Below are 56,495 nucleotides of genomic sequence, written 5' to 3'. Positions count from 1 at the left end.
CATCGGCCGCCAGCTCGGCGACGTGTTCACGACGCACCGCCCCGAGTTGTCACGCAGCGAGCGCACCCGCGCGTGCGGCGACCTGCTCGACCTCGTCGGCGTCGGCCGCGACCGTCTCAGGTCGTTCCCGCACGAGCTGTCGGGCGGCATGCGCCAGCGCGTCATGATCGCGATGGCGCTCGCCCTCCACCCCCAGCTGATGATCATGGACGAGCCGACGACCGCGCTCGACGTGCTGGTGCAGCGCGAGATCCTCGCCCAGATCTCGGAGCTGCGCCGCGAGTTCGGCTTCTCGGTCGTCTTCATCACCCACGACCTCCCGCTGCTCCTGGAGATCTCCGACCGCATCGCCGTGATGCGCGAGGGCCGCATCGTCGAGCTGGACACCGCCGAGAACATCTACCGGAACCCGCAGCACGAGTACACGCGGCGGCTGCTGTCGTCGTTCCCGAGCCTCACCGGCGACCGCGGGGACTTCGTGCGCGGCACCGACGCGGGGCGCAGCGAGCGGGAGGCCGCGACCTCGGCCGCAGGGACCGCAGGAGCCGACACCGCCATGGAGGTGACCGCATGACGACCCTCGAATTCCGCCACGTGACCAAGCGCTACCGCGTGCGCGGCGCGGGCAAGATGCTGGCGCTCGACGACGTGAGCTTCACGCTCACGAGCGGACGCACGATCGCCCTCGTCGGCCAGTCGGGCAGCGGCAAGTCGACGATCGCGAAGATCATCACGCAGCTCGAGCGCCAGACCTCGGGCGACGTGCTCCTCGACGACTCCCCCATCCCCCGCAGCGGCCGCGGCCTGCGCCGCTACCGGCAGCAGGTGCGCATGGTGTTCCAGGACCCGTTCGCCTCGCTGAACCCGTACCACACCATCCGCCACCACGTCGAGCGACCCTTGCGCCTCGACAGGGTCGTCCCGCCTGACGAGGTCGAGCACGAGGTGCGCCGGCTTCTCGAACGCGTTCGACTGGATGCCGACAGCACCATCGACCGGCGGCCGCACGAGCTGTCGGGCGGTCAGCGTCAGCGCGTCGCCATCGCGCGCGCCCTCGCGTCGCGGCCGAGCCTGCTCATCGCCGACGAGCCGGTCTCGATGCTCGACGTCTCGATCCGCCTGGGCGTGCTCAACCTGCTCGCCGACCTGCAGCGCGAGTCGAACCTGGGCGTGCTGTACATCACCCATGACCTGGCGACGGCACGGCACTTCAGCGACGAGATCATGGTGCTCAACCGCGGCAAGGTCGTCGAGCGCGGCCCCGCCGACGAGGTCATCCTCAACCCGCAGGACGACTACACCCGCGCATTGCGCAACGCCTCACCCGACCCCGACCGCCACTTCGCGCGCCCCGCCACCCCCGACACCCCCGACACCGAAGGAGTCCCCGCATGAGGTTCGCGCTGCGGAAGACCCTCTTCTACCTGTTCACGGCATGGGCCGCAATCACGATCAACTTCCTCATCCCGCGCATGATGAAGGGCGATCCGGTCTCGGCCTATCTGGCGAAGAACCAGGGCAAGATCAGCCCCGAGGCGGCCTCCGCCCTGCGCACCCTCTTCGGCCTCGACACCGAGAAGAGCCTCTGGGAGCAGTACATCGACTACTGGCAGCTGCTGTTCTCCGGTGACCTCGGCCGCTCGTTCTCGCACGGCCTCGCCCCCGTGACCGACGTGATCGGCACGGCGCTGCCGTGGACCGTCGGGCTCGTCGGCATCGCCACGATCGTGTCGTTCATCCTGGGCACGGCCGTCGGTGCGGTGATCGGCTGGCGACGCGGACGGGGATCGGATGCCGTCATCCCGGTCGCCACGTTCTTCTCCACGGTTCCCTACTTCTGGATGGGCCTGATCGCGATCGCGGTGTTCTCGTCGGCACTCGGCTGGTTCCCGGCATCCCACGCGTACGGGAAGGGAACGCGGCCCGGCTTGAATCCCGAGTTCATGGGAGAGGTGCTGTATCACGGCGCGCTCCCCGCGATCACGATCGTCATCGCGTCGCTTGGCGGCTGGATCCTCGGCATGCGCAACATGATGGTCACCGTCCTCGACGAGGACTACATCACCGTCGCCCAGGCGAAGGGCCTCTCGGACCGCCGCGTCGTCACGACCTACGCCGCCCGCAATGCGATGCTGCCGCAGCTGTCGAGCTTCGCACTCGCGCTCGGCTTCATCGTCGGCGGCACGCTCGTCATGGAGCTGGTGTTCTCATACCCCGGCATCGGCAAGCTGCTGCTCGATGCGACCAATGCCAAGGACTACCCGCTCATGCAGGGGGTCTTCCTCGTGATCACGCTCGCCGTGCTCGTGACCAACATCCTCGCCGACATCGCGTACGTCATCCTCGACCCGCGCGCCCGCCAGGAGGCCTGACATGACCGTTCCCACCACGACGGCACTGGATGCCGAGACCCCCGGCACGGCCGTCGCACCGGCGCCCCCGCAGACCCCTGCCACTCCGTCGACGCTCGCGCGCATCGGCTCGTCGTTCGCGATGTTCCGCAACCGCAAGTCGCTGACCGGGCTGGCGATCCTCGGGTTCTTCGTGCTGATCGCCGTGTTCGGCGACCTCATCGCGCCCTACGGTCCGCTCGACAAGGACTACACGGCGCTCAAGCAGCCGCCGTCGTGGCAGCACCTCCTCGGCACCAGCCACATGGGCGAGGACATCTTCAGCCAGATCATCTACGGCACGCGCGGTGTGCTCGTCGTCGGTCTGCTGTCGGGCGTGCTCGCCACGGCGATCGCGGTGGCGATCGGCGTGACAGCGGGCATCGTCACGGGCTGGAAGAGCGAGTCGCTGTCGGCGCTCACGAACGTCTTCCTGGTGCTGCCGGGCCTGCCGCTGATGATCATCATCGCGTCGCAGTTCGAAGACCCCAGCCTGCTGCTCATCGCCGCGGTGCTGGCGCTGACCGGATGGGCATGGGGTGCGCGCGTGCTGCGCGCGCAGACGATGTCGCTGCGCAACCGCGACTTCGTCCAGGCCGCGCGCGCCAACGGCGAGCCGCTCGGGCGCATCATCACGGTCGAGATGCTGCCGAACCTCATGGCGATCATCGCGTCGAGCTTCGTCGGCACGGTGACCGCGGCGGTGCTCGGGCTCACGACGCTCGCCTTCATCGGCGTCATCCCGATCACCAACCTCAACTGGGGCACGATCCTGTTCTGGGCGCAGCAGAACGGCGCGTTCCCGGACTACTGGTGGTGGTACGTCCCGGCCGGACTCTGCATCGCCCTGCTCGGCATGGCGCTGTCGCTCGTCAACTTCGGCATCGACGAGTACGTCAACCCGCGCCTGCGCTCGGCCGGCGAGCGCTCGAGGGCGCTGCGCAAGAAGGGGATGAAGGCGACCGCCGCCGTCACCGCGGTCCGGACGGGCCCGGAGACACCCGCACCGGGATCGGCGGCAGCATCCGTCGCAGCGACATCCCCGGCAGCGTCCGCGGCACCCGCAGAGACATCACCCGCGGCGCCTGCCCCCGCACCTCGCGAGGCGCTCGACGACGCGTCCTCCGCACCGGCTCGACAGGAGACCCCGTGACCGACGCCCCCCGCCCCCCGGAACGGCGCGACTCCCACGACGGGCACCGCCCGGCCTACCGCGACGCCGCGCTGCCGGTCGCCGACCGCATCGCCGACCTCCTCGGCCGCATGACGGTCGAGGAGAAGATCGGCCAGATGCTGCAGCTCGACGCGCGCGAGGATCTCGAAGACCAGGTGGTGCGCATGCACGCCGGCTCGATCCTGCATGCCTCGCCCGAGAAGGTGCTGCGCGCCCGCGAGCTGACGCTCGGGACCCGGCTGCAGATCCCGCTCCTCGTCGCCGAGGACTGCATCCACGGCCACTCCTTCTGGGAAGGGGCGACGATCTACCCGACCCAGCTGGGCCTGGCGGCATCGTGGGACGCCGGTCTCGCCGAGCGGGTCGCACGCGCCACCGCCGTCGAGGTCTCGGCCACCGGCATCCACTGGACGTTCTCGCCCGTGCTGTGCATCGCGCGGGACCTGCGCTGGGGCCGTGTCGACGAGACGTTCGGCGAGGACCCGTTCCTCATCGGAGAGCTCGCGTCGGCGATGGTGCGCGGCTACCAGGGCGGCGGGCTCGACGACCCCACCGCGATCCTCGCGACGGCGAAGCACTTCGCCGGCTACTCCGAGACGCAGGGCGGCCGCGACGCGAGCGAGGCCGACATCTCGCAGCGCAAGCTGCGCTCCTGGTTCCTGCCGCCGTTCGAGAGGGTGGCGAAAGAAGGATGCCGCACCTTCATGCTCGGCTACCAGAGCATCGACGGCGTGCCGATCACGGTCAATGACTGGCTGCTGAACGACGTGCTGCGTGGCGAGTGGGGCTACACCGGCACCCTCATCACCGACTGGGACAACGTCGGCCGCATGGTGTGGGAGCAGAAGGTGCAGCCCGACTACGCCCACGCCGCCGCTGCGGCGATGCTCGCCGGCAACGACATGATCATGACGACGCCCGGGTTCTTCCAGGGCGCGCTCGACGCGCTCGCGCAGGGGCTCGTGACCGAGGAGGCCCTCGACCGGGCGGTGACGCGCATCCTGCTGCTCAAGTTCGAGTTCGGCCTCTTCGAAGACCCGCGACTCCCCGATCGCGAGCGCATCGCCGCGGTCGTCGGCTCACCCGAGCACACGGCGCTCAACCTCGAAGCCGCACGTCGGTCCCTCGTGCTGCTGCGCAACGACGGCACGCTGCCCCTCGGCGGCGGTCTCACCGCCAATGCGGCAGGACGGACGGATGCCGCGGCTGGGCCCACGCGCGCGGAGGCACCCGCCGACGCGCCGGCGATGACCGGAGGGGGCGTGGGGACCGGATCTCGCCGCATCGCCGTCGTCGGGCCCCTCGCCGACGACGCGCAGACGCAGCTCGGCGACTGGGCCGGATCGTCGGGCCAGGTGGACTGGATCCCCGACGGGCACCCGCGCGAGATGATCACAACAGTGCTCGACGGGCTGCGCGCGCACGTCCCGGCGGACTGGGAGATCACCCACGCCCGGGGCGCAGACATCCTCGCCCTCGAGGAGGACCCCGCGGGCGCGTTCTTCCCGGACGGACAGCCGCGGCCGCAGGTCGTCGTTCCGAGCAGCGCCGACGCGGCGCTCATCGCGGAGGCGGTGGCGGCGGCCGAGGCCGCCGACTACGTGGTCGCCGTGGTCGGCGATCGCATCGAGCTGGTCGGCGAGGGACGGTCGACGGCGACACTCGAGCTCATCGGCGGGCAGGTCGCGCTGCTCGAGGCGCTGGCGGCGACCGGCACACCGCTGGTGGTGGTGCTGCTCGCCTCGAAGCCGCATGTGCTGCCGCAGGCGGTCACGGATGCCGCAGCACTGGTGTGGACCGCCAACCCCGGCATGCGCGGCGGCCAGGCCGTCGCCGAACTGCTGCTCGGACTCATCGAGCCGAGCGGCCGCCTGCCGATCTCGTTCGCGCGCCACGCCGGACAGCTGCCGATCTACTACAACCAGATCCGCGGCCAGCACGGCGACCGCTACGCCGACCTCACGCAGAGCCCGGCGTTCGCGTTCGGCGAGGGCCTGTCGTACACGACCGTCGAGTACGCCGACCTCCGGGTGATCGATCCGGAACCGAGCCGCGACGGCACCGTGCGTGCGCTCGTCGAGCTTCGCAACACCGGTGACCGCCCTGCGCACGAGGTCGTGCAGGTGTACGTGCGCGACAGCGTGGCCACGGTCAGCTGGGCCGACAAGGAGCTCAAGGCGTACCGCCATGTCGATCTGCAGCCCGGCGAGACCGCAACGGTCGAGCTGTCGCTGCCGGTCGCCGATTGCACGATCGTGGATGCCGCGGGCCGGCGCATCGTCGAGGCCGGCGAGTTCGAGCTGCTGGTCGGCCCGTCATCCCGCGACGATGTGCTCCTCAGCGCGCGCTTCCGAGTGGCGGACGCGGCCGCGAGCTCGACGTCTCCGGGCGACGGGAGCGCCGCGGCCGCCTCGGACCATCAGGCCGTCGAGCGCCGCTGACGGAATCGCGAAAGGGTAGATCTCCGCCGTCGTGCGTGCGGCGGAGATCTACCCTTTCGCGGGTCCTGCGGTGAGGCCTGGGCTCAGTCGCGATCGTCCTTGGGGTCGTCGTCCTCGTCGGAGTCGTCGTCGTACTCGTCCGAGTCGTCCTCGTCTTCGTCGAAGTTCTCGTCGAAGTCGTCCTCGTCGTCGTCAGCGCCGGCCTCGGCCAGCTCGTCGATGTCGACACCGTCGACGTCGCCGGCGTGGAGGATGGGCGACCCGTCGTCGTCGAAGTCCGACGCATCGAGGTCTTCGACGTCGTCGAGGTCCTCGTCGTCATCCGCGTCCTCGTCGAGGTCCTCGTCATCCTCGTCGTGGGCCGCCTCGGCCAGCGCCGCCTGCGCCGCGTGGTAGTCGGCGAGCCGTACGGCCCACGGCACCCAGTCCGGTGCGAGCAGCGCGCCGTCGCCGGGGAGCAGCTCGACCTCCAGCACTGTCGGCTCGGCATCCTCGACGCGCGCGATGCTCACCGTCCAGAACCATCCGGGGTAGCCCGGCAGGCGATTGGCGAACCGCAGCGAGACCACACCGCCCGCCTCCACGCGGTAGTCCGCGGGCGCGCCGACCGTCGCCTCCGGCGTGATCTCGCGCAGCGCCGATAGGGCGAGGTCGTGAGCGGCCAGCAGCTGCGGGTCGGGGTCAGGGGCGGGCTCGGGCTCCGGCTCCGGGTCGGCTGCGAGGTCCTCGGCCGTGAGCTCGGGCGCCAGCTCGGGCTCGGGATCGGGCGCCACCTCGTCGACCGCGGGCTCGGGCGTGACCTCCTCCACCGCGGGCTCGGGCGCGAACTCCTCGACCGCGGGCTCGGGCGCGAACTCCTCCACCGCGGGCTCGTCGTTGACGGCGGCCGCGGCATCCTTCACCGTCGACTCCTCCGAAAGCGCGCCGGAGTCGCCGTCCACCTCGGTGACGACGTCGGCAGGATCGGCGGGATCAGGCGTCGAGCTCATCAGCCACCTTGCGCAGCACGGCGGCGACCTTCTTGCCGTGCGCGCCGCTCGGGTACCGGCCGTGGCGCAGATCGCCGCCGATGCCGTCGAGCAGCTTAACGAGGTCCTCGATGATGATCGCCATGTCGTCGGCGGGCTTGCGGGAGCGCTTCGCGAGACTCACCGGCGCGTCGAGCACACGCACCGACAGTGCCTGCGGGCCGCGCTTGCCGTCGGCGATGCCGTACTCGAGCCGCGTGCCCGCCTTGGGCGCGGGCGTGCCGGGGGGCAGGGCCGTGGCGTGCAGGAAGACGTCCTGGCCGTCTTCGGAGGTGATGAAGCCGAACCCCTTCTCCTCGTCGTAGAACCTGACCTTGCCGGTGGGCATCGAAACCTCGCTGGATCGGTCGCCGCGCGAACATCGCGGCGAAACAGAGCATGACAAAAGCGGGGTCTTCCAACCCCGCCACCCAGCCTAACGGACCGGTGCACGATCGGCCCCGGCGCGCCGACGCCAGCGAGTAGGCTGGAACGGATGAGCACCAACCCCGCCGGCGACGTCCCCGTACGCCGCATCGACCGCATCCTGGCCTTCATGTCGCTGGGCCTTCTTGTGCTCTCGATCCTGAGCTTCTTCGCGATCATGATCGCGTCCGCCTCCGGCGCCGACATGCGCACGGGCGTCTGGCCGCTCGTGGGTGTGCTGGTGTACATCGCACCGCTCGTGGCGTTCGCACTGCTGCTGGCGGTCCTGATCATGAGCTTCGTGCGAAGGGCTCGCGCCAACCGAGGGGGCTGACGCGCGTGGTCTCCGACGCGCGCGCACTCGCGACGCGGCTCGCCGATCTCGGTGACGCTGCGCTCGCCCGAACGCTCGCGGCCCGGGGCGTCTCGCCTCAGAGCGGCTGGCACGATTTCTTCGACGCCGCCGAGGGACTGCTCGACCCCGCATCGATCGACCGTGCGCTGACGCACCTCGACCGGCGCGACCTCACCGCCCTCCACAGCACCACGCCCGCCGACACTGATCCCGGGAGGCGCGACGGGAGACCCACGCTGCTCGCGCTCGTCGACGAAGATGGCAACGCCTACACCCAGGTGGCTGAGCGTGTGGCGGCCGCCGCCACGGCAGCGCCCGACGCCTTCCGGCCCACCGGACCGCCCCCGGCTGCGCTTCCCGCCGAGCCGAAGGCCGCCGCGGCGGCCGCGGAACGCGCGTTCACGACGGCCGGCTCACTCGCCGACATCCTGCTGGCGTGTCTGCACACCCCCCTCGCCCGGACGGGCGCGGGTCCGGTCAGCGCGGTGGATCGGCGACGGCTGAGGGATGCCGGGGCGCTCGAGTTCGCCGACGAGCTCGAGGATCTGCTCGGCTCCGCCGCCGACGCGGGGCTCGCGGTCGCGCACGAGCGGGAGTGGACGGTGACCGAGGCGGGTGAGCGATGGCTCGAGGCCCCGACGCCGCTGCGCTGGGAGACGATCGCGGAGGGCTTCCGCGCGGAGCTTCCCGACGGCCTGCGGACCCCGGCGAACGGATTCCTCGTCCCGGCCGCCTGGGCCGATGTCTACCCGCTCGACCCGGAGTGGCCCGCCCGCGCCGACCAGCTGCGCCGCATGGGCGTGCGCTGGGGACTGTTCGGGGCCGACGACTCCGCCGCCGAGTTCCCGTGGACCGCCGCGCTGCGCGCCGGCGAGCCCGCGGATGCCGCCACGATGGCCGCCTACCTCCCCGCCGAGATCGACCGCGTCTACCTGCAGGCCGATCTGACGGCGATCGCGCCCGGTCCGCTCGCACCCGCCCTCGACCTGCGTCTGCGCTCCATCGCTGTGCGCGAGTCCCGCGCCCAGGCCTCGACGTACCGGTTCACCGCGGCGTCGGTCGGCGCCGGAATGACCGAGGGCGAGACGGCGGCGTCGATGCGCGCCTTCCTCGCAGAACTATCGCTCACCGGCATCCCCCAGCCCCTGGATTATCTCATCGAGAGCACCGCCGCGCGGCATGGCCTGGTGCGCGTGAGCGCCGACGACGCCACCGGACGCACGCGGGTGGACAGCTCGGATGCCGGCCTGCTCGAGGCGATCGCGATCGACCAGGCACTGCGCCCGCTGGGTCTGCTGGTGCTCGAAGGCGACCACGCGCTCTCGTCGCGGGTCGCCCGCGACGCGGTGTACTGGAGCCTCGCCGACGCGCGGTACCCGGTCGTCGCGCTCGACGCGACGGGCGCCCCCGAGTCGATCCACCGGCGCACCGCGGCCACGCCGTCGGTGCCCGCCGCCGCCCCGGAGGCCACTTACGCCCGCCTGATCCGCACGCTGCGCGGCGGCCACGGCACCCAGGGCGAGGCCGGCTGGCTCGAGCGCGAACTCGAGCAGGCGGTGCGCGCCCGCGCCGAGATCGTGGTGGTCGTGCGCATGCCCGACGGCGCGGAGCGCTCGTTCACGCTCGAGGCGGCAGGCCTCGGCGGCGGCCGCCTGCGCGGCCGCGACCGCGCGGCCGACATCGAGCGGACCCTGCCGGTGTCGAGCATCGTGAGCGTCGGCGCGGTCTGAAGCCGCGGCATCCACTACCCGCCGGCGCCCAACAGGCCGCCCCGTCTTGGCTCGCGCCGCAGCCGCGAGACCGGGGATTCCTGCCGACACCGAGGACATGACACCGCGTCTCGACGCAGATCCCCTGTCTCGGTGAACCGTGGCTCGTCACGCGGGCTGCCGCAGGGTGCGTCAGAGGAACCCGGGACCGGGAAAGCGCCGGTAGACTGGCACGTTATGGCTGACGGCCCCCTCATCGTGCAGAGCGACCGCACGGTTCTTCTTGAAGTTGCACACCCCGATGCCGAGAGCGCGCGGCACGAACTCGCGATCTTCGCCGAGCTCGAGCGCGCTCCCGAGCACATCCACACCTACCGCATCACGCGGCTGGGTCTGTGGAACGCGCGCGCCGCCGGCCACGGCGCCGAGGACATGCTGGCGACGCTCGACCGGTGGTCGCGCTTCCCGGTGCCCCCGTCGGTGTCGATCGACATCTCCGAGACGGTGGGGCGCTACGGCCGCCTCGTCATCGAGCGCAACGACGACAGCGAGCTGGTGCTGCGATCGACGGATGCCGCGGTCCTGGCGGAGGTGTCGAAGAACAAGCGCATCCAGCCGCTGCTGATCGGCCGCCCCTCCCCCGACGCGTTCATCATCGACGCGTGGGCCCGAGGCCACATCAAGCAGGAGCTGCTGAAGATCGGCTGGCCGGCCGAGGACCTCGCCGGCTACACGCCGGGCACGCCGCACCCGATCGACCTCGCCGAGGACGGGTGGCACCTGCGGCCCTACCAGCGGCAGGCCGTCGACATCTTCACGCAGGGCGGGTCGGGCGTGGTCGTGCTGCCCTGTGGCGCCGGCAAGACCCTCGTGGGTGCCGCGGCGATGGCCGACACCAAGACCACGACGCTGATCCTCGTGACCAACACCGTGAGCGCCCGGCAATGGCGCGACGAGCTGCTGAAGCGCACGTCGCTGACAGCCGAGGAGATCGGCGAGTACTCCGGTCAGACCAAGGAGATCAAGCCGGTCACCATCGCGACGTACCAGATCCTCACCGCCAAGCGGAAAGGCCAGTACGCGCACCTCGCCCTCCTCGACGCGCTCGACTGGGGTCTCATCGTCTACGACGAGGTGCACCTCCTCCCGGCGCCGGTGTTCAAGCTCACCGCCGACCTGCAGGCGCGGCGACGACTCGGCCTCACCGCGACGCTCGTGCGCGAGGACGGCCGCGAGGGCGATGTGTTCAGCCTCATCGGCCCCAAGCGGTTCGACGCGCCCTGGAAGGAGATCGAGGCGCAGGGCTTCATCTCCCCTGCTGTCTGCTACGAGGTGCGGGTCGACCTGCCCGCCGGCGACCGTCTGGAGTACGCCGCGGCCGCGGACGACGAGCGATACCGCCTCGCGGCGACCGCACCCGCGAAGATCGGCGTCGTGCGCGACCTGGTGGCGCGCCACGAGGGAGAGCGCATCCTCATCATCGGCCAGTACCTCGACCAGATCGACGTGCTCGCCGAGGCGCTGAACGCCCCCAAGATCACCGGGCAGACCCCGATCGACGAGCGCGAGCAGCTGTACCAGGCGTTCCGCGTGGGCGAGATCTCGGTGCTCGTGGTGTCGAAAGTCGCGAACTTCTCGATCGATCTGCCCGAGGCATCCGTCGCCATCCAGGTGTCGGGGTCGTTCGGCTCGCGCCAGGAGGAGGCCCAGCGTCTCGGACGCCTGCTGCGCCCCAAGCAGTCGAACCACACCGCCAGCTTCTACACGCTGATCGCCCGCGACACCGTCGATCAGGACTTCGCGCAGAACCGGCAGCGGTTCCTCGCCGAGCAGGGCTACGCCTACACGATCCTCGACGCGCACTCTCTGGCGGCCTGAGCCACCGAGAACGAGAAGGCCCGGCGCTGCGCTGCAGCACCGGGCCTTCCCTCGTTTCGCTACTGCTTGATGATGCGGTCCAGCGGCGTCGGAGCGTACGGGCTGTTGGCCGTCAGGTACGCCGCGAACGCGTCGATGTCGAGCCCGCCGTAGTAGACGTTGTCGGCGTCCAGGAACGTCGGGAACCCGTCGCCGCCGCCCGCGAGGAAGTTGTTCGTCACGATGCGGTAGACAGTCGTGTCGACCAACGGCTGGCCGTTCAGCGTGACCGTGCCGAGCGTGGTGCCGGAGTACGTGTAGGCGAAGCCCTCACTCACCTGCAGGATCTTCGGCTGGGCGGCGTTCGCGCCGCTCCACTGCTGAACCAGCAGCTGCTTGATCTCGGCGCCGGTGAGGTCGAGCGAGACCAGGTAGTTGTTGAACGGCTGGACGTTGAACGCCTCCTCGTAGGTGACGTCACCCGGGGCCTCGCCCCACGCCGACGCACTATAGGTGAGATCGGTGCGGATGCCGCCGGGGTTCATCAGCGCGATCTGCGGCGCGGCGTACGGCCCGATGACACTCGGGTCGGCGAGCTGCGCATCGGCGATCAGGTCGCCCAGAGCCGACTCACCACCGGCGTTGGTCGCCCGTGTGATGTCCGAGGCGATCGAACCGATCACCTCGCTCGCGATCGGCGCGACCAGTTCCTTGTACTTGGCGATCAGATCGGTCTCGGCCGGGTCCTTGTCCACGTTGCGCGTCACGAGCATGTTCTCGCTCGTGACAGACGTGCGCACGATGTCCTGCGTGCGGCGGTCGTACGAGAGATTCGTCTCGGTGTACAGGCGCCCGAACGAGGAGGCGGACGTGACCATGCGGCTCTGACCCGCGGGGTCCGGGATGTTGCAGACGTACGGCGCGTGGGTGTGCCCCGAAACGATCAGGTCGATCGCCGGATCGAGGTTCTGAGCGATGGGGATGATCGGGCTGTTCGCCGCGATCTCCGCCCCGTTGCCGCAGGCCGCGTTGTAGGCGGCGCTCGACGGAGGCGTGCCGCCCTGGTGGATCAGCACGACGATCGCGTTCACGCCTTGGGCCCGGAGCACCGGCACCAGGGCGTTCGCGGTCTCTACCTCGTCCTTGAAGTCCAGGCCGGCCACGCCCGCCGCCGTAACGATGTCGGGGGTCTCCTCGAGCGTCATGCCGATGAAGCCGATCTTGGCTCCTCGCACATTCTCGATGGAGTACGCGGGGAGGATCGTCTCGTTCGTCCCGTCGTAGACGACGTTCGCCGCGAGGAAGTCGAAATCGGCCCCGGCGAAGGAGCCGTCCGGGCACGAGTTCTGGTTGTTCGCGCCGTCGCCGTCGTCGAGGCAGCCGCCGTTCGCCATGCGCAGCAGCTCGACATAGCCCTCGTCGAACTCGTGGTTGCCGACGGCCGAGACGTCGAGGTGGAGCGCATTGAGCGCCTCGATCGACGGCTCGTCGTGGAAGGCGCCGGACAGCAGCGGCGAGGCCCCGATGAGGTCGCCTGCCGCGACGGTGAGGGAGGTCTTCTCGTGACCCTCCCGCGCCTGTGCGAGGTGCGTCGCGAGGTATTCGACGCCGCCGACCCCGGGAGGGGTGAGAGTGTCGGTGGTCACGCCGCCGGGCAGGTTGAGCCGGCCACTGGAGCCTGCGGGCGGCTCGAGGTTGCCGTGGAAGTCGTTGAAGGACAGCAGCTGGATCTCGATCTCCGGTCCGTTCGGAGTCTTCTTGTCGCCGGGCGCCGCGGTGGCGGCGCCTGGGCCGGCCAGCGCGAGCACGACCGCGGTCGCGGCGATGACCGCTCCTCCGGTCAGCCGTGAGATGGATGTCGAGCGCATGTGCACAGGGCCCTCCCCTTCGTGGCGGACGCCTCAGCCCGCCGCATTCACGCGTCCTCGTGGGCGCGATCAGGATGAACCTAATACAGCGCGCGCGGACGCGACAGGGGGAAATGGATGCCGGGCGCGGCCGCGTGCGCGATCGGGTGACATCGTCGGGCGGCACGATCCGCCACGACATCTACAGCTTCCCCGGCGCACGTCGCTTCCACTTCGTCGATCCGGCGGGGAACGAGCTGGCGGTGTGGTCGCACGACCCCGACCGACGGTGACGGTGAATGCCGCGAACACTCCTGTGGGCACGAGGCATTCAGCACCGGCGAGAACGGGTTGTACTACGAAGACAGTACTCGTACACTACATTCGTAGTATCATCCGCGAGGGGTGGTGGGCCATCCCGCGGTTCGGAGGGAGAGACGACATGCCTACAGCACTCGTCACCGGAACGAGGCGCGGGATCGGAAGAGCGGTCGCACGTCGACTCGCCGGGTCGGGCTGGACGGTCTTCGCCGGGGTTCGCGACCTCACCGACTGGGAGGTCATGGCCGAATCGGACCAGCGCATCACCCCTGTCAGCCTCGACGTCACCGACCAGGCGCGTATCGACGCCGGCGCCGACGCCCTGCCCGACCGTCTGGACGCGCTCATCAACAACGCCGCGTTCGCCGTTCTGGGACCGGTTGAGACGCTCACCACCGCGGATCTTCGGCGACAGTTCGAGGTCAACGTCGTGGGCACCGTGGCAGTCACTCGCGCCGTACTCCCGCGGCTGCGCACCGCAGCGGGCCGGATCGTCTTCATCTCGTCGGTCGGCAGCCGGTCCGTCGTCCCCATGGAGGGCGCCTACTGTGCCTCCAAGTGCGCCGTCGAGGGGATCGCAGATGCTCTCCGGGTGGAACTGCGCCCGTGGCGCATCGCCGTTTCCGTCGTCGAACCTGGCCCGACCGACACCGAGACCTGGCGGGAGGTCGACGCGATGATCGATGACATGCATGCGCGGATGTCGCCGCATCACCGCGACCTCTATGCGCAGCATGTGGTCGGGCTGCGCAAGAACATCGCGCGCTTCGGATCAGCGGCCGCACCGCCCGACGCCGTCGTGCGTGCGGTCGAACACGCGCTGACCGCGCGGCGGCCGCGCGCCCGCTACGTGGTGGGGGCTCCGGCACGGACGATGGTCGCCATGCGCGCCCTTCTTCCGACCCGCACCGGAGACGCCATCGGCGCCCGCATCGCGGGTCTGACGTGAACGACTGAGCCCGGACGACGCGATGGCGCTCTGCGCCCATCCGTCGCCTATCGTCAGAACATGGCTTCAACGAGGGACCGCGCCCTGGACGCCGCGGTCGCGCTCGTGGGTGAGCAGGGCATCCGGGCTTTGACGCACGCCCGGGTCGACGAGCGGGCGGGGCTGCCGAGGGGGTCGACCTCGAACTGGTTCCGCACGCGCGACGCACTCATCGCCGGGGTCGTGGCGTGGCTCGCCGAGAGCGAGCGAGCCGATCTCACCTCGGACGGGAGGCCCTCGATCGAGACGCCGGAGCAGCTCGTCGACGCGCTCAGCGGTGCGATCGCGCTCCAGACCGGGCCACTCGCCTCGCGGACGAAGACGCGCTACGCGATCTTCCTCGAGTGCGCCGGCGATGCCGAGCTGCTGGCTCCGCTGCTCGCCCAGCGTCGCGTCTTCGTGGACTGGACCATCGCCCTGCTGACAGCCGTCGGCGCGCGCTCTCCCCGGGACGCGGCCCGCACGCTGATGGCGACCGGCGAGGGGCTCGTCCTTCATCGCATGACCGTGGATCCGGATGCCGAGATCCGGCCCGTCATCGAGCGCGCCGTGCGCGCCGCGCTCGACTGAGGCCGATGATCGCGACGTGCCGCGAGAGGTCGAGCGGGCCGTCGGGAAGGTCGAGCACCCCCGTGAACAGCGCGGAGGTCGATTCGGGAGCGAGAGTCACGGGAGCAGGCTATCCAGCGGCACGTCGGCATTTCGCAGGCGCTCCGCGTCGAGCCGCTCCCCCGATCGGATCAGGGCCTGCACGGTCTCGTTGACATCCCAGACGTTGACGTTCATGCCCGCGACCACCCGACCCCTGCCCGTGGAATCGGGAGCCTCGACCCAGAACGCGATGAACTCGCGAGCTGCGAGATCACCGCGCACGACGAGGTCGGCATCCGTCATCAGCGGCGCGTAGCCCGACAGCTCCATGCCGAGGTCGTACTGATCGGTATAGAAGTACGGGATGTCGTCGAAGGACGCTCGCTCGCCGAGCATCGACCTCGCCACGACCTTGCCGGCATTCAACGCATTGGCCCAGTGCTCGCTGCGCAGGTGCCGCTGCAGCACCGGGTGGAACGGGTTGGCGACGTCTCCCGCCGCATAGACGTCGGGGGCGCTGGTGCGCAGCGCCGCATCGGTGAGGACGCCGTTCAGTATGTCGAGGCCGGCCTCCTCGGCGAGCGTGATGTCGGGTGCGGCGCCGACGCCGACCAGCACCAGGTCTGCAGGGAGCGTCTCACCGTCGACGACGACGGCTTGGGCGCGGTCGGATCCCACGATGCGCTCCACCGCGACCGACGTGCGGAGGTCCACGCCGTGCTCCAGGTGCAGTTCCCGGAAGACTTCCCCCATCTCCGGTCCGAGCGCGGCGGCGAGAGGCACATCGTCGCGCTCGAGGATCGCCACGTCGTTGCCGAAGCCGCGAGCGGTGGCGGCGACCTCCATGCCGATCCACCCCGCGCCGATGACCACCAGCCGGCGGCCACCGTCACGCAGCTGCGCGGCGAGCGCGTCGGAGTCGTCGAGGCGACGCAGCGTCACCACGCCGGGCAGCTCGTGGCCGGGGAGCGGGATCATGCGCGGCGTCGCACCGGTCGCCAGCAGCACGGCGTCGTAGTCCAGCCGTGTCCCGTCCTCGACCTCCACCATGTGGGCGACGGGCTCGAGCGCGGTCACGGCCAGGCCGGTGATCAGCCGGATGCCGCGCTCGGCGTACCACTCGGCGGGGTGGAGGATGACGGCATCCGTCCCCTCGCTCCCGGCGAGGTAACCCTTCGACAGCGGCGGCCGCTGGTAGGGCGGATGCGGCTCCGCGGCGACGATCGTGATGTCACCGTCGAAGCCCTCGTCGCGCAGCGCCTCGGCCGCCGTGCCGCCGGCAAGACCCCCTCCGATGATCAGCATGTGGCTCATGACGACTCCTCTCGTCGACGTGCGGGCGTCGGTCGAGGCGCGGGAAGGGCAGGCCGTCGTGACCTCGATCCGTCGCGCAACAGCGAACGGCTCGCCTGGCCCTGACGCTACCCTTCCTCGCCCCTCAGCGCCCGCTGCTGCGTCGAACTGCGCCGCAGCGCCGCGTGATGATTTCAGGGCTCGGCGCCGATATCCAGACGCCGCATGGGTTCCGCCGACATAATGAGGGCATGACCGCACCGCGCATCCTCGTCGTGGACGACGAACCGAACATTCGCGACCTGCTGATCACGAGCCTGCGATTCGCCGGATTCCAGGTACGGGCCGTCTCGAACGGCGCTCAGACGATCTCGGCCGTTCTCGAGGAGGAACCGGACCTCATCATCCTCGACGTGATGCTGCCCGACATGAACGGGTTCAGCGTCACCAAGCGCCTCCGCGGCGCCGGCTACACCGCCCCGATCCTCTTCCTCACCGCCAAGGACGAGACGGAAGACAAGATCACCGGCCTCAACGCCGGCGGCGATGACTACGTCACCAAGCCCTTCAGTCTCGACGAGATCGTCGCCCGCATCCAGGCCATCCTGCGCCGCACGATGCAGGCTGACGAGGAATCCGTCATCCGTGCCGGCGAGATCACGATGGACCAGGACACGCACGACGTCCAGGTCGGCGACGCGTCGATCGACCTCAGCCCGACCGAGTTCAAGCTGCTGCGCTACCTCATGCTCAACCCCAACCGCGTGCTGTCGAAGGCGCAGATCCTCGACCACGTCTGGGAGTACGACTTCAACGGCGACGCGGGCATCGTCGAGAGCTACATCTCGTATCTCCGCCGCAAGATCGATCCCCACTCCACCGAGCCGCTCATCCAGACCAAGCGCGGCTTCGGCTACATGCTGAAAGCCGGCAAGACCGCGTAACGCGGCCCGAGCGAGGGGGACGATCTGGCGCAGAAGCCCGACGCGATCACCCGGTGGTGGCGCGGCACGAGTCTGCGCGCGAAGGTCACCGGGGTCACCGTCGCGCTCCTCGCGGTGGGCCTGATCGCGGCGGGCGTCGGCACGGCGGCGTTCCTGCGCAATTCCCTGATCGACGGCGTCGACACGCAGGTCGATGCGCTCGCGCGGACGGATGCCGCGAGCCCGCTGCTCGAGCTGACGGCCGAGGACGGCGAACTCGTGGTCGAGCCGCTCGACAACCCGCCTACGACCGACTACTTCGTCGCCGTGTACGAACCCGAGAACGGGGACCTCGTCGCCACCGCGGGCGGACGCGGCGGCCCGGAGCCCGCGTTCCCCGAGACCTATCCGCTCGACCACGCGATACCGAGGGAACTGGACATCGTCACGCTGTCCTCGGTCGACGGCGACGCCGAGTTCCGGGCGACGGTGACGGTGGAGGAGCTCGGCAACAGCGGGCTGTTCTATTCGCAGATGGTCGCCGTGCCGCTGGCGACGGTGAACCGGACGATCGCGTCGTACATCGGCATCTACAGCATCCTCGCGATCCTGATCCTCGTGGGCGGCGCGGTCGCCACCCGCTACCTCGTCACCCTCACCTTCCGCAGCCTCGGCCAGGTCGAATCGACGGCCGACGCGATCGCGGCCGGCGACTTCAGCCTGCGCATGACCGACATCGAGCCGACCACGACCGAAGTCGGGCGCCTGAAGACGGCGATCAACGCGATGCTCGACCGTGTCGACGCCGCCATCACGCAGCGCGATGCGACCGTGCGACAGATGAGGCGGTTCATCGGCGATGCCAGCCACGAGCTGCGCACCCCGCTGGTCACCGTGCGAGGCTACGCCGAGCTCTACCGCATGGGCGCCGTGCGCGGCGACGAGGACGTCGCGCAGTCCATGGAGCGCATCGAGAAGGAGGCCATCCGCATGGGCCTCCTCGTCGAGGACCTGCTCGCCCTCGCCCGCCTCGACGAACGCCGCGACGTCGTCATCGGACCCGTCGATCTGCGCCCCGTCGCACGGGATGCGGCGCTCGACGTGCGCGCGGCCGCGCCGGCGCGGCCGGTCACGGTCATCGACACGACGATCGAGGACTCCGTCGCGCCGGCTGAAGCCGAGTCCGCCGTCTCTCCCGACGACAAGCGGCGTGCCGGCAGCCCGTCGGCGATCTCGCGCGCCGGTGCGACGCTGTCGCTGCTGCGACGGCGTCCCAAGCCGATACCGGCGACTGGCGCTGCTGCCTCTGCCATGCCGACCCTGCTACCGGAGGCCGACGATGCTCTCCCGGCCGACGGGCTGCTGCCCGTGGTGCTCGGTGACGAGAACCGCATCCGCCAGGTCGTGACCAACCTGCTCGGCAACGCGCGCCGCTTCACCGCCGAGGACTCGCCCATCGAGCTGCGCGTCGGCGTCGATGCCCGCGCCCGCATGGGCTGGATCGAGATCGTCGACCACGGCGAGGGCGTTCCCGACCAGATCAAAGACAAGATCTTCCAGCGCTTCTGGCGGGCCGACACCTCCCGCACGCGCGAGACCGGCGGCTCGGGCCTCGGCCTGTCCATCGTGGCGTCGATCGTCGAGGCGCTGCACGGCTCCGTCGACGTCGTCGACACCCCGGGCGGTGGTGCGACGTTCCGCGTCGCCTTCCCGCTCGCTGACGCCCGCGCCGCCGGGGAGCACATCGACATCCTCACACAGCCGATGCGGCGCCTGGCCGACGCCTCCGAGTGACGTCTCTCCTCCCCAGCCGGCGTCTCAGCTGCACCCTCCACAGATGACGACGGATGCCGCGTCCCGCGTCGTGCGGGCACTTAGCGTTGCGGTCACCGCGGTTCGGCATCCGGCCGCCGCACGTTGATCAGGAGCCCCCGAATGGCCGTCTTCACCGTCGACAGCGACAGCATCCTCACCTCGACCGCCACCGTGCGCGGCACGATCGACCGGCTGCAGGCGGAGTCGAACGCGATGCTCGCGCAGCTGACCCAGCTGCAGTCTTCGTGGTCGGGCTCGGCCGCGGTGGCGTTCGCGGGCGTCGTGGAGCAATGGCGCGGGACGCAGCGCCAGGTCGAGGAGTCGCTCGCGAACATCAACGCGTCTCTCGCGGCCGCGGGCCGGCAGTACGCCGACACCGAGCTGGCGACGACCAGCCTCTTCCGCTGATCCCCCCACCGGCGGGAGACGCAGAACGGCCCCTCCGCGAGGAGGGGCCGTTCTGTGAACGCGTTATGCGAGGGGCTGGATCAGAAGTCCATGCCACCGGTCGGGTCGCCGGCCGGAGCCGAGACCTTCTCGGGCTTGTCGGCGACGACGGCCTCGGTCGTGAGGAAGAGGCCGGCGATCGACGCGGCGTTCTGCAGCGCCGAACGGGTCACCTTGGCGGGGTCGATGATGCCCTGCGCGAACAGGTCACCGTACTCGCCCGTGGCGGCGTTGAGGCCGTGGCCCGCGGGGAGCTCCGAGACCTTGTTCGCGACGACGCCCGGCTCGAGACCGGCGTTGAGGGCGATCTGCTTGAGCGGAGCCTCGATCGCGACGCGCACGATGTTGGCACCGGTCGCTTCGTCACCGGTCAGCTCGAGCCCGTCGAGGGCCTTCTTGCCGGCCTGGATGAGCGCGACGCCACCACCGGGGACGATGCCCTCCTCGACGGCCGCCTTCGCGTTGCGAACGGCGTCCTCGATGCGGTGCTTGCGCTCCTTGAGCTCGACCTCGGTCGCCGCACCCGCCTTGATGACGGCGACGCCGCCGGCGAGCTTGGCGAGACGCTCCTGGAGCTTCTCGCGGTCGTAGTCGCTGTCGGTGTTGTCGATCTCGCGGCGGATCTGGGTCACGCGACCCTCGATCGCAGAGGCGTCGCCGACACCCTCGATGATCGTGGTCTCGTCCTTGGTGACGATGACCTTGCGCGCACGGCCGAGCAGGTCGAGGGTGGCGTTCTCGAGCTTGAGACCGACCTCCTCCGTGATGACCTGCGCACCGGTGAGGATCGCGATGTCCTGCAGCTGCGCCTTGCGACGGTCGCCGAAGCCGGGAGCCTTGACGGCGACCGACTTGAAGATGCCGCGGATCTTGTTGAGCACGAGGGTCGCGAGAGCCTCACCCTCGACGTCCTCGGCGATGATGACGAGCTCCTTGCCGTCCTGGATCACCTTGTCGACGACGGGCAGAAGGTCCTTGATGTTCGAGATCTTCTGGTTCGCGATGAGGATGTAGGGGTCCTCGAAGACCGCTTCCTGACGCTCCGGGTCCGTGACGAAGTAAGGGTTGATGTAGCCCTTGTCGAAGCGCATGCCCTCGGTGAGCTCGAGCTCGGTGCCGAAGGTCTGCGACTCCTCGACGGTGACGACGCCTTCCTTGCCCACCTTGTCGATGGCCTCGGCGATCAGCGCGCCGATCTCGGGGTCAGCGGCCGAGATCGAAGCCGTGGCAGCGATCTGCTCCTTGGACTCGACCTCCTTGGCGGACTCGAGCAGCTCGGCGGTGATGGCGGCGACGGCCTTCTCGATGCCCTTCTTGAGCGAGATGGGGTCGGCGCCGGCTGCGACGTTGCGCAGGCCCTCGCGGACGAGCGCCTGGGCGAGGACGGTCGCGGTGGTCGTGCCGTCACCGGCGACGTCGTCGGTCTTCTTGGCGACCTCCTTGACGAGCTCCGCGCCGATCTTCTCGTACGGGTCGTCGAGCTCGATCTCCTTGGCGATCGAGACGCCGTCGTTCGTGATCGTGGGGGCGCCCCACTTCTTCTCAAGCACGACGTTGCGACCGCGCGGGCCGAGCGTCACCTTGACGGCGTCGGCCAGGATGTTGAGGCCGCGCTCGAGGCCACGACGGGCCTCCTCGTCGAAAGCGATGATCTTTGCCATGTTGTGTGTCGTCCCTCCGGAACGTTGGCTTTGGGTATTAGCACTCAACAATCACGAGTGCTAACTCATTCTGGCACTCGACCCTATCGAGTGCAAGCCGCGATGACGGATGCCGCAACACGAAGAGACGGGGAGCCTTTCGGCATCCCCGTCTCTTCATCAGGTTCAGCGCCAGGCGCTGCGGCGGTCGTTCAGACGACGCGCACCGCCTCAGCCTGGGGGCCCTTCTGCCCGGAGCCGACCGTGAACTCCACGGTCTGCCCCTCTTCGAGCACGCGGAAGCCCGACATGTCGATGTTCGAGTAGTGGACGAAGACGTCCTGGCCGTCGGCGACGGTGATGAAGCCGAATCCCTTCTCGGCGTTGAACCATTTGACGGTGCCCTGGGTCATGCGAATCTCCTGTAGCCGGCGGTGCAGGGCTTCATCGTATGCAGGCGAAAACACGGCCTCGGCGCGTTTCGTCACTTGTTGACACGCAGGAATACAAGTGTTTACCGGCGCGAAACACGCCGCAGCGCGCGGTCAGGGGGTGGGTGCGGGCGTCTGTCCGGCGGCGGTGCGATCGAGACCGATCACCACGGTCAGCTGGGGGACGTCCGGGGAGGTCGCCGGGTAGGCATCGCTCTGCTCGATCCCGGCGCCGCCGATGACGCCGGCGAGGCCGGCCGCCGCCGCTTCGTCCGCCGGGTCGACGTAGAAGACGGTGGTCGTCGGGAAGTCCTGCGAGCCGGCTTCGCCCGCCGTCACCTTCTCATCCGCCCAACCGGCACCGACGACGACGTCCTTCATCTGCGTCGCCAGTCCCTGCTCGGGGGTGGCGTTCAGGATCATGACGTCGTAGTCCATGTCGACCACGGGTGTGACCTCGGGCTCGGGCGCCACCGTGGGAGCGGGCGTCGGCACCAGCTCGATCCGGCCGGAGGCCAGCAGGGTGCCGAAGATCCCGACGAGGATGAGCACGACCGTGGCCAGTGCCGCCCACAGCAGCACGACCCAGCCGCGCATGCGGGGGTTCTCCGCCCGGTGCGCGCCGACGCGGTCCGTCTCCGGCACATCGTCGAAACGATCCCGGGGGAAGCTGGTGGTCGGCACCCGTCGATGCTACCCGGCCGGTGCTGGGCGTCCTGCGCGCGACAGTCCGTCCGCGCCCGAACCGGTACTCAGCGCGCGTCGGCGGAGCGGGCGGCGCGCTCATGCAGCCGCGCATCGCGCAGTCGGCGGAGTCGCTTCACGAGCATCGGGTCGTGCTCCTGGGCCTCGGTCGTGTCGATGAGCCGCCCGAGCAGCTGGTAGTACCGCGCCGGCGACACGCCCAGCTCGGCGCGGATCGCCTCCTCCTTGGCCCCGGCGTGCCGGCGCCACTCGGCCTCGAAGTCGAGGAGGGCGCGGTCACGGTCGGTCAGAGGCACGCGTCCACGCTAGCTCGCGGCATCCATCCCTCCGGGGTGCCACGCGCGCCAGTGCACGAAACCGCCGAGCGGATCCACCGCGGCCAGCGGCTCGCCGTCGCGGCCGAGCACGAAGCCGCCCCATGTGCCGGGATCGACGGCCCCATTCCATCGCTCGTGGAGGCCGGGCGGATCGATCGTGATCCACACAGCATCCAGCTTCCGCACGGCGTCGATCAGCCGCTCGCGCCCGGCGCGCGGGATGTGCGGGAGCACTCCCGGCGTGGTCACGACGAGCGTCGCACCGGCCGGCGCGAGCGCTGCGGCGGTCCGCAGGACCTCCGGATCGGACGCGTCGCCGGCGAGGAGCAGCGGCGGGTCGGCCGCCACGATGTCGAGGGCGGCTCCGATCCGCGCGGCGCGGCCCACCTCCCCCGGCCACACGAGGCTCGTGAGGAACCGCCGGTCACCGGCGTCGGCCGCGTCGAGCGGATCGAGGTCGATCCCGGCGCGCCACACCACCTGCGGCATCTCGAGCGACGGGTCGCCGGTGACATCGCAGTCCAGCATCACGGTCGACGGCCCGTCGGCCGGGTCGAGCGCCGTCACGCCCCCGCCGCCGTGGTAGCGGTACGAGTAGCGGTCGGGGTACAGGCACAGTCCCGCGCTCGCACCGACCTCGAGCAGAGCGATCGGCCCAGGCACGGTGGCGAGCGCGGGCAGGAGCGCCGCACATCGCTGCGGCTCGTTGGTCTGCAGGCGGCGGGCGGATGCCTCGGCCACAGCCTCGTCGGCGTGCACGCGGAGCCACGCGGCCCACGCCGGATACCCCTCCTCGGGTGCCCCGAGCATGCGGGTGACCGCGAAGACGAGGGGCGGCTGCCGCCGGGTGGCCGGAATCCGCGCGAGGATGGCGGCGAGGTCGGGATCGGCGGCGACGCCGCGAGCCCAGTCCGCGTAGAGGTCGGACCGCCCGGGCGCCTCATCGCGCGCGAAGCGCCCGTACCGCTCCGCTACCGCCGCGGTCTCGGCATCCGGGTCCTCGGTCATCCCGCCATCCTCCCCCACGGCCCGCTCTTCGGGGTTCGGGGCGCCCCGCGAACGTTTGGGGAGCACGCGACGCGCCCCGAACGTTCCTTGCGCGCCCCAAATCCCGCACCCGACGACCCGCTGCCCCGCCGGCTGAGGTTGAATGGAACCTGAAGTGCACGGGCCCGGATGCTGTGCCCAGGAGGAGACCATGACCTACGCCGTCGACAAGAGCGACGCCCAGTGGCGCGAAGACCTGTCCGCCGAGCAGTACGCGGTGCTGCGTGAAGCCGGCACCGAGCGGCCGTGGACCGGCGAGCTGCTCGACGAGAGCCGCGCCGGTCTGTACACGTGCGCGGCGTGCGGCGCCGAGCTGTTCCAGGGCGGCACCAAATTCGACTCGCACTGCGGATGGCCGAGCTTCTACGAATCCATCCGCCCTGAAGCGGTCGAGCTGATCGAAGACAACAGCCACGGGATGGTCCGCACCGAGGTGCGCTGCGCGAACTGCGGCTCGCACCTCGGCCACGTGTTCCCTGACGGCTTCGGCACGCCGACCGGCGACCGCTACTGCATGAACTCGATCTCGCTGCAGTTCACGCCGGGCGACGAGCCCGGCGCCGCCTGATGCCCGGAGCACTGGAGGCCGCGCTCGCGCGGCGATCGTGGTCCAAGGTCACCGAGGAGGCGCCGACGCACGATGAGCTGCTTGAGCTCGTGGCCGCCGCCGGTCGGGTCGCAGATCACTCGTCGCTCCGGCCCTGGCGACTCATCGAGCTGCGCGGCGACGATCGCGACCGGCTCGGCCGTGCGATCAACAAGGCGCAGGGCGACAAGGGCGTGTCGTCGAAGACGATGCGGGCCCCCCTGCTCATCGCCGTCGTCGCGAGCTATCGCAAGAGCCACAAGGTGCCTCGCTGGGAGCAGGAGGCCGTCGCCTCGGGCGTCGCCCACATGCTGAGCCTCCTGCTGGACGAGGCGGGCTGGGGTGTCATCTGGCGCACCGGCCACTACACCCGCGCCAAGGCCGTCGCCAAGGCGCACGGCCTCAAGAAGAACGAGGAGCTCCTCGGCTGGCTGTACGTCGGCGGCAAGCCGCCGCGGTCTCGGCCGGAACGACGCAAAGCGATCGACGCCCGCGGGCTCGTCAGCCGGATGCCCTGACGGGCGGCGGATCGACGCTGCTGACACGGATGCCGCGAATCGGCCCGTCGCCCGGATGAAGGTGGCGGGCCGGCCGGACGGGTCTCGGGCGGCGAGCTGAGCGCGCAGCCGCTCCACATGACCCTTCGGGTCGACGTGGTACTCGGCCGACTCCACCGTGCCGTCGGCGGTCAGGACGAACGTCGAGCGGATGAGTCCCACGCGCTCCTCGCCGCCCACGACCTTGGTGCCCCAGGCACCCCAGGCCTCTGCCACGGCGTGGTCCTCGTCGGACAGCAGCGGGAACTGCAGCTGCTCGGCCTCCGCCCACTCCGCGAGCCGCGCCACCGAGTCGGGCGAGATGCCGACGACGGCGGCGCCCGCTGCCTGGAGCGAGGCGAGGTTGTCGCGGAAGTCGCAGGCCTCGGTCGTGCAGCCGGGGGTGAAGGCGGCCGGGTAGAAGTAGACGATCAGGCGTCGGCCGGCGAAGTCCTCGGGCCGGACCACGGCGCCCGTGGAATCGGGGAGGGCGAACCCCGGGTTCTCGTCGCCTTCGCTCAAGCGGATGTCGTCAGCCATGTGGTGCGTCCCTTCGGGTTCGGTGGTGCGGCGTCGGTCACGAAGTCGGGTGCACCCCGAACGCGATCGCCAGCTTCTCGATCTTCTGCGCGCGGCCGAGTCGCGGCAAGTCGCTGCCGTCGCGGACCACCCGGCCGCGGCTCTCGAAATCGGCGAGGAAGTCCAGCGCCCACTCCACCTCGCTCGGTGCGGGGCAGATCACCTCGTTGATGACGGGCGCCTGTTCGGCCGCGAGGCACAGCTTGCCGGTCATGCCCATCGACACGGTGATCGCGGAGTGCTCGCGGAGCGTCGGCATGCTGTTGCCCACCGTGGGGCCGTCGATCGGACCCGGGAGGTCGCCGACGCGGCTCGCGACGACCAGGCGCGCCCGCGGGTACGCCATCGCCTCGGCATCCGCACTCATGCCGGTGTCGCGGCGGAAGTCACCGCTGCCGAACGCGAGACGGAACGCGCCGCGCGCACGGGCGATATGGGCGGCGTCCTCCATGCCCAGCGCCGACTCGATGAGGGCGACCACGGGCACGCTGGCGCGCAGGCGGTCGAACGAGCTCGTCACCTGGTCGGGCGACTCGGTCTTGGCCAGCATGATGCCGAGCAGCCCCGGGACACCGACGAGGGCGGCGAGGTCGTCAGCCCAGAACGGGCTGGCCGCGTCGTTCACCCGCACCCACGCACGGCCTCCGCCAGCGAGCCAGTCGACGACGTCCTGCCGTGCCTGCGGCTTGTTCCTCGGGTCGACCGCGTCTTCGATGTCGAGCACGACGGCGTCGGCGCGGGAGGCTGCCATGTCTGCGAACGACTCGGGGCGCGTTCCGGGCACGAGCAGCCAGGAGCGGGCGATCGACGGGTCGACGGCGCGGTGGCGCGCCGGACGGACGGAGATCAAGGTGCGCAGGTCCTCCTCTGGGTCGAGGACCTCTGCGCCGTTGCCATAGGGATCTGCCGACATCTCACTCTTCTTCCGGAATTCAGGTCTGAGGCCGTCGCGGGCCGTCGGGCGCGGCACGCGCATCGCGCAGCAGGCGACCGCGATGGTGCGGCTTCACGCCCGCCGGCGGCTGACGAGCGGGCGGGGTGCGCGCGCTGTCGAGCCGACGTGGAGCACGGCGCCGCCCCTGCGGGTGACGCCCGGGGCCGGCTGTCGCGCCGACATCCATTCCACCACCTTCTCGCGCCGGCGGCGCACCGGAGGGCGATCACCGCGTCGGAGCGCCATGGTCGCCTGTCTTGTCGGCGGGGAGGAGGGACCGGCACGCGGCGTCACCGCCGGCGGCGCGGCATCCGTCCCCACGGCACGACCGCCACGACCACCGAGAGGATCGCGAGCGTCGACATGAGCAGCGACGCTGCCGGAGCTGGTGCCCCCGCTGCCGGCCAGATCGCGTCGATGAGCACGGACGTCACCACCTGCCCGACGACCGTGCCCAGACCCAGCAGCAGCACTCCGGTGTGGGGCACGAGTGCTGCCGCCAGGAAGATGTACGCCACCCCGATCACCCCGCCGAGGTAGAGCCAGGGATCGGACGGGTACGACGTCGGCGGGCCGGCGACCCCGGTGTGGATGAGCTCGGCGACGCCGAGGACAGCGGTCCCGCCGATGAAGTTCACCAGGGTCGCGGTCAACGGCGTTCCGACGCGCTGACGCAGCCTGCCGTTGACCGCGGACTGCCAGGCGATGCCGGCGCCGACCAGGAAGGGCAGCACGACCAGGACGGGCGGGGCATCGATGCCGCCCGCCAGCGACACTCCGGCGGCGAGCAGCGCCAGCGCGCCGCCGGCCAGCCGCGCGGGGGTCACCGCCACGACGCCCGCCGGGCCGATGCCCGAACGGTCCAGCAGCAGGCCGCTCACGGTCTGCCCGGCGACGACCCCGACCGTGAACAGTGCGACGCCGATGATGCCGACAGCCAGAGATTGCGTGGCGACCGAGAGCGCGCCGGCGACACCGCCGCCCAGCATCCAGATCGGGATGCCGCCGCCGCGCACCCCGCTGATCAGCGCGGCGAAGCCCCGCCGTCCCTGCGGCAGGGCCGCTGAGAGCACGACCAGCACGACCAGGCCTGAGCCGAACGAGATCACCGCGGCCGCGAACCCGTCGTCGATGCGGACGCCCAGTTGGCCGTTGATGCGCGCCTGCACCGCGGTCAGCACCCCGATGAGCGCGGCGCCGCCGAGGCCCATCCAGACGGGCAGGCGGGATGCGGTCACCCGATCCATTTTGCCTGCCCACGACCGGCGTCGATGACGACGACATCTGAGGTGGAGCCGACGACGCGTGACAACGTGCGTGTCGACGCCGAGATGTGACGAGGTGGAGCCGACTACGGGACTTGAACCCGTAACCCCCGTATTACAAGTACGGTGCGCTACCAATTGCGCCAAGTCGGCAGAGCGCCCAGTCTAGCGGCGCCCGCGCAGGCACCCGATCAGGGAGCCGGGGTCGGAGTCGGGGTCGGCGTGGCCTTGTAGTACGCGTCGCTCGCGACCGTGAGGACGAACTGCGCGAACTCCTTGGGGTCGTCCAGCTTGCCCACGTACTGCGTGCCGTTCACGAGCACCATCGGCGTGCCGGTGAGGGCGGCGCCGCCGGTTCCGGGAAGCTCCTGCAGCGCCCGGTCGGTCGCCGTCTTCGCCCACGAGGCGTACGACTGCTCCTCGATGCACGCTCGCACGACCTTCGGGCCGTCCAGACCGGTGGCGATCGCCATGGCGGCGAGCTCACTGTCGCTGTAGCCGTCGGAGTCGACCTCGGGCTGCTGGCGCAGCAGCGCGTCGTTGAACGCGAAGAAGTAGTCCGGAGCGTGCTGGGCGACGCAGGCGGCCGCACCGGCAGCGCGCAGCGAGTACTTGGTGCCGTTGGACTTGGCCGTCAGCATCGCCACCGGGTAGTAGGTCAGGGTCGCGGCGTCGTCGTCGACCCACTCCGACAGCTGCTTCATGTTGGCCAGCTGGAAGTCCCGCGAACCGGTCGAAAGATAGTCGACGTACACCCGGATCTCGACCGCGGGGGCCTCCGTGGGCGTCCCCGTGGGTGTGGGTTCCGACGCAGGCGCGGGGGTGGCCGTGCTCGCCTCGCCCCCAGGAGTCCCGTTCACGTCCGCACCCTCGGATCCCACGCCGCCACCCGTGACGTCGCTCACCACGAAGCCGTCGTCCACGACGTTCGCAGGGCTCATCATCGGCTTCGACGCACTCGACGAGACGGTCCACGTCACCACGACCGCGATGACGGCCACGAACGCGAGGGCGACGACCGCGAGGGACGTCCGTCGGATGAGACGAGCCCGGGACTGCCGCGCCTTCACCTGCTGCGCCTTCTCACGCACGGCGTCGCGGCGCTCGCTGGATGCGGCGTTCTGTGACTCGTCGCTCGACATGGGACCTCTCGGTGCGGAAAATCGGGCCGGTATCCGGCGGGGGCCGGACGGGAAAGTGGCCGTCAACGATGCTAGCCAGCCACCCTGGGAAATGCCCAGACGCGACCTCCGCACGCGCCGTGTCATACTGTTCGTGCGCCCGATGACGGGCGTGCGGGAATGCCCCCGCTCATTCCATCACTACGGATCGTCCGGCACGTACCTGCCGGTGAAGGAGAAGAGAACATGGCGTCCGTCACGTTTGACAACGCAACTCGCCTGTACCCCGGGGGCACTCGCCCCGCTGTGGACAAGCTCAACCTCGAGGTCGCCGATGGCGAGTTCCTGGTCCTCGTCGGCCCCTCGGGCTGCGGAAAGTCCACATCGCTGCGCATGCTGGCCGGCCTCGAAGAGGTCAACTCGGGCCGCATCCTGATCGGCGACCGTGACGTCACCGACGTCCCGCCGAAGGACCGCGACATCGCGATGGTCTTCCAGAACTACGCGCTGTACCCGCACATGACGGTCGCCGAGAACATGGGCTTCGCGCTCAAGATCGCCGGCGTCGGCAAGGAGGAGCGCGCAGCCCGCGTCCTCGAGGCCGCCAAGCTCCTCGACCTCGAGGAGTACCTGACCCGCAAGCCGAAGGCCCTCTCGGGTGGTCAGCGTCAGCGCGTCGCCATGGGCCGCGCCATCGTCCGCCAGCCGCAGGTGTTCCTCATGGACGAGCCGCTGTCGAACCTCGACGCCAAGCTCCGCGTGCAGACCCGCACCCAGATCGCGTCGCTCCAGCGTCGCCTGGGCGTCACCACCGTCTACGTCACCCACGACCAGACCGAGGCCCTCACCATGGGCGACCGCATCGCGGTCCTCAAGGACGGCCTCCTGCAGCAGGTCGGCACCCCGCGCGACCTGTACGAGAAGCCGAACAACGTGTTCGTCGCCGGCTTCATCGGCTCGCCTGCCATGAACCTGTTCCCGGCGCACCTCGCCGAGGGCGGCGTCCAGTTCGGCGACACCGTCGTCGGCATCGAGGCCGACACGCTCGGCAAGGCGCACGGCTCCGACGTCACCATCGGCGTCCGCCCCGAGGACATCCAGGTCGCCCCCGCCGACGGCAAGGGCCTCACGGTCACCGTCGACCTCGTCGAGGAGCTCGGCGCCGACGGCTACCTGTACGGGCACACCGACGTCAACGGCAAGCGCACCGACATCGTCGCGCGCGTCGACGGCCGCCGTCACCCCATCGCGGGCGACCAGGTCGCGCTGGCTCCGGTCCCCGGACACGTCCACGTGTTCGACATCGAGTCGGGCGAGCGCCTCACCGACAGGGCGATCGCTGCGGCGTAACACCGTTTCGCATCGCGACGGCGCGGGTGGGAGAGATTCCCCCGCGCCGTCGCTTTCTTTTCAGGAGGGGACGTGCCTGACGCCCTGAGCATCACCGCCAGCAGTGTGGACCCGGGACTGCTGACGCTGCCCTGGTCGACGCCGCTGGGCGACTGGCCGTCGCAGCACATCGTCTTCCTCCCGAAGGGCCTCTCACGCCATCTGGTTCGCTTCGCGAACCTCTCCGGCCGGGTGGTGGCCATCAAGGAGACGACGCAGGCGATGGCGCAGCGCGAATACGACATGCTCGGCAACCTCGCCCGCCTCGACGTTCCCTGCGTCGCACGGGTCGCCGTGATCGCCGGACGGACGGATGCCGCGGGTGAGCCGCTGCCCGCCGCCCTGGTCACCGCCCACCTGAAGTTCTCGCTCCCCTACCGCGCCCTGTTCACCCAGGTGCTGCGCCCCGACACCGCCACCCGCCTGGTGGATGCGCTCGCACTGCTGCTGGTGCGCCTGCACAACGTCGGGTTCTTCTGGGGCGACGTGTCGCTGTCGAACACGCTGTTCCGCCGCGATGCCGGCGCCTTCGCGGCGTACCTGGTCGACGCCGAGACCGGCGAGTTGCACGAGAGCGGTCTGACCCCGGGCCAGCGCGCACACGACCTCGATATCGCCCGCACCAACATCGCCGGAGAGATCATGGACCTCGAGGCCGGCGGCCGCCTCGAGGGCGGCGTCGACGCCATCGCGGTGGCGGACGGGATCGTGTCGTCGTACCACGCGCTGTGGGCGGCGCTCACCGACGAAGAGAGCTTCCGCGCCGACGAGTCCTGGCGCCTGACCGAACGGGTGCAGCGCCTCAACGAGCTGGGGTTCGACATCGGCGAGATGTCGATCCAGGCCACGGCTGACGGCGCCCGGGTGTCGATCCAGCCGAAGGTCGTGGACGCGGGCCACCATCAGCGCCGCCTGCTGCGCCTGACCGGCCTCGACGTCGAGGAGAACCAGGCCCGGCGCCTGCTCAACGACCTCGACGAGTTCCGCGCGCGCATCTCCCGCCTGGGTGACGACGAAGAGATGGTCGCGCACGAGTGGCTCACCCGCGTGTTCGAGCCGGTCGTCAAGGCGGTCCCGTGGGATCTGCGGTCCAAGCTCGAGCCCGCCGAGGTTTTCCACCAGCTGCTCGAGCACCGCTGGTATCTGTCTCAGGCGAAGGGGAAGTCGGTCCCGCTCGCGGAGTCGCTGACGAGCTACATCGACAACGTGCTGCGACACCGCCGCGATGAGGCGACGCTGATGGGGCCCCCGACCGAGACGGTGTCGCTCTCGATCATCACGTCCCCGAACCCGGTGATCGACGACGACGACGACATCGACTGGCGCGACCTCGTCTAGCGGAGTCTGACCAGCGCGCCAGGATGCGCGAAAGGGTATGTTTCCGCACACCACGCGTGCGGAAACATACCCTTTCGCGATTCCGGGGTCAGTACCCGACGGTGAAACGCTTGCGCGGGTGCTGGGGGTTCTCGATCTCGTCGACGATCGCCACGGCGAGGTCTTCTCCCGAGATGTACGACTCTCCCTCGGCGTCGGTCACGATGACGTCGCCGCCGGTGCGGTACGAGCCGGTGCGCTCGCCAGGCTTGAACGCGCCGAACCCGCCGGCGGGGTGGATGTAGAACCAGTCGACGGACTCCGGCCCAGCTTGCAGGTCGTCCAGGATGCCGATCGCCTCGAGCGCCTCGGCCTTGTAGTCCTCGCTGAACGAGGGCAGATCCACGACCCGTTGCCCGTCCTCGGTGACGAGGCTGCCGCCGGCACCGCCGATGACCCCCAGCCGGACGCCTTCGGGCAGAAGTGAGGCGAGCGCGGCGATGTTCGGGCGCACGAGGCCCTGCATGTCGCCGCGGGGCGCCACCGCCGACACGACGACGTCGACACCTTCGAGCTGCGCGAGCAGGTCAGGCACGTCGGTCAGCGAGCCCTCGATGTAGACGGCGCCGGGCTGACGCTCGCTTGGGACGCGGCGCGCGATGGACAGGACGCTGTGCCCGCGGCTCACCGCCTCGGCGACGATGTGGCGGCCGGCGTAGCCGGAGCCTCCGATGACGGCGATGCGTGCCATGTTCTGCCTTTCGATCTGTCGTGCCGGCGAACGCTCGCCGGCCCTGCGTGAGACAAGCGCGCGGCCCCGCGCTTCATTCCCCTGAATGCGACACGCAGCGACTCACTCCGGCGGAGCGGTGCGGAGCGTGGCGACCTGGTAGAGGGCGACGGATGCCGCGATTCCGGCGTTGAGCGACTCGGTGCTCGACGAGATCGGGATCGAGACGATCTGGTCGCAGGTCTCGGTCACCAGTCGCGAGAGGCCCTTGCCCTCGGAGCCCACGACGATGACCACGGGGCGGTCGGCAAGCTGCAGCTCGGGGAGGGAGACGTCTCCCCCGCCGTCGAGCCCGAGCACGAACACGCCCTGCTTCTTGAAGTCCTTGAGCATCGCGGTGAGGTTCGCCGCGATCGCGACGGGGATGCGCGCGGCCGCGCCGGCGCTCGTCTTCCACGCCGCCGAGTTGACGCTCGCCGAACGGCGCTGCGGCACGATGACGGCGTGACCGCCGAACGCGGCCGTCGAGCGGAGGATCGCGCCGAGGTTGCGCGGGTCGGTGATGCCGTCGAGGGCGACGAAGAGCGGTGTCTGGCCACCGTCGATCACCTGTTCCAGCAGGTCCTGCGGGTGGGCGTACTCGTACGGCGGCACCTTCAGCGCGACGCCCTGGTGCACGCCGTCGAAGCCCGCCATGCGGTCGAGCTCCGGCCGCGTCACCTCGAGCACCGGGATCTCGCGGTGCGTCGCGATCGCCAGCATCTCCTTGACGCGGTCGTCCATCTCGACGCGCTGCGCGATGTAGAAGGCCGTCGCGGGGATCTTCGCGCGCAGCGCCTCCAGCACCGAGTTGCGACCGGTGACGGTCTCGGTGTCGTCGTCCTTCTTGCCGGGACGCGGCGAACGCGGTGCGGACTGACCGGGCTGGGCCTTGCCGCCCGCAGCCGCGTAGCGCTCAGCGGCCGCCTTGCGCTTGCCGGCGGGGTGCCATGCGCGGTCCTCCGCCTTGGGGGTCGGCCCGCGACCGGCGAGCGACCGCTTGTTCTTGCCTCCGGTGCCCTTGGTGGGGCCCTTCTTGTTGCCCTTGCTCGCGCCCGGGCGTCCTGCCTTGGCCATCAGTTCTCCTTCATGCGGGGCGCCGCCCCGTCAGTTGCTCTCCGCGGAACGGGGCGTGTCGGCGACACTCCAGTGCGTCCCGTCGGGTCCGTCTTCGAGGGCGATGCCGGCCGCCGCGATCGCGTCGCGGATGCGGTCGGCGGCCGCCCAGTCCTTCGCTGCGCGCGCATCGGCGCGCTGCGCGATCATCGTCTGCACCAGGGCGTCGAGGGCGCGGGTCTGGTCCGAGGCATCCGTCGAGCGCCAGTGCGGGTCGAGCGGGTCGATGCCGAGCACACCCGTCATCACTGCGACGTCGGCGAACGCGCGCAGCGCCCCGTCGCGGTCGCCGGCGTCGAGCGCCGTGTTGCCCTCGCGCACGGTCTCGTGCAGCACGGCGAGCGCCTGCGGCACGCCGAGGTCGTCGTCGAGTGCCGCGGCGAACGCGGCCGGCACGGCGGCGCTCACGCGCAGGTCGTCCGCGCCGCGAAGAATCCGCACGGCGCGCTCGAGGAAGGTGCGGATGCGGTCGACCGCGGCTTCGGCCTCGTCGAAGGTCGTCGTGGTGATGTCGAGGCTGGAACGGTAGTGGGCCGCGGCGAGCGCGTAGCGCACCACCAGCGGATCGCGCTCACGCAGCACGTCCTCGGCGAGGATGAAGTTGAACAGCGACTTCGACATCTTCTGCGCACCGACGGTCACGAGGCCGTTGTGCACCCAGTAGCGGGCGAAGCCGTCGCCGGCGGCCGTCGACTGGGCCAGCTCGTTCTCATGGTGCGGGAAGCGCAGATCGAGCCCGCCGCCGTGGATGTCGAACTCGCTGCCGAGGTAGCGCCGCGACATCGCAGAGCATTCGATGTGCCAGCCGGGACGCCCGGGTCCCCACGGCGAGTCCCATGTCGCGGACGTCGGCTCGTCGGCCTTCGCGCCCTTCCACAGCGCGAAATCCCGAGGATCGCGCTTGCCCCGCGGATCGGCGTCCGCCGCCGGCTCCATGGCGTCGAGGCTCTGCCTCGTGAGCGACCCGTACTCCGCCCAGGACCGCACGTCGAAGTACACATCACCCGCGGAATCGGTCTCGGCCGCCGAGCCGGTCGAAGGGGCGGCGTATGCATGCCCCGCGTCGATGAGCCGCGCGATCAGCTCCTGCATCTGCGGGATGGAGGCGGTGGCCCGCGGCTCATAGGTCGGCGCGAGGATGCCGATCGCGCTGTACGCGCGGGTGAACTCGAGCTCCATCCGGTAGGCGAGCGCCCACCACGGCTCACCGTCGGTGGCGTTGGCGAGCACCTTGTCGTCGATGTCGGTGACATTGCGGACGAACGTGACACGCCCGTGGCGGTGAGTGAGCCAGCGGCGCAGGATGTCGAAGCTCAGCGCACCGCGCAGGTGCCCGATATGCGGCCCCGACTGCACGGTCGGGCCGCAGACGTAGATGGTGACGTTTCCGGAGTCGAGGGGCACGAAGTCGCGCAGTGTCTGCGTCTTGGTGTCGTACAGCTGAACCGTCACCGCACCAGCCTACCGGCGGTGCCACGGCAGCCCCTGGGAGCCTGGTGGCGACATGTCCGCCAGAGGGCGAGGATGCGGATATAAACGGAGGATGCATGTGCTCGCCGTCCTCGCCGCCGCCGTGCTGTTCGGCACCACCGGGACGGCCATGGCCCTCGGTCCGGACGGCACGACGCCGCTCTCGGTCGGCGTCATGCGCATGGTGATCGGCGGCGCCGGACTCGCGGTGATCGCGTTCGCCCTCGCTGCCCGTCACGCCAGGCGGCGCCCGCACACCGCGGCGAAGACGGTCCGCTCGCTGAGCCTGTCGAAAGGGGGCCTGCGCCCCCTCGCGCTGATGGTGCTCACCGGGGTGTGCATCTCGCTCTACCAGCCGCTGTTCTTCCTGGGCACGACGCGCAACGGCGTCGCCGTCGGCACGGTCGTCGCTCTCGGCTCCGCCCCGATCCTGGCGGGTCTGCTGGAGTGGGGCCTGACGCGACGGATGCCGAGCCGCACGTGGATCGGTGCGACCGCCCTCGCGACGATCGGCGTCGTGCTCCTCGGCTCGGGCGGCGAGGCGGGTGCCGCAGGCGGCACGGATCCGCTCGGACTGCTCGGGTCGGTGGGCGCAGGAGCCTCTTTCGCCGTGATCGCGAACGCACAGCGCCGCCTGCTCGACGACGGCTGGGACCCGTTCACGGTCGTGGGTGCGATGGGCGCCAGTTCGGCGATCATCTGCGCCTGCGCACTGCCCTTCGTCGACCTGACGTGGCTCGGCACCCCGGCGGGCCTGGTGATGGCGCTGTGGCTGGGACTCGCGACCATCTCTATCGCCTACGTCCTCTTCACCTGGGGGCTGAGCGGCCTGACCGCCGCCACTGCCGCGACCCTCACGCTCGGCGAGCCGCTGACGGCCAGCGTGCTGGGCATCGTCGTGCTCGGCGAGCGGCTCTCGGCGCTTGCGATCGTCGGTCTGGTGGTGCTGGCGGCAGGGCTGGCATTGCTCGCCTGGGGATCCCGTGCACCGCGCGATCCGGCGCCGTTCGCCGTCGAGGCCTGACGCGCCACGCTGAAACACGCCCGCAATCGACGCGTGGCACACTGGCCCGGACATGCAGCGCACCATCGAGATCCGCACCGACGACCTGAGCGGTGATGCCACCCGACGCCTCATCGCCTCGCACCTGGCCGGGATGCACGACACCTCGCCCGCAGAGAGCGTGCACGCGCTCGATATCGACGCGCTGCGGCATCCGTCCCTAGCTGTGTGGTCGGCATGGATCGACGGGGAGCTCGCGGGCATCGGCGCATTGAAGGCACTCGACTCCGACCGTGGCGAGATCAAGTCGATGCGCGTCGACGACCGCTTCCGGGGCACCGGCGTCGGACGCGCGATGCTGCGCCACATCGTCGACGAGGCACGGCTGCGGGGCCTGTCGAGCCTGTGGCTCGAGACCGGCACGACCGAGGACTTCGCACCGGCGCAGCGCCTGTACGCGAGCGAGGGCTTCGTGCTCTGCGGCCCGTTCGAGGACTACGCCCTCGATCCCTTCTCGATCTTCATGACGCGCGCGCTCTGACGCGCGCCGCGCCGAACCGCGGGGCCGAGATCCTCAGACGGGAACGACCAGGGCGACCGCGAAGGCGGACACGCCCTCAGCGCGTCCGGTGAATCCGAGGCCGTCGGTGGTGGTCGCCGAGACCGTGACCGGCGCTCCTCCGAGGGTGGCCGACAGCGCCCGCTCGGCTTCCGCACGGCGGGCCGAGAAGCGGGGGCGTTGAGCCTGCACCTGCACCGACACATTTCCCACGCGCCATCCCGCCTCGCCGAGGAGGGCGACCGTGCGCTTCAGGAAGACATCCGCGTGCGCGCCGGCGTACTCCGGGTGATCCGTGCCGAAATGCGTGCCGATGTCGCCCAGGCCGGCGGCCGAGAGCAGGGCGTCCACGATCGCGTGCGCCACGGCATCCCCATCGGAGTGGCCCGACAGCGGCGCCTCTCCGGGCCATTCGAGGCCCGCGAGCCACAGCGTGCCGTCGCCGCCGAAGGCGTGCACGTCCGTGCCCACCCCCACGCGGGGAACGACGGGCCCGTGCTGAAGATGCGCGGGAGCGTGCGGAACGGCCTCGGTGATGAGGTGCCGGGCACGGTCGAGGTCGGCCGTCGTCGTGATCTTGAAGGCGAGCGGATGCCCCGGCACGGCGGCCACCGCGTGGCCGGCCTCGGCGACCAGGGCGGCGTCATCGGTGAAGTCGTGGCGCGCTGTGGCGTATGCCGCATCGAGCACGTCACGCCGGAAGCCCTGCGGTGTCTGCGCGGCCGCCAGCTCGGCGCGGTCCACGGCGGCGACGATCTCGTGCCCCACGACGCGCTTGACGGTGTCGATGACCGGCAGCACAGGGATCGCACCCGCAGCGCCGGCGTCGATCGCCGCGATGACGCGCTCGAAGACCTCGGCGGGGGTCAGCGCCCGCGCCGCGTCGTGCACGAGAACGATTTCGACGTCTGCCCAGAGCGCAGCGAGCCCGGCGGCGACGGAGGCCTGGCGGGTCTCACCGCCGGCGACCACCGAGACCAGGTCACGGCGCTCACCCGCCGCAGCGAGCGCTTCGCTGAGTGCATCGCCCTCGCGCCCGGCGGGGGCCACGATCACCACCTGGGCGGCCGGGGCGGCGAACACGCCCGTCAGCGCGTGACGCAGAATGCTGCTGCCGTCGATGCCGACGAACGCCTTGGGGGCGCCGGCTCCGAGACGGGTGCCCGAGCCGGCGGCGACGACGACCACGCCGATGCGCGGCACAGGGGTGATGCTCACCCGTTCACGCTATCGCGATCGGCGGAGAGCAGCGCTCCTCGCGCCGCTCATGAACCTCGCTGAAAGCGGGTCGCCGGCGCACCGTGCACACAGCAGAACGGCGCCCCGCGGGGCGCCGTTCTGAGAGTCTCAGCTCGCGAGGACCTCGTCGAGAAGGACGCTCGCCTTCTCCTCGTCGGTCTTCTCCGCGAGGGCGAGCTCGGAGATCAGGATCTGCTTCGCCTTGGCGAGCATCCGCTTCTCTCCGGCCGACAGGCCGCGGTCCTGGTCACGACGCCAGAGGTCGCGCACGACCTCACTGACCTTGATGACATCACCGGAGGCGAGCTTCTCGAGGTTGGCCTTGTAGCGGCGCGACCAGTTGGTCGGCTCCTCCGTGAACGGAGCGCGCAGCACCTCGAAGACCTTGTCGAGACCCTCCTTGCCGATGACATCTCGGACGCCGACCAAATCGACGTTCTCTGCGGGGACTTCGATGATGAGATCACCCTGCGTGACGTTGAGCTTCAGATACTTCTTCGTCTCGCCCTTGATGATCCGGTCTTTGACCTCGATGATCGTTGCCGCCCCGTGATGGGGGTAGACGACCGTCTCGCCAACCTCAAAAAGCATGGAGTTATGTCCTTTCGGCAACCTCCAGGATACCACAGGAGAAATACGCTAAGGTTCTCCGCCCCACCGGTCGGGCGGCGACACATCCCCCACCGGGCATCGGCCACCGAGGTGCTCCGCGTGCTCGACAGCGAGCCCCTAGAATGCTGGAGAACCGTCATCCGTCTAGGAGGATCCGTGATCTCGATACACCGCCGCAACGGTCTGACGCGCGGCCGATCCGCCGCGGCACTCGGTCCCCGCAACAGCCGGCTGATCGCGTCGCTGTCCATCGGCGGCGCTCTCGTCCTCACCGCCACCGGATGCAGCATGATCTCGCCTCAGGCGACCACCATCGCCTACTCGGCCGCGGAGGGCACGAACGTCTACGACTCCGGCCCCCTCGAGGTGCGCAACGCCCTGATCGTGGCGAACGAGGACGGCTCGGAGGGCAACTTCGTCGCCGCGATCGTCAACCGCACCGAGGACTCGCAGACGCTCAACATCGAGATCGGCGAGGACGGCGCCTCGCTGACCGTGCGCGTGCCCGCCAACACGACCGTGAGCCTCGGCTCCGATGAGGACGAGCCGCTGCTGGTCGAAGAGCTCGACGCCCTGCCCGGCACCGACGTCACCGCGTTCTTCCAGTCGGGCGACGCCGAGGGCGCGCTGGCCTCCGTGCCGGTGCTCGACGGATCGCTCGACTACCTCTCCGCGCTCGCTCCCTGAACGGCCGGATCACACTCACGACGAAGAGGGCGCCCCAGCAGGGGCGCCCTCTTCGTTCGTACGCGGCCGCTCAGCCCTCGAAGCGGTAGCCGAGCCCGCGCACCGTGACCAGCATCTCGGGCGACCCCGGGTTCCGCTCGATGCGGGAGCGGATCCGCTTGATGTGCACGTCGAGCGTCTTCGTGTCGCCGAAGTAGTCGCTGCCCCACACCCGGTCGATGAGCTGGCCGCGCGTGAGCACCCGGCCCGCGTTGCGCATCAGCACCTCGAGCAGTTCGAATTCCTTGAGCGGCATGTTGATCTCGCCGCCCTCGACCGCAACGGTGTGGCGGTCGATGTCGAGCACGACCCGCCCACCCTCGAGCACCCGGTCTTCGAGGTCGGCGTCGATCTGGGAGAAGCGCCGCAGCACGGCCCGCATGCGCGCCAGCAGTTCACGCGCGGAGTAAGGCTTGGTGACGTAGTCGTCGGCCCCCAGCTCGAGTCCGACCACGATGTCGACCTCGGAGTCCTTGGCTGTCAGCATGATGATCGGCACCGCCGAGGTGGTCCTGATCTGCCGGCACACCTCGGTGCCCGGCATCCCGGGGAGCATGAGGTCGAGCAGCACGATGTCGGCGCCGCGCTCCCGGAACGACGTGAGTGCGGCGGGGCCGTCCTCGGCGATCTCCACGTCGTAGCCCTCGCGGCGGAGGAGGTAGGCGAGCGGGTCGGCCAGGTCGGGCTCGTCCTCGACGATCAAGACGCGGGTCATGCGGGATCTCCATTCCTGCCGGAGGCGAGGTTCTTGCCGGCGGCCGGGCCGACGGGGGTTCGGGGGTCAGTGGGCGCGCTCGGGTCAGCGGCCGCGGCCGGGGCCGCAGGCCGTCCTGCTGCCGATGCCGCGGACGCGCTCGGGTCGGCGAGCGGGGGCCCGCTCGCGGCGGCGAGGGCCGCAGCGGTAGACGGCGCAGCCGCCCGCGGTGCGGCGGTGGTCGGCTCGACGGCGGGCCGCTTCTTCCTGCGCGGGCGCTTGGGCTCGGGCTGGATGTCGGGCGCGTCGATCTGCGGCAGCCGGATGGTGAAGGTCGACCCGCGTCCGGGTCGCGACCACAGCCGCACCTCGCCGCCGTGACGCTGGACCGCATGCTTGACGATGGAGAGCCCCAGCCCGCTGCCACCGGTGCGGCGGGCGCGGGCCGGATCGGCGCGGTAGAAACGCTCGAAGACGCGGTCCTGCTCGCCTTCGGCGATGCCGATGCCGCGGTCCGTCACGGCGATCTCCACGACGCGGTCGACGGCCTTGACGCCGATCCCCACGCTGGAGCCGCGCGGCGAGTACGCGATGGCGTTGGCGATGAGGTTGCCGACCGCCTCGCTGAGGATCTGCGCGTCACCGTGGACGTACAGCCCTCGCGCGCCGCCCCGCACCACCTCGACCCCGGCGGAGTCCGCCTGGATCGCGTGCGCATCGAGCGCCGAGGCGACGACCTCGTCGACCGAGACGTCCCGCTGCGGCAGCTCGTCGGATGCCTGCAGGCGCGAGAGGTTCATGATGCGCGATGTCAACAGCGCCAGGCGGTTCGCCTCGGCCTGCAGCCGCGTCGCGAAGATGCGCACCTGCGGCGGGTCGTCAGAGGCGGACTCGATGGCCTCGGCGAGCAGGCTCACGGCGCCCACCGGCGTCTTGAGCTCATGGCTGGTGTTCGCCACGAAGTCGCGGCGCATCTCTTCGACCCGCTCGCGCTCGGTGATGTCGCGCAGTACGAAGAGCGTCAGCCGCGGCGAGATGCGCGACGCCCGCACGACCACGAGGCGCGGTTCCGCCGGCGGCGCCCCTCGGCGCAGCCGCATCGTCTCGGTCGCGCTGGATTCGGTCGCGACCGAATCGCTCGTCCGCACGCGCCGCACGAGGGCGCGCAGCTCGTCGTTCGGCAGCGTGCCGCCCTCGACGAGGTCGAAGGCGGCGGCGGCGGCGGAGGCGGCCAGCACCGTGAACGACGCGTCCACGACGAGCGCCGCATCGTCCATCCCGTGGAGCACGCCGCGAACGCCGTCGGGGATCTCGACGGACCTCTCCGCCTGCGCGCGGTCGCGCGCCCGCATCGCCGCGACGACGACGGCGGAGATCGAACCGCCGATGATGATCCCCGCGAGGAGGGCGAGCAGCGCGAGCTGCGTCGTGTCCATGCGACCAGCGTAGAGGCACCCGCGACGCGGCATCGGACCGGAGAGGGAAGGCCTGCAGAGGATCCGGGTACTGTTCACCACGGGGGCACCATCCGTTAACCTTCCCTGGCGACAATCGGCGGGGCGCGGGACGAGCCTCTCCCCCGAAAACCATGAAAGGTGCGTCGGAATGCGCGAAGTCTTCCACCAGTCCCTCGAGGACGTGCAGGGGCGTCTCGTCGAGATCGCCGAACTCGTCACGGTCGCCATCGACAAGGCGACGCGCGCGTTCGGCACCAGCGACGTCGCTCTGGCGGAGGAGGTCATCGAAGCCGACGCGGTCATCGATGAGAAGGCCATCGAGCTCGATGAGCTCGCCATCGAGATCCTGGCGCGTCAGCAGCCGGTGGCCCGCGACCTGCGCATCGTCGTCAGCGCGCTGCGCATGAGCGCCTCGCTCGAGCGCATGGGCGACATCGCCGAGCACATCGCGCAGCTCACGCGCATGCGCTTCCCCGAGCGGGCCATCCCCAAGGGCCTCAAGTCGACGTTCCTCAAGATGGGCGAGCTCGACGTCGAGGCGGCGCGCCAGCTCACCGAGCTGCTGCGGTCGCAGGACGGCGACCTCATCGACGAGATCCGCAACGCCGACGACAAGCTCGACGAGCTGCACGTCTCGGTGTTCGAGAAGGTGCTCAGCGACAGCTGGCAGGGCGACCCGTCGGCCACCGTCGACGCGACGCTCGCCAGCCGATACCACGAGCGCTTCGGCGACCACGCGGTGTCGGTGGCGAAGAAGGTCGCCTACCTGTCGACGGGCGACTGGACCACGAGCACCGACACCATCGACATCATCACGCCGCAGTAGAAATCGGCGTCGTACGTCTCGGTCGTTCAGCGAGCGAAGCGAGACGAAACGCCTCGAACCTGCGTCGCACGTCGGTTCGAGGCGTTTCGTCTGCGTCGCTTCGCTCCTCGCTCAACGACCGGACAGATGGGTCAGTCGTCAGGCCTTGCCCTGGTTCGCGACAGCGGCAGCCCCCGCGGCGGCAGCCTCGGGGTCCAGGTACTCCCCCGGGCTGAGCGGCTCGAGGTTCTCGTCGAGGCGATACACGAGCGGGATGCCGGTGGGGATGTTGAGCTCGGAGATGTCGGCGTCGCTGATGCCGTCGAGGTGCTTGACCAGGCCGCGCAGCGAGTTGCCGTGAGCCGTCACGAGCACCGTCTTGCCGGCCTTCAGGTCGGGCACGATGTCGCTGTGCCAGTAGGGCAGCATGCGGTCGATCACGATCTTCAGCGACTCGGTGTCGGGCACCTCGCCGTCGATGCCCACGTAGCGCGGGTCGCCGACCTGGCTGTACTGGTCGTCGGCCGCCAGCGGCGGCGGAGGCACGTCGAAGGAGCGACGCCACAGCATGAACTGCTCGTTGCCGAACTCCTCGAGGGTCTGCGCCTTGTCCTTGCCCTGGAGGGCGCCGTAGTGGCGCTCGTTCAGGCGCCACGAGCGCTTCACCGGAATCCAGAGACGGTCGGCCGCGTCGAGCGCGATGTCGGCGGTCTGGATGGCGCGGCTCAGCACAGAGGTGTGCAGGACGTCGGGCAGGATGCCGGACTCGGCGAGCAGCTCGCCGCCGCGAGCGGCCTCGGCCTTGCCCTGTTCGGTGAGGCGGACGTCGACCCACCCCGTGAACTGGTTGGTCTTGTTCCACTCGCTCTGGCCGTGACGGAGGAGGATCAGCGTATGGGGCGCGGTCATGCGCCCCATGATATCCGGGCGATGACGCCCGTCCCGGCGCTGTGTCGGCGGGCGAGAACCATCGGCTCGACGATGGCGACGGCCTGGCATCATGGGGGGATGGCGCGGGGACCGGTCGGGCAGATCACGCGCGGCACGACCGGGACAAACCGGCTGCGGCGCGTGGATCGCTGGATCGCGCGGCAGCCCGCCCTCCGCCGGGCCTCGGACCCGCTGGTGGTCGACCTCGGATACGGCGCGAGCGGCGTCACCGCGCTGGAGATGCACTCGCGCCTCGTCCGCGTGCGCCCGGACGTCGAGGTGCTCGGTCTCGAGATCGACCCGGCGCGGGTGGAACGCGCCCGTGCACAGCTCGATCAGGTGCGAAGCGGCGTCACCTCGTTCGCGCCCGACTCGCGCGTGTCGTTCGCCCGGGGTGGATTCGAGGTCCCGGTCGCGGGCGGCCGCCGGCCGGCCGTCGTGCGGGCCTTCAACGTGCTGCGGCAGTACGACGAGGACGAGGTCGCCGAGGCCTGGGCGACGATGGCCGGCCGCCTCGCGCCCGACGGGCTGCTGGTGGAGGGCACCTGCGACGAGATCGGGCGCATCGCGACGTGGGCGGCGATCGGGCCCGACGCGGCACCCCGGACGCTGACCGTGTCGCTGCGGCTGGCCGGGCTGCAGCATCCGTCCGTCGCCGCGGAGCGGCTTCCCAAAGCGCTCATCCACCGCAACGTCCCCGGGGAGCGGGTGCACGCGTATCTGGCCGCGCTCGACGCCGAGTGGGAGCGCGCGGCGAGCGTCTCGCCCTTCGGCCCGGTGCATCAGTGGCGCACGGCGCTGTCGGCGCTCGTCGCCGGCGGGTGGCCGATCCTCGAGCGGTCGCGGTGGCGCCTGGGCGAGGTCACCGTCCCCTGGGAGGCGGTCGCCCCGCGCTGATGCCCGGCGCCGTCACACCCGGGGCAGCACGGCACGCGCCTCGGCCGACGGCATGCCGGTCGCGGTCAGCAGATCGACCGCGAGCGGGCGCAGCGCGGTCAGCAGGTTCTGCTCGCCCTGCGTGCCGTCCGGCAGGATCTGCGCGGGATCCAGACGCACGGCCACCGCGCGCACCGCCTCGCGCGCCGCGGGCTGCAGCGAGATGTCGTCGAGGCTCTCGCCCACCAGAGCGGCCGCCCGCATCAGCTCCGCCAGCAGCTCGGCGGGCACAGGTCGGCGCTGGCCGTCGTCGCACAGGTACACCGCTCGCCGCGCCACCACGCGGAGGTTGCGCGTGGCGAAGTCCATGGCCTGCAGCACCGTCTGATGGCGCCGCAGCTCGGCGCGCTGCGGCCGCAGCCACGGCGAGAAGCCGGCCACCGCGAGCCCCGACTCCAGCGATGCGCGCCACTCGTCGATCTGCGGCGCGATCGCCCGCGCCTTCTCGAGGCCACGCGTCGCCCGCATCGCGTCGCCGCGGCGGAGCGCCTGCACGATGGTGCGCGCAGCGGCATCGGCCGCCGCGAACACGGCGTGGCCGTCGCGGGCCTCTTCGCTGCGGGGATTGCGCGGAATCAACGCTGTCACCAGGAGGGCGGCCACACCGCCCACGATCCCGTCGATGAGCCGAGAGAAGGGCTGCGACGCCGGCAGCGACATCACGATGGACGCCTGGATGCCGGCCATGATCGCGAAGGGCGGATACGGGGACAGGAACCGCGCGACGACGAGCGTGACGCCGAGCGCGAGCGCCAGCTGCCACCACCCCGGCCCGACGACCACGACGAACCCCTCGGCGACCAGGATGCCCACCAGCATCCCGACGACCGTCTCGAGCACGCGGCGAGGGCGGGCGTCGCGCACGAGGCCGAGGCTCGAGATCGTGACGGTCGCCGCGAGGAGGGGCGCCGGATGCCCCACCACATAGTGCGCGAAGGCCCACGCCGCGGTCGCCGCCAGCGTGATCTGCACGATCGCGATCGCCGACCCGCGGACGCGGGCGAGGTGCGGCCGAAGGTCGAGCCGGGCCCGCCAGCCCGTCGGGACGGTCTGCGTGATCGCGGCGGTGTCGCCGTCGCCGCTCACCGCTGGTGCTCCTACTGCGCCGCCGCGCGCCGCGACAGCCGGGTGATCCGCGGCACGTTGGCCGTGGCGCCGGCGTCGGGCGGCACCACCGTCTCCTGCGCGGCGGCGACGGGGCCGTCGGCGGTGTCGACCGTCAGCGGCGCGTCGACCGGCGTCGTGCGACGCACCACCGCGAGGGCGATGGGCCCCTCCTCGTAGTGCAGCGCCGCCGACGTGACCGTGCCCACTTCGGTGCCCACCTCGGCGCTGTTCACGCTCCCGAGCCGCACTGCCGCGCCGTGCTCGGGCAGCACGCTGCCCGACCCATCGAGCTGCAGCGCCACGATCCGCCGCGGCGGGTGGCCGAGGTTGTGCACCTTCGCGATCGTCTCCTGGCCGCGGTAGCAGCCCTTCTCGAGATGTACGGCGGTGCGCAGCCAGTCCAGTTCGTGCGGCAGCGCGCGTTCGTCGACGTCGGTGCTCCAACGCGGACGCCACGCGGCGACGCGCAGCGCCTCAGCCGCCGCGATGCCGGCGAGCTCGAGCTCACCGCGGGTCGCGGCATCCGCGATGCGCAGCTCCTCCTCACGCGTCACGATCGCCTCGGCCCAGTCGCGGTCGGCGCCGGGGTGCGGATCGACCGGAGCGTAGGCATGACCGCCGGGCGCGACCGAGGGCCACGGGTCGCGCCACACGAGCGGGACCCCCGACGGCGAGGCGGGCGAGATGCGCTCGAGTGCCGCGGCCGTGCCGCCGACGACCGCGTACTCGTCATCGGCGATGCGGGGATCGACGCGCAGCCGGAAGCGCATCTTGCGGAGCCAGCCGAAGAGGCCCTCGACGTCGGCGCGATCGGCGATGAGCCACGTGGTCTCGCCGTCGTCGACGACGGATGCCGCGTGCTCGACGTGTCCCTGCGGGTCGAGGATGAGCAGCTCGGTGCTCACGCCGGGCGCCAGGCGCGCGAGCGCCTGCGAGGACAGCGAGTCCAGCCAGGTCAGGCGGTCCTCCCCGGGCACGGCGATGACCGCGCGATCGCGGCGCGGCGCGAGCGCCGCACCGGCGGCGAGGCGGCGCTGCTCCACGAGGGGACTGCCGACGTGCTGCAGGCCCGCGTCGTCGACGACGGCCCCGGGAACGGCCGCGAACGGGTCAGTGATCGATCTGGTCATCGGAAGTCCTGCCCATCAGTACGTGCTCGTTCCCGCGCTCATTCGACCCGGGCAAGGCGTGCCGACGCGTGCGCGCCGAGTTCGAAGCCGAGGGCCGCGATGTCCCATGCCCACAGCAGGTGGCCGTCGACGAGGCCGTACATGCGGGTCCCCGCAGCGTAGTTCTTCGCACTCGCCGGACGCACGACGGCGTCGGTCGCGATGTCGATGCGAGGGCCCTTGATCTGACCGAGGTACAGCTCGCTCACGCCGTCGGCGTGGACGAGGGCCACCTCGATGTCGAAGCCGCCGTCGCCGTTGCGCAGCCGCTCGATGTCATCGGCCGTGCGCGCGACGGCGGTCGCGAGCGCCGGCAGCAGGCCCGGGCCGGCATCGGCTTCGGTCGCCGGGAGCACGAGACGCCAGTACCCCAGCTCGGCCACGAGGCGCGTGCGCGCCTCGGGGTCGTCGGCGCTGTGGAACCAGGCTTCGGCGGAGTAGTTGAGGTAATCGCCGCCGTCATGGCTGAAGCTCACGCGGTGCGTGAACTCGCCGGTGTACGCGTGGTCACCGTAATCGATGACGCCGGTGCCCTCCCACACGCCGATGAGCCACGACAGCGGCACGAGCTCCGCAGGAAGGTCGGTCGGGATGTCGAGCACGACGCGACCCGTCAGCGCTGGCCGCGGTAGAGGTTCCAGACGACGACGCCCGATACGAAGACGATCGCGAGCGACGCGAGGCCGAGCAGGCCCACGAAGAACAGTTCGAGCGCGACGAGATCCATGACGATGAGTCTAGCCGGGAACGAGGGCGGCCAGCCCGAAGCCCAGGCTGACGACACCCATCACCAGCGCCGCGCCCAGGACGCTCGCCGCCACACGCTCGGTGAATCCCTGCGAGCGCCCCGACCAGAGCTGCGTCGCGAACGCCGCGATGAGGCATCCGCCCAATCCGACGCCCAGCCAGGCGGCACGCCAGTCCGGCGTCGCGAAGATCCCGATCAGGATCGCGATGACCGCCGCCAGCACCCACACGGCGACGACGCCGCCCAAGGTGCGACGAGGAGCGAGTTCAGGCAGGGCCACGTCTCCATCATCGCCCATCACGTCGCCGGCCGCACCTGCCGCCGCCGGGCCCACGACGGTCGCGGCGCTCCGAGGACGGTCACGTAGACGGGTGGCCGCCGCCCACGCTCTACACTGGGGTTCGCGGCGCGCGCCCCCACGCGCCGGGAAGGCGTCCCATTGGCACAGCTCCTGGTTCTCAGTTCCACGCACGGAGGCGGCCCCGTGCTGCCCTCGCTCGAACTGCTGAGCCACCGCGTGCGCCTGATCCCCGCGGAACCCGCCCAGCTGGTCAACGCCCCGAGTGCCGACATCATCTTCGTCGACGCCCGCGTAGACCTCGTCGGCGCGAAGTCGCTGTGCAAGATCCTCAACACGACAGGCCTCGACGCCCCCCTGCTGCTCATCGTGACGGAGGGCGGTCTCACCGCCGTCTCCCCCGATTGGGGCGTCGACGACGTGATCCTCTACACGGCCGGCCCCGCCGAGGTGGATGCGCGCATCCGGCTCGCAGTCGGGCGTCAGTCGGCCGAGCAGGTGTCGACCCGCATCCAGACCTCGGGCATCACCATCGACGAGTCCTCGTACTCGGCCAAGGTGCACGGGCGACCGCTCGACCTGACCTACAAGGAGTTCCAGCTCCTCCACTTCTTCGCCACCCATCCCTCGCGTGTGTTCACGCGCGAGCAGCTGCTGAGCGAGGTCTGGGGCTACGACTACTTCGGCGGGACGCGCACTGTCGACGTGCACGTCCGGCGCCTGCGCGCCAAGCTCGGCGACATGGAGCAGCTCATCGGCACGGTGCGCAACGTCGGCTACCGGTTCAACGTCTACGAGGACGAGCCCGAACCCGCCCCCCGCGAGCGCACCGGCGCGTAGACAGCCTCTGAACGCGGCATCCGTCCCGTTCACACTCTCGTCACGCGACCCTGCAATGATGAGGGGATGATCGAACCCGAGGTGCTCGACGCCGGCCTGGGCGATGCGGACGACGACGACTTCGACCTGTCGGAGGTCTTCGATTCGCAGCTTCCCGACCACCGCTATCTGGATCGCGAGCTCAGCTGGCTCGCCTTCAACCTGCGTGTGCTCGAACTCGCCGAAGACCCGAACATGCCCACCCTGGAACGGGCGAACTTCCTGGCGATCTTCGCGAGCAACCTCGACGAGTTCTTCATGGTCCGCGTCGCGGGCCTCAAGCGCCGGATCGCGACGGGCCTCGCGCTGCCGACCAACGTCGGGCGCTCCCCCGCCGACGTGCTCGCCGACATCTCGGCCGAGGCGCATCGCCTGCAGATGCGGCATGCGCAGGCGTGGACGTCGCTGGTGATGCCCGCGATGGCGGATGCCGGCATCCGCGTCGTCTCGTACGACACGCTCGACGAGGGCGAGCGCGCCGCGCTGTACGAGTACTTCCAGGCGCAGGTCTTCCCCGTCCTGATGCCGCTCGCGGTGGACCCCGCCCACCCGTTCCCGTACATCTCGGGGCTGTCGCTGAACCTCGCGATCCGCATTCGCAACGCCCGCACCGGCCGCCAGGAGTTCGCCCGGCTCAAGGTGCCGCCGATGCTCCCCCGGTTCGTCGAGTTGCCGCCGGCCGCCGGCGCGGTGAGGTACCTGCCGCTCGAGGACCTCATCTCCAACCACCTCGACGACCTCTTCCCCGGCATGGAGGTGCTCGACCACCACGCCTTCCGCCTGACCCGCAACGAGGACATGGTCATCGAGGAGGACGAGACTGAGAACCTCATCCAGGCGCTCGAGGCGGAGCTGCTGCGTCGCCGGTTCGGGCCGCCGATCCGCCTCGAGATCACCGACGACATGGATGACGTGACGCTCGACCTCCTCGTGAAGGAGCTCGACATCACTGCGCAGGAGGTCTACCGCCTGCCCGGGCCGCTGGATCTGCGCGGACTGTTCGACCTCTCGCGGATCGATCGCCCGGACCTGCATTTCACGCCGCACCTGCCCACGACCGCGCTGGCGTTCCAACCGGGCGACAACAACGAGCGCGCCGACATCTTCGCCGCCATCCGCAAGGGCGACGTGCTCGTGCACCACCCCTACGAGTCCTTCGCGACGAGCGTGCAGTCCTTCCTCGAGCAGGCGGCGAAGGACCCGCATGTGCTCGCCATCAAGCAGACCCTCTATCGCACGTCGGGCGACAGCCCCATCGTCGAGGCGCTCATCGACGCCGCCGAGGCCGGCAAGCAGGTGCTGGCACTCGTCGAGATCAAGGCGCGCTTCGACGAAGCCAACAACATCGTGTGGGCTCGCAAGCTCGAGAAGGCGGGCGTCCACGTCGTCTACGGCCTGGTGGGCCTCAAGACCCACTGCAAGCTCGCGCTCGTGATCCGCGAAGAGAGCGGCGTGCTGCGCAGCTACAGCCACGTCGGCACCGGCAACTACAACCCCAAGACCAGCCGCATCTACGAGGACTTCGGGCTCTTCACCGCCGACGACCAGGTCGGTCGCGACCTGACGCGCCTGTTCAACGAGCTGAGCGGCTACGCGATCGAGAAGAAGTTCAAGCGGATCCTCGTCGCGCCGCTCCACCTGCGCAAGGGCCTGCTGCGGCTGATCGAGAAGGAGCGGCGCAACGCCCTCGGCGGCAAGCCGGCGAGCGTGCGCATCAAGGTCAACTCGATGGTCGACGAGCAGATCATCGACGCGCTGTACCGCGCCAGCCAGGCGGGCGTGAAGGTCGAGGTGTGCGTGCGCGGCATCTGCTCGCTCAAGCCCGGCGTCGAGGGGATGAGCGAGAACATCACGGTCCGCTCGATCCTCGGCCGCTACCTCGAGCACTCGCGCATCTTCGCCTTCCACAACGACGGCGAGCCGGTGGTGTACATCGGCAGCGCCGACATCATGCACCGCAACCTCGACCGCCGGGTCGAGGCTCTCGTGCGGGTGTCGACGCCCGCCCACGTCAAGGAGCTGAACGACCTCTTCACACTCTCGATGAGCGACAACACGAGCTCGTGGCACCTGAGGCCGGACGGCGAATGGGTGCGGCACAACATCGGCGAGGACGGCAAGCCGCTCCTGGACCTCCAGGACAGGACCATGACCAACGTGCAGCGCCGCCGGCGGGCACGGGCGGTGCGATGACCGAGACGGCCGTCTACGCGGCCGGGGGCGTCGTCTGGCGGGTCGTCGACGGCAAGCTGCGTGTGCTCCTGATCCACCGCACGAAGTACCGCGATGTCACCCTGCCCAAGGGCAAGGTCGACCCCGGCGAGATGCTGGCAGAGACGGCGGTGCGCGAGATCCACGAAGAGACCGGCATCCGTGTCGCCCTCGGTGTGCCGGTAGGCGTCTCGCGGTACCGGCTGCCCAGCAAGCGCATCAAGATCGTGCACTACTGGGCGGCCGAGGCGACCGAGGCGGCGATCCGCGCCTCGGCGTTCCTGCCGAACAAAGAGATCGCCGCGCTGGAGTGGGTGTCGCCCAAGAAGGCGCTGCGCATTCTCAGCTACCCGGTCGACACCGAGATCATGGAGACCTTCGTCCGGCTGGTCGACGAGGGCGTGCTGCGGACGTTCCCCATCGTCGCTCTGCGGCACGCCAAGGCTCTCTCCCGCGAGGAATGGAAGGGGAAGGATGCCGCGCGCCCGCTGTCACCGCGCGGCCGCAGGCAGGCGGCCTCGATCGTCGGCCCGCTCCTCGCCTTCGGTGTCCGCAGAATCGTGTCGAGCCCCGCGGTGCGGTGCGTGGAGACGGTCAAGCCGCTGTCGGACGCCATCGGGCGCAGGATCGACACCAGCGGTCTGATCGGCCAGGACGCGTGGGAAGAGGGCAAGTCCGACGCCCGCACGGTCATCGGCGATCGGGTGCGTGCCCGCAAGCCCTCCGTGCTGTGCAGCCACGGACCGGTGCTGCCCGACATCCTCAGCGAACTCGCGCTCGCGACGGGCACACTGCGCGGATCGTATCTCGGCAGCGCCTCGGCGCTCGATCCCGCCGCCTTCTCGGTCGTGCACATGTCGGTGGACAATCCCGGCTCGGGCATCGTGGCGATCGAGACGCACATCCCCAAGGACTGAAGCGGGGGCGACTCAGCACCTCGAGTGAACAGCTTGCCTCGAGAGCCGCGGAATTCCGCGGCCTGACGGCGCGGCGACCTCGATGCGGACGCATGGATGTCGGCATCCCGTTCACCTTCCGTTCACCCGCGCAGCGCAAGCTCTTAAGAGTCCGAGCCTACGTTTCAGAGCGAACCCCGCACCGGGTTCGAACCCGAAGGCCTTCTCGGGCCTGTTTCCCTGACACGTGAAGGATTCACACAGTGAAGATCTCTCGCATCGCCCAGGTGGGCGCTGTCGCCGCAATCGCGGCCCTCGCCCTCGCCGGCTGCGCTTCGAACGAGACCCCGTCCGGTGGCACCACCGACGCCCCCACCTCAGACCTGTCCGGCGAGATCGCCGGCGGTGGCGCTTCGTCGCAGGAGGTCGCCGTCCAGGCATGGACCGCCGGCTTCCAGGAGGCCAACCCCGACGTCACGATCAACTACGACCCGGCGGGCTCGGGTGCAGGCCGCGAGTCCTTCCAGGCCGGCGCCTTCCCGTTCGCCGGCTCGGACCGCGCATTCAAGATCGAAGAGATCGAGGCCGGTGGCTTCGAGGCGTGCGCCGAGGGCTCGGGCATCGTCGAGCTCCCGACCTACATCTCGCCGATCGCGGTCATCTTCAACCTCGAGGGCGTGGACTCGCTCAACCTGGACGCCGCGACCATCGCGGGCCTGTTCGCCGGCACCATCACCACCTGGAACGACCCGGCGATCGCCGCCCTCAACCCGGGCGTGACGCTTCCGGACGCGGCCGTGACGCCGGTGCACCGCGCCGACGACTCGGGCACCACCGAGAACTTCACCGACTACCTCTTCCAGGCAGCCGGAGACGTGTGGACGAGCGAGCCCGACGGCGTCTGGCCGCTCACGACCGGTGAGGCCGCGCAGGGCACCTCGGGTGTCGTCTCCGCCGTCGCCGGGGGCAACGGCACCGTCGGCTACGCCGACGCGTCGCGCGCCGCCGAAGAGGGCCTCTCGACCGCCGCCGTCAAGGTCGGCGACGAGTTCGTCGAGTACTCGCCCGAGGCAGCCGCGGCGATCGTCGACGCGTCGCCGTTCGAGGAGGGCCGCTCCGAGGGCGACCTCGCGATCGAGCTCGACCGCACCTCGCAGGAGGCCGGCGTCTACCCGATCGTCCTCGTCAGCTACATGATCACGTGCCAGGAGTTCGCGGACGCGGAGGTCGCCCCGATCGTCAAGGGCTACCTCGAGTACGTCGCCAGCGCCGAGGGCCAGGAGGCCGCTGCCGCGGCTGCGGGCAACGCGCCGATCTCGGACAGCCTGCGCGAGAAGGTCAACGCGGCGATCGAGACGATCGTCGCAGAGTAAGACCACGGTACCCGGCTCGGTCGCTCGGCGACCGGGCCGGGTATCACCCTGAGAAGACCCGAATCAGAAGGACACCATGACCACGACGACCGCCCCGGCAGCGGGCAAGGTCAAGCAGCGGCCGGGCGACCGCTGGTTCTCGGGAACCGCCCTCGCCGCCGGCGTGATGATCCTCGTCACGCTCGCCGCCGTCGCGCTCTTCCTGATCATCCAGTCCATCCCCGGTCTGACCGCCACCAGCGAGACGGCGAGCATCCTCACCGGGAACTTCTGGCAGTACGTCTGGCCGCTCGCGTTCGGCACGGTCTGGGCGTCGTTCCTGGCGCTGCTGATGGCCGTCCCCCTGGCCGTCTCGGTCGCCCTCTTCATCTCGCACTACGCACCGCGCCGCCTCGCGCAGGGCCTCGGCTACATCGTCGACCTGCTGGCCGCGGTGCCTTCCGTCGTCTTCGGCCTGTGGGGCATCCTCGTGCTGGCCCCCGCCGTGCAGCCGGTGTACGCGTGGCTCAACGCCAACATGGGCTGGTTCCCGCTGTTCGGCGGCACCGTCTCCAGCACCGGCCGCACGATCTTCACCGCAGCCATCGTGCTGGCGGTCATGGTGGTCCCCATCATCACCGCGATCTGCCGCGAGATCTTCCTGCAGACCCCGGTGCTCCACGAGGAGGCCGCCCTCGCGCTCGGCGCGACACGGTGGGAGATGGTCCGCATGGCCGTCTTCCCCTTCGGCCGCAGCGGCATCGTGTCCGCCTCAATGCTGGGGCTCGGTCGCGCCCTCGGCGAGACGATGGCGGTCGCCATGGTGCTGTCCGCGACGGGCGTCGTCACCTTCCAGCTCTTCACCTCGGAGAACCCGAGCACAATCCCGGCGAACATCGCCCTGACGTTCCCCGAGGCGTACGGCACCAACGTCAACGTCCTGATCGCGACGGGTCTCATCCTCTTCATCGTCACCTTCGCGGTCAACGCCATCGCACGATGGATCGTGAGCCGCCGCGAGGCATTCTCGGGAGCGAACTGACATGACCGTGACAACCGCTCCCCCGACGGCGCCGCAGCAGGTGCCCGTGCGCGAGACCCCGCGACTGACCAGCGGCCGCCTGCCGGTGTGGGCCCCGTGGGCCATCCTGATCGGCAGTCTCGCGGTCAGCGCCGTGGTCTTCGCGATCCTCGCCATGGGCTCGGGCGAGGACTTCAGCATCGCAGGGTGGGCCGTCGTCGCCGCCCTCGTGTACCTGGCCTTGATCGCCACGATCTCCTCGCTGGTGGAGGGCCGCCGCAAGGGCGTCGACCGGCTCGTGACCGGCGTCGTGACGCTCGCGTTCCTCGTCGCGATGGTGCCGCTCGTGTCGCTGGCGATCACCGTGATCGTCAACGGCGTCGCGGGCCTCTCGGCCGAGTTCTTCTCCTCGTCCATGCGCAACGTCGTCGGCGAAGGCGGCGGTGCGCTGCACGCCATCGTCGGCACGCTCCTCATCACGCTCGCCGCAGCCATCATCTCGATCCCGATCGGCATCTTCACAGCCATCTACCTCGTCGAGTACGGCGCACGGAACCGGCTGGCGCGCGGCATCACGTTCCTCGTCGACGTGATGACGGGCATCCCCTCGATCGTGGCCGGTCTGTTCGCCTACGCCGTGTTCGCGCTGCTCTTCGAACCCGGCATCCGCATGGGCATCATGGGATCGATCGCGCTGTCGGTGCTCATGATCCCCGTGGTCGTGCGCTCGACCGAAGAGATGCTGCGCCTGGTGCCGAACGAGCTCCGTGAGGCGGCGTATGCCCTCGGCGTGCCGAAGTGGCGCACGATCTCGAAGGTCGTCCTGCCCACCTCGATCGCGGGCATCACGACGGGCGTCATGCTGTCGATCTCGCGCGTCATCGGCGAGACGGCCCCGCTGCTGCTCACCGCCGGCGTCGCGACCTCCATGAACTACAACCTCTTCGAGGGCCGCATGATGACGCTGCCGGTGTTCGTGTACACGCAGTACATGAACGCGGGCATCCCCGTCGCGGCGTACCACGACCGGGCCTGGGCCGCCGCGCTCGTCCTCATCGTCATCGTGATGCTCCTGAACCTCATCGCGCGGCTCGTCGCGAAGGTCTTCTCGCCGAAGCTCGGCCGCTGAGCATCCCCACCCGAAAGAATCGACAGGAATCATGTCCAAGAGCATCGAAGTCAACGACCTCAACGTCTACTACAGCGACTTCCTGGCCGTCGAAGGCGTCTCGCTCAACATCGAGCCGCGCAGCGTGACCGCCTTCATCGGCCCGTCGGGTTGCGGCAAGTCGACGTTCCTGCGCACCCTCAACCGCATGCACGAAGTCATCCCCGGCGCCCGCGTGGAGGGCGAGGTGCTGCTGGACGGCGACAACCTCTACGGTGCCAACGTCGACCCGGTGCTCGTGCGCCGCCAGGTCGGCATGGTGTTCCAGCGGCCCAATCCGTTCCCCACGATGTCGATCAAGGAGAACGTGCTCGCGGGCGTCAAGCTCAACAACAAGAAGATGTCGAAGTCGGACTCCGACGCCCTCGTCGAGAAGTCCCTGATGGGCGCCAACCTGTGGAACGAGGTCAAGGACCGTCTCGACAAGCCGGGCTCGGGCCTCTCGGGCGGCCAGCAGCAGCGACTCTGCATCGCCCGCGCGATCGCCGTCTCTCCCGAGGTGATCCTCATGGACGAGCCCTGCTCGGCCCTCGACCCGATCTCGACCTACGCCATCGAGGAGCTGATCGGCGAGCTGAAGAACGACTACACGGTCGTCATCGTCACGCACAACATGCAGCAGGCCTCGCGCGTGAGCGACAAGACGGCGTTCTTCAACATCGCGGGCACCGGCAAGCCGGGCAAGCTCATCGAGTACAACGACACCACCGCGATCTTCACGACGCCGTCGGTGCAGGCCACGGAGGACTACGTCTCGGGCCGATTCGGCTGAGCCGACGACATCCCGTTGACGAAGCCCCCGCCGCTCGGCGGGGGCTTCGTCGTTGCTCCGGTAAGGCGCGGGTCGGGCGGGCGGCTCAGTCGCGCGGGCTGAGCAGATAGCGATTGAAGGATGCCGTGAGGTCGGCGTCGACCGGGACCGCGGCGCCGTCGATCGCTGTGATGGGCGCCGCGAGACGCACGCTCGACACCAGCCACGCGGCATCCGCCTGCCCCAGCGCGCTGATCGGGATCGTCGCGTAGCCGGTCTCGAGACCCTGCTCCTCGAGATGGGCGAACAGGCTCAGCTGCGTCGTGCCGTGGAGGATGCCGCCGTTGGGCGCGGGAGTGACGAACCGGCCGTCGAGCCGCAGGATGAGGGACGCGGTCGGTGCTTCGAGGACGAAGCCGTCCGAGCTCACGAACACGGCGTCGTCGGCTCCACGGCGCTTGGCCTCGCGGATCGCGGCCATATTCACCGCGTACGACAGCGTCTTGGCGCCGAGCAGCAGCCAGGGAGCCTTCGCGGGCGTGTCGATGCCGTACCCGCGGTCGAGGGTCACGACGCGAATCCCCCGAGCGCGCACGGCGGTGTTGTCGGCGGCGGCCGCCACGGTCACCCAGGCCGTGGGTGCGGGGCCATGCTCGACACCGCGGCTCAGGATGAGCTTGATCACGCCCTCGCCGTGGCGCGGCGCGTGCTGCGCGGCGACGTCCACGGCCTGCCGCCACTGCTCGAGGTTCGGGGGCGCCAGGTCGCAGATCCGGGCCGAGTGCGCGAGCCGCTCGAGATGCGCCTCCGTCTCCTGCGCGTGCCCATCGACGACCCCGATCGACTCGAAGATGCCGTCGCCACGCTGCGTGCTCAGCTCGCCGACGCTCAGTGCCGGTGCGGAGGGATCGATGACGCGGAACGTGTCGGCGAAGTCCGACCGGGTATCCGCGAAGGCCGAGGGGTCGATGACGAGTGCGAAGAGCAGGGCCATGCCCCGAGCTTAGAGCGCGGGGAATGCCACGCCGGTCTCCTCCGTTACACTGGATCAGCCGGGCCGCAGTAACCCCGGGCTCCATCTTCTGCCGCTCCGAGCGGCCTCGCGCCGAGAGGCGTTCTGCGGCCCGG

General features: G+C 70.3%; 56 protein-coding genes, 1 tRNA gene and 1 pseudogene (1 of these 58 running past the window's edge). 30 read left to right on the top strand and 28 right to left on the bottom strand.

The genetic code is table 11. The features are described from left to right. From B1729_RS11475 to B1729_RS11455, 5 genes are all read left to right on the top strand, one after another. Positions 1-574: the 3' portion of an ABC transporter ATP-binding protein gene (locus B1729_RS11475; protein WP_163619620.1), read on the top strand. It extends 341 nt beyond the left edge of the window; only the last 574 of its 915 coding nucleotides appear in the window; the start codon falls outside the window, past its left edge; its stop codon occupies positions 572-574. After that, complete coding sequence (locus tag B1729_RS11470; protein ID WP_163632775.1) at positions 571-1,395, top strand: ATP-binding cassette domain-containing protein; 825 nt, start codon at positions 571-573, stop codon at positions 1,393-1,395. Before B1729_RS11475 ends, B1729_RS11470 begins: the two co-directional genes overlap by 4 nt. Next, positions 1,392-2,372 (top strand): ABC transporter permease, encoded by a 981-nt coding sequence (locus B1729_RS11465; protein WP_163619625.1) that lies wholly within the window; start codon positions 1,392-1,394, stop codon positions 2,370-2,372. The genes B1729_RS11470 and B1729_RS11465 overlap by 4 nt, the downstream gene beginning before the upstream one ends. A 121-nt stretch (positions 2,373-2,493) precedes the next feature. Continuing rightward, positions 2,494-3,543 carry an ABC transporter permease gene (locus B1729_RS11460; protein ID WP_239526135.1) on the top strand — a complete coding sequence of 350 codons (1,050 nt, stop codon included), beginning with the start codon at positions 2,494-2,496 and terminating at the stop codon, positions 3,541-3,543. Continuing rightward, positions 3,540-6,005, top strand: a complete 2,466-nt coding sequence (locus B1729_RS11455; RefSeq protein ID WP_239539599.1) for a glycoside hydrolase family 3 N-terminal domain-containing protein — start codon at positions 3,540-3,542, stop codon at positions 6,003-6,005. The genes B1729_RS11460 and B1729_RS11455 overlap by 4 nt, the downstream gene beginning before the upstream one ends. 83 nt (positions 6,006-6,088) lie before the next feature. On the opposite strand, the gene B1729_RS20770 is transcribed toward B1729_RS11455, so the two are convergent. Next, complete coding sequence (locus B1729_RS20770) at positions 6,089-6,673, bottom strand: DUF3027 domain-containing protein (protein ID WP_239526138.1); 585 nt, start codon at positions 6,671-6,673, stop codon at positions 6,089-6,091. Positions 6,674-6,977: 304 nt separating this feature from the next. Next, positions 6,978-7,361 carry a cold shock domain-containing protein gene (locus B1729_RS11445; RefSeq protein ID WP_163619629.1) on the bottom strand — a complete coding sequence of 128 codons (384 nt, stop codon included), beginning with the start codon at positions 7,359-7,361 and terminating at the stop codon, positions 6,978-6,980. 147 nt (positions 7,362-7,508) lie between these two features. On the opposite strand from B1729_RS11445, the gene B1729_RS11440 reads away from it, so the two are divergent. The 3 genes from B1729_RS11440 (at position 7,509) to B1729_RS11430 (ending at position 11,380) form a co-directional block, all read left to right on the top strand. Continuing rightward, entirely contained in the window at positions 7,509-7,772 is a 264-nt protein-coding gene (locus tag B1729_RS11440; RefSeq protein WP_163619631.1) for a multidrug ABC transporter ATPase, read from the top strand. 5 nt (positions 7,773-7,777) lie between these two features. After that, a complete protein-coding gene (locus B1729_RS11435; RefSeq protein ID WP_163632771.1) occupies positions 7,778-9,523 on the top strand; it encodes a helicase-associated domain-containing protein in 1,746 nt (581 codons plus the stop codon). Positions 9,524-9,739: 216 nt separating this feature from the next. Beyond that, positions 9,740-11,380, top strand: a complete 1,641-nt coding sequence (locus B1729_RS11430; RefSeq protein ID WP_163619635.1) for a DNA repair helicase XPB — start codon at positions 9,740-9,742, stop codon at positions 11,378-11,380. Positions 11,381-11,439: 59 nt separating this feature from the next. Here the strand turns inward: B1729_RS11430 and B1729_RS11425 are convergent, their stop codons facing one another. Further along, positions 11,440-13,227 (bottom strand): bifunctional metallophosphatase/5'-nucleotidase, encoded by a 1,788-nt coding sequence (locus tag B1729_RS11425; RefSeq protein ID WP_163619637.1) that lies wholly within the window; start codon positions 13,225-13,227, stop codon positions 11,440-11,442. Between the two features lie 113 nt (positions 13,228-13,340). Between B1729_RS11425 and B1729_RS11420 the strand changes: the two genes are divergently transcribed. The 3 genes from B1729_RS11420 (at position 13,341) to B1729_RS11410 (ending at position 15,085) form a co-directional block, all read left to right on the top strand. Next, positions 13,341-13,499, top strand: a complete 159-nt coding sequence (locus B1729_RS11420; RefSeq protein WP_163632738.1) for a hypothetical protein — start codon at positions 13,341-13,343, stop codon at positions 13,497-13,499. A 149-nt stretch (positions 13,500-13,648) separates the two neighbouring features. Continuing rightward, complete coding sequence (locus B1729_RS11415; protein ID WP_163632769.1) at positions 13,649-14,476, top strand: SDR family oxidoreductase; 828 nt, start codon at positions 13,649-13,651, stop codon at positions 14,474-14,476. Between the two features lie 60 nt (positions 14,477-14,536). Continuing rightward, positions 14,537-15,085, top strand: coding sequence for a TetR family transcriptional regulator (locus B1729_RS11410; RefSeq protein ID WP_163619641.1), 549 nt, complete (start codon positions 14,537-14,539; stop codon positions 15,083-15,085). On the opposite strand, the gene B1729_RS20890 is transcribed toward B1729_RS11410, so the two are convergent. Next, on the bottom strand, positions 15,051-15,185 hold the full coding sequence (locus B1729_RS20890) for a hypothetical protein (RefSeq protein WP_275575846.1): 135 nt from the start codon (positions 15,183-15,185) through the stop codon (positions 15,051-15,053). The two genes, B1729_RS11410 and B1729_RS20890, sit on opposite strands and share 35 nt — an antisense overlap. Further along, the gene (locus B1729_RS11405; RefSeq protein WP_163632767.1) at positions 15,182-16,420 is read right to left on the bottom strand and encodes an FAD-dependent oxidoreductase; all 1,239 of its coding nucleotides are present in this window, start codon (positions 16,418-16,420) and stop codon (positions 15,182-15,184) included. The genes B1729_RS20890 and B1729_RS11405 overlap by 4 nt, the downstream gene beginning before the upstream one ends. A 230-nt stretch (positions 16,421-16,650) precedes the next feature. Between B1729_RS11405 and B1729_RS11400 the strand changes: the two genes are divergently transcribed. The 3 genes from B1729_RS11400 (at position 16,651) to B1729_RS11390 (ending at position 19,545) form a co-directional block, all read left to right on the top strand. Continuing rightward, on the top strand, positions 16,651-17,343 hold the full coding sequence (locus B1729_RS11400; protein ID WP_163619645.1) for a response regulator transcription factor: 693 nt from the start codon (positions 16,651-16,653) through the stop codon (positions 17,341-17,343). A 114-nt stretch (positions 17,344-17,457) separates the two neighbouring features. Further along, the gene (locus tag B1729_RS11395) at positions 17,458-19,116 is read left to right on the top strand and encodes a HAMP domain-containing sensor histidine kinase (RefSeq protein ID WP_239526128.1); all 1,659 of its coding nucleotides are present in this window, start codon (positions 17,458-17,460) and stop codon (positions 19,114-19,116) included. Positions 19,117-19,257: 141 nt separating this feature from the next. Then, positions 19,258-19,545 carry a WXG100 family type VII secretion target gene (locus B1729_RS11390; protein WP_163619647.1) on the top strand — a complete coding sequence of 96 codons (288 nt, stop codon included), beginning with the start codon at positions 19,258-19,260 and terminating at the stop codon, positions 19,543-19,545. 80 nt (positions 19,546-19,625) lie between these two features. Here the strand turns inward: B1729_RS11390 and groL are convergent, their stop codons facing one another. The 5 genes from groL to B1729_RS11365 form a co-directional block, all read right to left on the bottom strand. Further along, positions 19,626-21,245 (bottom strand): chaperonin GroEL, encoded by a 1,620-nt coding sequence (gene groL / locus B1729_RS11385; RefSeq protein ID WP_163619649.1) that lies wholly within the window; start codon positions 21,243-21,245, stop codon positions 19,626-19,628. Between the two features lie 191 nt (positions 21,246-21,436). Next, entirely contained in the window at positions 21,437-21,637 is a 201-nt protein-coding gene (locus B1729_RS11380; protein WP_091488690.1) for a cold-shock protein, read from the bottom strand. 132 nt (positions 21,638-21,769) lie between these two features. Continuing rightward, positions 21,770-22,339 (bottom strand): LytR C-terminal domain-containing protein, encoded by a 570-nt coding sequence (locus B1729_RS11375; protein ID WP_163619651.1) that lies wholly within the window; start codon positions 22,337-22,339, stop codon positions 21,770-21,772. Positions 22,340-22,407: 68 nt separating this feature from the next. Continuing rightward, positions 22,408-22,656: a DUF3263 domain-containing protein gene (locus B1729_RS11370; protein WP_163619653.1), complete on the bottom strand. Its 249-nt coding sequence runs from the start codon at positions 22,654-22,656 to the stop codon at positions 22,408-22,410. Between the two features lie 9 nt (positions 22,657-22,665). Then, on the bottom strand, positions 22,666-23,685 hold the full coding sequence (locus B1729_RS11365) for a DUF2332 domain-containing protein (protein WP_163632765.1): 1,020 nt from the start codon (positions 23,683-23,685) through the stop codon (positions 22,666-22,668). A gap of 190 nt (positions 23,686-23,875) precedes the next feature. Between B1729_RS11365 and msrB the strand changes: the two genes are divergently transcribed. After that, on the top strand, positions 23,876-24,292 hold the full coding sequence (msrB, locus tag B1729_RS11360; protein WP_163619657.1) for a peptide-methionine (R)-S-oxide reductase MsrB: 417 nt from the start codon (positions 23,876-23,878) through the stop codon (positions 24,290-24,292). Beyond that, the gene (locus B1729_RS11355; RefSeq protein ID WP_163619659.1) at positions 24,292-24,828 is read left to right on the top strand and encodes a nitroreductase family protein; all 537 of its coding nucleotides are present in this window, start codon (positions 24,292-24,294) and stop codon (positions 24,826-24,828) included. Before msrB ends, B1729_RS11355 begins: the two co-directional genes overlap by 1 nt. 108 nt (positions 24,829-24,936) lie before the next feature. Here the strand turns inward: B1729_RS11355 and bcp are convergent. The 5 genes and pseudogenes from bcp to B1729_RS11330 all read right to left on the bottom strand — a co-directional run. Further along, positions 24,937-25,386, bottom strand: a pseudogene (gene bcp / locus B1729_RS11350) (thioredoxin-dependent thiol peroxidase); the annotation flags it as partial. A 37-nt stretch (positions 25,387-25,423) separates the two neighbouring features. After that, positions 25,424-26,338 (bottom strand): CoA ester lyase, encoded by a 915-nt coding sequence (locus tag B1729_RS11345; RefSeq protein WP_163619662.1) that lies wholly within the window; start codon positions 26,336-26,338, stop codon positions 25,424-25,426. A gap of 311 nt (positions 26,339-26,649) precedes the next feature. Further along, the gene (locus B1729_RS11340; RefSeq protein ID WP_163619664.1) at positions 26,650-27,597 is read right to left on the bottom strand and encodes a DMT family transporter; all 948 of its coding nucleotides are present in this window, start codon (positions 27,595-27,597) and stop codon (positions 26,650-26,652) included. Positions 27,598-27,701: 104 nt separating this feature from the next. Next, positions 27,702-27,777, bottom strand: a tRNA-Thr gene (locus tag B1729_RS11335). A gap of 38 nt (positions 27,778-27,815) precedes the next feature. Continuing rightward, entirely contained in the window at positions 27,816-28,766 is a 951-nt protein-coding gene (locus B1729_RS11330) for a thioredoxin domain-containing protein (protein ID WP_163619666.1), read from the bottom strand. Positions 28,767-28,991: 225 nt separating this feature from the next. Here B1729_RS11330 and ugpC point away from each other — a divergent pair, with 225 nt between their 5' ends. Both ugpC and B1729_RS11320 read left to right on the top strand, forming a co-directional pair. Next, a complete protein-coding gene (ugpC, locus tag B1729_RS11325) occupies positions 28,992-30,095 on the top strand; it encodes a sn-glycerol-3-phosphate ABC transporter ATP-binding protein UgpC (RefSeq protein WP_163619668.1) in 1,104 nt (367 codons plus the stop codon). Between the two features lie 72 nt (positions 30,096-30,167). Continuing rightward, positions 30,168-31,472, top strand: coding sequence for a DUF4032 domain-containing protein (locus B1729_RS11320; protein WP_163632763.1), 1,305 nt, complete (start codon positions 30,168-30,170; stop codon positions 31,470-31,472). An 88-nt stretch (positions 31,473-31,560) separates the two neighbouring features. On the opposite strand, the gene B1729_RS11315 is transcribed toward B1729_RS11320, so the two are convergent. The 3 genes from B1729_RS11315 to cysS form a co-directional block, all read right to left on the bottom strand. Next, positions 31,561-32,202, bottom strand: coding sequence for an NAD(P)H-binding protein (locus B1729_RS11315; protein WP_163632761.1), 642 nt, complete (start codon positions 32,200-32,202; stop codon positions 31,561-31,563). A gap of 102 nt (positions 32,203-32,304) precedes the next feature. After that, positions 32,305-33,297, bottom strand: a complete 993-nt coding sequence (rlmB, locus tag B1729_RS11310) for a 23S rRNA (guanosine(2251)-2'-O)-methyltransferase RlmB (RefSeq protein ID WP_163632758.1) — start codon at positions 33,295-33,297, stop codon at positions 32,305-32,307. Positions 33,298-33,327: 30 nt separating this feature from the next. Beyond that, positions 33,328-34,788, bottom strand: a complete 1,461-nt coding sequence (gene cysS / locus B1729_RS11305; protein WP_163632756.1) for a cysteine--tRNA ligase — start codon at positions 34,786-34,788, stop codon at positions 33,328-33,330. Positions 34,789-34,879: 91 nt separating this feature from the next. Between cysS and B1729_RS11300 the strand changes: the two genes are divergently transcribed. Beyond that, positions 34,880-35,830: an EamA family transporter gene (locus B1729_RS11300; RefSeq protein WP_163632755.1), complete on the top strand. Its 951-nt coding sequence runs from the start codon at positions 34,880-34,882 to the stop codon at positions 35,828-35,830. A gap of 52 nt (positions 35,831-35,882) precedes the next feature. Further along, positions 35,883-36,350 carry a GNAT family N-acetyltransferase gene (locus B1729_RS11295; RefSeq protein ID WP_163619679.1) on the top strand — a complete coding sequence of 156 codons (468 nt, stop codon included), beginning with the start codon at positions 35,883-35,885 and terminating at the stop codon, positions 36,348-36,350. 33 nt (positions 36,351-36,383) lie between these two features. Here the strand turns inward: B1729_RS11295 and ispD are convergent, their stop codons facing one another. Beyond that, positions 36,384-37,586 carry a 2-C-methyl-D-erythritol 4-phosphate cytidylyltransferase gene (gene ispD / locus B1729_RS11290; RefSeq protein ID WP_163632752.1) on the bottom strand — a complete coding sequence of 401 codons (1,203 nt, stop codon included), beginning with the start codon at positions 37,584-37,586 and terminating at the stop codon, positions 36,384-36,386. 129 nt (positions 37,587-37,715) lie between these two features. Continuing rightward, positions 37,716-38,198, bottom strand: a complete 483-nt coding sequence (locus B1729_RS11285; RefSeq protein WP_045298114.1) for a CarD family transcriptional regulator — start codon at positions 38,196-38,198, stop codon at positions 37,716-37,718. A 177-nt stretch (positions 38,199-38,375) separates the two neighbouring features. Here B1729_RS11285 and B1729_RS11280 point away from each other — a divergent pair, with 177 nt between their 5' ends. Beyond that, a complete protein-coding gene (locus tag B1729_RS11280; RefSeq protein WP_239539598.1) occupies positions 38,376-38,906 on the top strand; it encodes a DNA modification methylase in 531 nt (176 codons plus the stop codon). Positions 38,907-38,976: 70 nt separating this feature from the next. Here B1729_RS11280 and B1729_RS11275 read toward each other — a convergent pair whose 3' ends face one another. Both B1729_RS11275 and B1729_RS11270 read right to left on the bottom strand, forming a co-directional pair. Next, positions 38,977-39,660: a response regulator transcription factor gene (locus B1729_RS11275; protein ID WP_163620567.1), complete on the bottom strand. Its 684-nt coding sequence runs from the start codon at positions 39,658-39,660 to the stop codon at positions 38,977-38,979. Beyond that, a complete protein-coding gene (locus tag B1729_RS11270) occupies positions 39,657-41,075 on the bottom strand; it encodes an ATP-binding protein (RefSeq protein ID WP_345770810.1) in 1,419 nt (472 codons plus the stop codon). Before B1729_RS11270 ends, B1729_RS11275 begins: the two co-directional genes overlap by 4 nt. Positions 41,076-41,244: 169 nt before the next feature. Between B1729_RS11270 and phoU the strand changes: the two genes are divergently transcribed. Then, positions 41,245-41,922 carry a phosphate signaling complex protein PhoU gene (gene phoU, locus B1729_RS11265; RefSeq protein ID WP_163620566.1) on the top strand — a complete coding sequence of 226 codons (678 nt, stop codon included), beginning with the start codon at positions 41,245-41,247 and terminating at the stop codon, positions 41,920-41,922. A 138-nt stretch (positions 41,923-42,060) separates the two neighbouring features. Here phoU and B1729_RS11260 read toward each other — a convergent pair whose 3' ends face one another. Continuing rightward, the gene (locus B1729_RS11260; protein ID WP_163632750.1) at positions 42,061-42,810 is read right to left on the bottom strand and encodes a phosphoglyceromutase; all 750 of its coding nucleotides are present in this window, start codon (positions 42,808-42,810) and stop codon (positions 42,061-42,063) included. 99 nt (positions 42,811-42,909) lie between these two features. Here B1729_RS11260 and B1729_RS11255 point away from each other — a divergent pair, with 99 nt between their 5' ends. After that, complete coding sequence (locus tag B1729_RS11255; protein WP_163632748.1) at positions 42,910-43,728, top strand: class I SAM-dependent methyltransferase; 819 nt, start codon at positions 42,910-42,912, stop codon at positions 43,726-43,728. Between the two features lie 12 nt (positions 43,729-43,740). On the opposite strand, the gene B1729_RS11250 is transcribed toward B1729_RS11255, so the two are convergent. From B1729_RS11250 to B1729_RS11235, 4 genes are all read right to left on the bottom strand, one after another. Further along, positions 43,741-44,853: an FUSC family protein gene (locus tag B1729_RS11250; RefSeq protein WP_204260187.1), complete on the bottom strand. Its 1,113-nt coding sequence runs from the start codon at positions 44,851-44,853 to the stop codon at positions 43,741-43,743. 11 nt (positions 44,854-44,864) lie between these two features. After that, positions 44,865-46,004 (bottom strand): folate-binding protein, encoded by a 1,140-nt coding sequence (locus B1729_RS11245; RefSeq protein ID WP_163632746.1) that lies wholly within the window; start codon positions 46,002-46,004, stop codon positions 44,865-44,867. A 38-nt stretch (positions 46,005-46,042) separates the two neighbouring features. Further along, a complete protein-coding gene (locus B1729_RS11240) occupies positions 46,043-46,645 on the bottom strand; it encodes an FABP family protein (RefSeq protein WP_163632744.1) in 603 nt (200 codons plus the stop codon). Between the two features lie 135 nt (positions 46,646-46,780). Next, complete coding sequence (locus B1729_RS11235) at positions 46,781-47,071, bottom strand: hypothetical protein (RefSeq protein WP_163620561.1); 291 nt, start codon at positions 47,069-47,071, stop codon at positions 46,781-46,783. 159 nt (positions 47,072-47,230) lie between these two features. On the opposite strand from B1729_RS11235, the gene B1729_RS11230 reads away from it, so the two are divergent. The 7 genes from B1729_RS11230 to pstB all read left to right on the top strand — a co-directional run bounded on the left by B1729_RS11230 (position 47,231) and on the right by pstB (position 55,388). Continuing rightward, complete coding sequence (locus B1729_RS11230) at positions 47,231-47,929, top strand: response regulator transcription factor (protein WP_163620560.1); 699 nt, start codon at positions 47,231-47,233, stop codon at positions 47,927-47,929. 66 nt (positions 47,930-47,995) lie between these two features. Further along, complete coding sequence (locus B1729_RS11225) at positions 47,996-50,161, top strand: RNA degradosome polyphosphate kinase (protein ID WP_163620559.1); 2,166 nt, start codon at positions 47,996-47,998, stop codon at positions 50,159-50,161. After that, positions 50,158-51,096: an NUDIX domain-containing protein gene (locus B1729_RS11220; protein ID WP_163632742.1), complete on the top strand. Its 939-nt coding sequence runs from the start codon at positions 50,158-50,160 to the stop codon at positions 51,094-51,096. The genes B1729_RS11225 and B1729_RS11220 overlap by 4 nt, the downstream gene beginning before the upstream one ends. A gap of 242 nt (positions 51,097-51,338) precedes the next feature. Then, on the top strand, positions 51,339-52,448 hold the full coding sequence (gene pstS, locus B1729_RS11215) for a phosphate ABC transporter substrate-binding protein PstS (RefSeq protein WP_163620557.1): 1,110 nt from the start codon (positions 51,339-51,341) through the stop codon (positions 52,446-52,448). A 76-nt stretch (positions 52,449-52,524) separates the two neighbouring features. Further along, the gene (gene pstC, locus B1729_RS11210; RefSeq protein ID WP_163620556.1) at positions 52,525-53,469 is read left to right on the top strand and encodes a phosphate ABC transporter permease subunit PstC; all 945 of its coding nucleotides are present in this window, start codon (positions 52,525-52,527) and stop codon (positions 53,467-53,469) included. A 1-nt stretch (position 53,470) separates the two neighbouring features. Then, entirely contained in the window at positions 53,471-54,577 is a 1,107-nt protein-coding gene (pstA, locus tag B1729_RS11205) for a phosphate ABC transporter permease PstA (RefSeq protein WP_163632740.1), read from the top strand. Between the two features lie 31 nt (positions 54,578-54,608). After that, entirely contained in the window at positions 54,609-55,388 is a 780-nt protein-coding gene (gene pstB / locus B1729_RS11200; RefSeq protein WP_163620554.1) for a phosphate ABC transporter ATP-binding protein PstB, read from the top strand. 85 nt (positions 55,389-55,473) lie between these two features. Here pstB and B1729_RS11195 read toward each other — a convergent pair whose 3' ends face one another. Next, positions 55,474-56,361 carry an aminodeoxychorismate lyase gene (locus B1729_RS11195; RefSeq protein WP_163620553.1) on the bottom strand — a complete coding sequence of 296 codons (888 nt, stop codon included), beginning with the start codon at positions 56,359-56,361 and terminating at the stop codon, positions 55,474-55,476. Positions 56,362-56,495: the final 134 nt, after the last annotated feature.

Origin of the sequence: Microbacterium sp. B35-04, from assembly GCF_010634885.1 — a bacterium.
Lineage (GTDB): Bacteria > Actinomycetota > Actinomycetes > Actinomycetales > Microbacteriaceae > Microbacterium.
Note: the sequence above shows the minus strand (reverse complement) of the source record. Positions and strands in the feature narration are given on the sequence as shown.

Coding starts and splice junctions, on each gene's coding strand:
- B1729_RS11415 (WP_163632769.1), top strand. CDS start 13,649: ATGCCTACAGCACTCGTCACCGGAACGAGGCGCGGGATCGGAAGAGCG.
- B1729_RS11390 (WP_163619647.1), top strand. CDS start 19,258: ATGGCCGTCTTCACCGTCGACAGCGACAGCATCCTCACCTCGACCGCC.
- msrB (WP_163619657.1), top strand. CDS start 23,876: ATGACCTACGCCGTCGACAAGAGCGACGCCCAGTGGCGCGAAGACCTG.
- B1729_RS11255 (WP_163632748.1), top strand. CDS start 42,910: ATGGCGCGGGGACCGGTCGGGCAGATCACGCGCGGCACGACCGGGACA.
- B1729_RS11465 (WP_163619625.1), top strand. CDS start 1,392: ATGAGGTTCGCGCTGCGGAAGACCCTCTTCTACCTGTTCACGGCATGG.
- B1729_RS11195 (WP_163620553.1), bottom strand. CDS start 56,361: ATGGCCCTGCTCTTCGCACTCGTCATCGACCCCTCGGCCTTCGCGGAT.
- B1729_RS11295 (WP_163619679.1), top strand. CDS start 35,883: ATGCAGCGCACCATCGAGATCCGCACCGACGACCTGAGCGGTGATGCC.
- B1729_RS11405 (WP_163632767.1), bottom strand. CDS start 16,420: ATGAGCCACATGCTGATCATCGGAGGGGGTCTTGCCGGCGGCACGGCG.
- B1729_RS11260 (WP_163632750.1), bottom strand. CDS start 42,810: ATGACCGCGCCCCATACGCTGATCCTCCTCCGTCACGGCCAGAGCGAG.
- B1729_RS11315 (WP_163632761.1), bottom strand. CDS start 32,202: ATGGCACGCATCGCCGTCATCGGAGGCTCCGGCTACGCCGGCCGCCAC.
- B1729_RS11270 (WP_345770810.1), bottom strand. CDS start 41,075: ATGGACACGACGCAGCTCGCGCTGCTCGCCCTCCTCGCGGGGATCATC.
- B1729_RS11430 (WP_163619635.1), top strand. CDS start 9,740: ATGGCTGACGGCCCCCTCATCGTGCAGAGCGACCGCACGGTTCTTCTT.
- B1729_RS11225 (WP_163620559.1), top strand. CDS start 47,996: ATGATCGAACCCGAGGTGCTCGACGCCGGCCTGGGCGATGCGGACGAC.
- rlmB (WP_163632758.1), bottom strand. CDS start 33,297: ATGGCCAAGGCAGGACGCCCGGGCGCGAGCAAGGGCAACAAGAAGGGC.
- B1729_RS11400 (WP_163619645.1), top strand. CDS start 16,651: ATGACCGCACCGCGCATCCTCGTCGTGGACGACGAACCGAACATTCGC.
- pstB (WP_163620554.1), top strand. CDS start 54,609: ATGTCCAAGAGCATCGAAGTCAACGACCTCAACGTCTACTACAGCGAC.
- B1729_RS11460 (WP_239526135.1), top strand. CDS start 2,494: ATGTTCCGCAACCGCAAGTCGCTGACCGGGCTGGCGATCCTCGGGTTC.
- B1729_RS11410 (WP_163619641.1), top strand. CDS start 14,537: ATGGCTTCAACGAGGGACCGCGCCCTGGACGCCGCGGTCGCGCTCGTG.
- B1729_RS11470 (WP_163632775.1), top strand. CDS start 571: ATGACGACCCTCGAATTCCGCCACGTGACCAAGCGCTACCGCGTGCGC.
- groL (WP_163619649.1), bottom strand. CDS start 21,245: ATGGCAAAGATCATCGCTTTCGACGAGGAGGCCCGTCGTGGCCTCGAG.
- B1729_RS11345 (WP_163619662.1), bottom strand. CDS start 26,338: ATGTCGGCAGATCCCTATGGCAACGGCGCAGAGGTCCTCGACCCAGAG.
- pstC (WP_163620556.1), top strand. CDS start 52,525: ATGACCACGACGACCGCCCCGGCAGCGGGCAAGGTCAAGCAGCGGCCG.
- B1729_RS11330 (WP_163619666.1), bottom strand. CDS start 28,766: ATGTCGAGCGACGAGTCACAGAACGCCGCATCCAGCGAGCGCCGCGAC.
- B1729_RS11420 (WP_163632738.1), top strand. CDS start 13,341: ATGGATGCCGGGCGCGGCCGCGTGCGCGATCGGGTGACATCGTCGGGC.
- B1729_RS11275 (WP_163620567.1), bottom strand. CDS start 39,660: ATGACCCGCGTCTTGATCGTCGAGGACGAGCCCGACCTGGCCGACCCG.
- ugpC (WP_163619668.1), top strand. CDS start 28,992: ATGGCGTCCGTCACGTTTGACAACGCAACTCGCCTGTACCCCGGGGGC.
- B1729_RS11245 (WP_163632746.1), bottom strand. CDS start 46,004: ATGACCAGATCGATCACTGACCCGTTCGCGGCCGTTCCCGGGGCCGTC.
- B1729_RS11355 (WP_163619659.1), top strand. CDS start 24,292: ATGCCCGGAGCACTGGAGGCCGCGCTCGCGCGGCGATCGTGGTCCAAG.
- phoU (WP_163620566.1), top strand. CDS start 41,245: ATGCGCGAAGTCTTCCACCAGTCCCTCGAGGACGTGCAGGGGCGTCTC.
- B1729_RS11445 (WP_163619629.1), bottom strand. CDS start 7,361: ATGCCCACCGGCAAGGTCAGGTTCTACGACGAGGAGAAGGGGTTCGGC.
- B1729_RS11425 (WP_163619637.1), bottom strand. CDS start 13,227: ATGCGCTCGACATCCATCTCACGGCTGACCGGAGGAGCGGTCATCGCC.
- B1729_RS11285 (WP_045298114.1), bottom strand. CDS start 38,198: ATGCTTTTTGAGGTTGGCGAGACGGTCGTCTACCCCCATCACGGGGCG.
- B1729_RS11440 (WP_163619631.1), top strand. CDS start 7,509: ATGAGCACCAACCCCGCCGGCGACGTCCCCGTACGCCGCATCGACCGC.
- B1729_RS11220 (WP_163632742.1), top strand. CDS start 50,158: ATGACCGAGACGGCCGTCTACGCGGCCGGGGGCGTCGTCTGGCGGGTC.
- B1729_RS11380 (WP_091488690.1), bottom strand. CDS start 21,637: ATGACCCAGGGCACCGTCAAATGGTTCAACGCCGAGAAGGGATTCGGC.
- B1729_RS11300 (WP_163632755.1), top strand. CDS start 34,880: ATGCATGTGCTCGCCGTCCTCGCCGCCGCCGTGCTGTTCGGCACCACC.
- B1729_RS11365 (WP_163632765.1), bottom strand. CDS start 23,685: ATGACCGAGGACCCGGATGCCGAGACCGCGGCGGTAGCGGAGCGGTAC.
- pstA (WP_163632740.1), top strand. CDS start 53,471: ATGACCGTGACAACCGCTCCCCCGACGGCGCCGCAGCAGGTGCCCGTG.